The organism is Lysinibacillus sp. C5.1, from assembly GCF_016350185.1.
In the GTDB taxonomy this organism is placed as follows: Bacteria; Bacillota; Bacilli; order Bacillales_A; family Planococcaceae; genus Lysinibacillus; species Lysinibacillus sphaericus.
In genome coordinates this window covers 2144679-2200899 of the sequence record NZ_CP066226.1, presented here as the reverse complement: position 1 = coordinate 2200899, position 56221 = coordinate 2144679, and the positions used below count along the sequence as shown (strand labels likewise).

Sequence of the window (56221 nt, the reverse complement as noted above, 5' to 3'; positions counted from 1 at the left end):
GTTTCCCATATATGACGTTGAATAAGTTTTTGATGATTCTTGCTTTCTGTACATTGTGATAGCCAGGGGCAATTAGCACAAATCGATGGATTCGATTTATACTGGCGATACCCTTCCTTCGTAGTTGTCGTATATTTCAATACCTGCCCTTGTGGGCAAAGATAACAATTATAGTACTCATCGTACACATATTCATGCTTTCGAAAGAAACCATCCTTTGTTTTAGGACGTGTATAAGGGAGAACAGGTAACATTTGATTCTCTAATAAAAAGTTAGTGATGGCAGGTGTTTTATAAGCAGCATCCGCAGCAATCGCTAATGGCTTTTTCACTTTTTTAATGATTTTTTCAACAAGTGGCTGCAATACATAGCTATCGTGCACATTTCCTGGAGTCACAATCGTACCTAATACAAAACCTTTTTCATCTGTCGCTGCATGAAATGAATACGCAAACTGCTTTGTCCGTTCATCCTTAACATAATAACCACTCTCAGGGTCTGTCTTACTCTCCTTGATTTCTTTCCATTCGTCTTTTTCAAATTTCTCTGGAGGGAAGGGCTTTTTTCCGTGTTCCTCACGATCAATATTTAATTCCAGTTGAAGTTTCTCTTCATAAGCACGTGTTTCTTTTCGAACGACTTTTTTATCGTACTTTCGCTTATTAGCGCTTGCCTTTACATGTGTGGAATCAATAAATACATGGTCTGCATGCAGGAGACCCTTCTTCATAATTTCTTTTAGAATACGATAGAAAATTTGTTCAAACACATCTGTGTCTTGAAACCGTCGCGCATAATTTTTACCGAAGGTAGACAAGTGTGGAACTTCTGTATGGAAGCCAAATCCTAAAAACCAACGATAGGCCATGTTCGTTTCAATTTCTTTAATAGTTTGACGCATTGAGCGAATACCGAAAACATATTGAATAAAGGTCATTTTAAAGAGAACAACAGGGTCAATACTTGGACGGCCTAAAGATGAATAGAGGTTTTCCACTAATGGATAGATAAACGAAAAATCAATCGCTGCCTCTAGTTTTCGAACTAAATGGTCTTGTGGCACCAATTAGTCAATTGTCAGTATTTCTAATTGTTCACGTTCATTGATTTGATTCTTCGACATCATTTTCCATCACCTCAAATAGATTATTTTATTTATAGTTGATTGATAGCAATTCATATCAAGTTAATTGGAGCGAAGGGCGGGCGACTCCTGCGGGAACGCACAGTACGTAAGACGCAACAGACCGCGCGTTAGCGGGGGTTGTGGCTTACGATGTGCCCGCGGAAAGCGCCCGAACGTAGCGGAAATCAACGGGAGTAGACATCTATTTTTATTTTAAAATGAAAAAAGACTGTAGGCAAACTCGAAATTTTTCGAGTTTGTCTACAGTCTGAAAGCCTTAGATTATAAGGCTTTTCACACTATTTGAAAGCAATTAAAATTATCAAGACAACCATTTCGGTGGTGTGTTTTTTTCCCAGTAAATATCACCGAGATTGTTGTGAGCCATAAAATCATCCTCGGCACTGTGATAGTGGAAGTTGTAGTAGTAGCCTTCTTGTGGGCGCTTTTCTGTACGCACATGGAAGCGAATTAAATCATTGCCTGTTTCGTTATTAACAATATTGAAAATTTTTTCACCATAGTTGCCACTTGGTTTTTCAGTAATTGTGAGATTTGCCAATGACCCCTCTTCAACGTTAGCCACTGTCATCGCTATTGCCTCTTCTATTTTAGGGAAGATAATAGAATCAAATTCATTGCTAATTTTAGGGCCGATTTTTGTTCCAAACTTCATATACGATTGCTCTTTTGCTGCGTCAACTAGAAGTGCTTCGTAGTCAATCGCATTTTGCTGTATTTCAGTTGCTTCATCCGCTTTTGCTTCGGGTTCAGCGGCTAGCGCAGTGCTTGTCCCAGGAGAAGGACCGATAGAGGCGCGATTCGAAGGGTTTTGATCGAATGCATCCCAAATTTCATGTGTTGGCGTAATTAATCCAAATGTTAAAAACGCAACCATAATTACGATACTTTTTTGAACCCACTTTTTCATTAATTAACACCTTCTCTTTTATGTACAAATTGGTAATTCTACTTATAATATAATACGTTCCAACCAATAAAAGGTTTCATATTTCTACATTTCATTGTACAATAATTTATGTATAAATGTGTCGTTTTTTAAAAGGAGGTACAAAGTATGTCAATCGCAATGGGTATTGGTCTTTTATTAATGTTAGGTTACTTAACTTCTTTATGCTTCACTGACTAATTTAGTTACTATGCATACCGAACACAGTTTGTATGTATAATGCCGTATTACTTAGGTTTTTGCTATTATTTTCAAATTTTTTTATTGCAACATGATGTAAATTAAGCTTCTATTAGGTGCTGTTAAGGGACTTGGTAGGGCTAATCAAATACGGCAAACGCATATACAGAAATGTATGAATAAGAAAGATTGAAGCTCTTTGGCTTCAATCTTTTTTGTTATTCCCTTAACATGTAAAGCTCCTATTGAGTGCACGATTGCTATAAGCAAATAATTTTGAATGGACTTATGAAATCCATCCTAACAAAAACAATCGATTATTAAATACAACCAGGTACTTATTTGGATTGTGTATGATTAAGGACTTTTACAATTGTAAATTCATACTTACGGTTCTGTAACTAAATCCCATTTTTTCATATAGTTTTATCGCATGGTTCCCTACGTAAGCGCTAAGTCTGACTTCTGAATATCCTTCCTGTCTCAATTGCTCAATAGCAACATTCATTAATACTTTCGAAATACCCTTGCCTCTATAGGCCTCTTTTACGTATAGCTCATAAATAAAACCATTTAATTGTTCCGTAAATTGGTCTTTATTTTCACCAATTAGAATCCATCCCATTAAGTTATGATTCTCTGTTGCGATTAAATAATAGCATCCTTTATTTAGAAGAGGTTCAATAAGGTTCATTACTTTTTCATTGGTTGCCCTTACTTCGCCCAATGTACCATCAAATAAAGCTTGTGGCGAAAGCGCAATGATTTCATCTAGTTCAAAGTTGTTCGGCTTTCTAACTTCCATTCACACTACCTCCCTTCTCATTTTTTATATCCGATTTACCAATCTATTCTTATCATACCATTTAACCTGCTATTATCTAAACAAGCCTTTGCAAAGCGGTTGTTAGTAGAGCTATAGTGCTTCCAACAGTTTATAATAAAAAAACACCTACCGAAGTAAGTGTCAATATTTTATTTAATTGTTTTAGCTATTCGTTAGTGATTATCTTTTCAGACACTCATTAAGGTTTTATTTCGTAGCTACCGCGTTTAATAATAATTGTTTGTTATGATCGGACATTACACGCCATTCTTTAACCTTCACTTTCATCGTGTCTTCACATCCTTTCAATGATTGCTTTCACCCCACTGTATGCAAATGAATGGCGCATTAAAACCATTTCTAGATTGGTCCAACATTTATATTTTACATCTCTCACACCTTACCTCGTTGTTTTCTGTTTAGTGATTTTACTCAATAAAATAGACCACCCTTCGTGGAGTGGTCTTCTTCAACTTACATCTATATGCACAGTAAATACGTTTTAAAAACTATTTTTGTAGGACAGGAACCCAAAGCTCATTACTAGGAATGCGATCAGGTGCTAAATAATTTTCAACGCAAGGCAGGTCTGCCAATTCGTATCCGGACGATGGCAGCCATTCAGTATATAAACGGTTCCAAGCATCCATGATATTTGGGAAAACAGCCCATGTTGTATTTTTAGGGATGACGATTTTCTCCATATCATTGGGGAATTTTTGCGAATAGCGACATCCCATAAAATAATCAAATTCTTCATCTGTAATTGCCGCTTGTTTGCCGCAAACACCTAAAATCCCTTCCATTTTGCATTGTGGGCTTTCCCATGACATATTTATTAATCTTTGTAACAATCCATTTTTATTCGCAGCTTCCCACATTTTAGGAATATCAATAAAAGCATCAGCTGTCCTAACTTCTTGTTTCACACCTACAATTTCAACTTCAACTTCTAATACTTCGATTCGATAATCCATCTCTACATCTCCTTTGATTGAAATATGAAAGGAGAGTCTTGGGATGGCTTTTAATTCAATCCCTTTCTTGCGAGCTACTGTTGGAGTAACCCCGTGGAGGTTCTTAAAAGCACGGCTGAAGGCATCAGGTGAATCATATCCATACTTAATCGAAAGGTCAATAATTCGAATAGAGCTGTTGTTTTGAAGTTCAAATGCAGCTTGCGATAAACGCCTTCGCCTAATATACTCCGCCAATGTAAATCCTGTTATAGCTGAAAACATTCTAGGAAAATGGTACTCAGAACAACATGCTAATTTTGCTACCTCTTTGGCGTCTATTTTACCGGATAGATTTTGTTCAATGTAATCCATTACTCTATTTATTCTTACAATCCAATCCATTAATATCACTCCTTTCGCTATCTATCATAATTAAAAACAACCTACTATATCCGATATTTTAAGTCCAGAAAATGTCGGATAAATTAAAGATACAGATAAAAAATCCGCGAACGCTATTTGAGCTCGCGGATTTTTCAATGTTTTATCGCCAATTACCACATGTATAATCCCAATTTTCAAAGAATTCATCTTCTACTTCAATTTGATTATAAATTGGCCATAAAAATTGGTGAACAAGTTTTTGAACTTTAGCAAAGGATACTTGTTGCGTTAATAATTGTTGCCATGCTTTGTTCTTGCTGTCGTCCAAATCAAAACGTTTTGAGAACACAGGCGGATTTTTTTCAATTGTCGTTTTATGTCGTTCGAATGTATCGAGTATAGCCTCTTGTAATACACGACCTTCAAAATTTTGGGTACTTGCTAGTAAATAAATTGCATAATAATCTTTCAACGTTTCTTCTAATGTTGGATATTGATATATGGTATTAAATTTATGTGCAATGATGAGCTCTGTCGGATACCCTAATAGTTCAGTTGACGAACTATTTAGCAATGATGCGGTTGCAATTTTTCGAGGAGCCATGGAAGCACTATTAAATAAAGTTATTGCTATTTCTATGTATGTTGTTATGTGCCCTATTTGCGCAGGAATCCTAATTTGAATTTCTTCTTCACCGCTAGAGGATACTTCTATTTCATCGCTGACAAACGCAACCCCATCTTCGGCTACTTTCACTGTAGAAATTTCTTTGAAAGCATGTTTGATGATACTTTCTTTATTGGCCATTTTTTTGGCGCATAATGTAATTCCAGAAGAAGACTTTACAATATCATTGGTCAATGTCCCTAATAAAAATTCGCCATATAGCCAATATTGATCTTCATAGGAAGAAGCTGCCAGTCGAACTAACAACCTTTCTTGGGAATAGAATGCTACAAGTGCCTCCAAACTTTCTTGTTGTTGCTGAGCTACTTCTGCTAGTTGGTTCAATACACTTTTTGGTACTTCGTTTACTTGTTTCATATGCCACACCCTCGTTTCAATCTTTTTTCAGAATTTTTCAGTCAAATAGTATATATTTGATTTTTTAAAAAACTCCGCACTTTATTATTACTTATTTTCCCACAATAGTAAACGGTAATATAACCCATGATAATTTGTCGATATATGTCGTAATTTAGGAGAAAAAACTAAAAAAACACCTAACTTTTTATAAAAAAGCAGGTGCTAAATCACATATACTTATTATTTTTATTCCTATCCGAAATTGGACAAGGGGTAGCCTCGCCTTAGCGAAACTACCCCTTTAGTATTTAATAGGTAACATTTCTGTAAATTGTAAAGTCTCAACCCAATCATCTGGGGAATATTATTTCGAAACGTTTCGTTTCTTCACCGCGGTAAAATTCCACTGTGTGCTCTCTAACTTAAGCAACGCAAACCCAACCTTCTTTTGCGTCCTTGCAGCCCCAAAGCATGCGCCAGTGTGAATAAGTATCCTAAAAAACAAAAAGCAGAATGCCAGATTACTGAAAGATGCTACCTAAAATAGCACGTTTTTAATTATAGCACAAAAAATTTATAAAGTAAAATCACATTTTTCACTATAAACTATGGCTTGGTAAAATAAATAGGATAATGAGCTGCACATCTTTCAATAAAAACGCAGGACGTTGACTCCATATAGGCTTGAATCGTCAATTCTTAGCATATTGTGCGTGCGCTTCATGGCATTTATAACAAGGATAATAACGCTCACAACAGGTAAATTTAAGTGCGATAATATCGGTAATGTACCTTGTTTCATAATCAATGACGACTCCAAAATAACCATCTAAACACCCACCCCATTTAATAGTAATAAAAACTAGTACAATCAAACTCGTCAATCAAATCTTCTTTCCCATAGCGTAGTTCAATATAGCTTGTACGCTCTTTGCCATCACTATAGCTTCTTGCATCGATGGAATCGCGAAGGCGATCTGCCCTTTGAACAGTTGTAAACAATAATGGGAATAAAGAAAAAAACACGCTTTATAAAAGCCATTAATTGAATGTCAAACCCTCTTGATGTTTGAGCTAGAACAATCCGTTGTAACTCAATATATTTGTTTAAAACAAATGACAATAACAATCATTAAGGAAAATTGTTCAATTGGTACACGCAACTTCGTAATGGTTTTAATAATTTTTCAAGCCCTTTTGCTAAAGCAAAAGGCTTTGTAGTTAGCGTTAAGAGTGAAGCTACACCACTAATAATTGAATACTTCCAAACAAATCATATGCCCGCAGTAATGCCTTCAATGGATATCGACCTAATCCCAAATGACCAGCTCACATGCCCTTTCGTAAAGAACAGATGACAAACGTAAATGTTAGAATGAAGAGTAAAGGCTTTACATCTTTTAGTATGACTACAAGCGGAACTTGAGAAACACGGGCGGCAACGAAAAAAGTAGGATAACATAGCTAATTGAATAAAAATTAACGCTAATTACAAGAAAAATTTTGCTAAGCCCTTTTTTTGTTGAAACCTCTTTTATAACGTTCATTTACGCTAAAATTTTTTTCACAAGAAAAAAAGAACAGACATGATATGATGTCTGTTCCCGTCGTCTATTGTCTCTCAATAACGCCATAATGAAATTTTGAAGTCACACGCGTTAATCTGGAGAAATGATATTTTTCAAACCAATCTGATTTATAATGAGCTTTTAAAACAACACGCTTTTTAGCCACTCGTTTCGCTTCTTCGACCCATGCCTCAGTTAAAGTTACATGTGCTCCCGCTGCCCTAAGTGCCTGAAAATTATTCGATTCCTCAATAATTTCTTCAAACATTGGGTCCATATAGACAACATCAAATGCACTGTCTGGCTGTGATTTTAAATAAGCAACTGCTTCTGCTTGTACCACTTCTATGTGCCGCATACAGGCCGTTAACGGAAGCTCCGAGGTATCATATGTATTCATACCATGCGCTACAATAAACGCCACATTTGGATTCGCTTCCAGTCCCACCACTCTTCCATATTGACCAACAGTAAATGCGGCTAACATCGCATCAGCACCTAAACCGAGCGTACAATCTAAGACCGAATCGCCCTTTTCGAGCTGTGCCGCCTCTAAAAACGGCTCCATTTCTCCCCTCGCTACTCGCTTTAAGCGAAATGCTGCGGAATTCGGATGAAAGAAAAAGGGCTCTTCTGCGCCAAATGCATAATATTCATAGCGATTTTTCCCTGCTACAATGATATTCGCCTGAAAGTCCTCTGCAAGTTTACGGATTGAGCGTTTATGACGAGAGATAAAGGGAACATCTAACTTGCTACACACAAAATCAGCGAGCACCACAGACAAGTCGTCTGGTCTGCCCGCTGTAGTGACAATTGTTTTTACTTCTCGCATGTCTGCTCTAAAACGCCTGTTAAATGCGCAGTAATTTGCTCCACTGGGAAGCCTTCAATTTGTTCACGCGGAATAAAGTAAGCCAATTCCCCACCTTTTAAAATGGCCATTGATGGTGAACTTGGTGGTACATCCTCAAAAAAACCACGCATTGCAGCAGTTGCTTCTGGATCTTGCCCTGCAAATACAGTTACAAGATTATCCGGTTTAACCGCAGCTACCGCTTCCCGAGCCGCTGGACGAGCCAACCCTGCCGCACATCCACATACCGAATTGATAACAACCAAAGAAGTCCCCTTTGCCTCCGCCATAAATTCATTAACAGCATCCGCCGTTGTCAGCTCTTTAAATCCAGCCTCCACCAACTCTTCACGCATCGGCTTCACTACCTGTTTCATATATTCGTCGTAAGCATTCATGCTTTTACCCTCTTTCATATGTAATCACAAAGCCCATTATAGCAAGGTTTTTCACACTTGTATAATGTTTCGATTTCACCAATATTCACCTGCATTCAGATTTTTGGTTGCTTTTTTGTTGCTTTGGTTGCTTTTTTAGGTGTAAAAAATTGACTGCAACAAGTAATATTCATACTTTTAAATTTATATTTATTCAAATTAGAACATAAAAGAAAGTTTAGTGGAACGGAATTAATAAATAACTAATATTGGTTATTTTTCTTTTTTTATATACTTTTACCATCTAATTTCTTAAAATAGATAAGGTATTATAAAGGAGGAAGTTTTTAAAATGAAAAAATTATTTTATGTTGGAGCCTTATCGGCATTTTTACTTGCTGCATGTGGTGATGAAAACGAAGCTGCACCTAAAGAAGAAGCTCCAGCTAGTGAACAAGCTGCTCCTGCAAAAGAATCTGTAAATGCAGAGACGGCAAAATGGCAGGATGAAATAACAAAGTTGGCTACAAATTCTGATGGTCCGGCTGATAAGTTTTATGCACTTGAAAAATTTTTAATGAAGTATAATCCTACGGAAGCAGAAGTGAAGGAATTTTCAACGTACATAGTTGATGATTATAAATCAGGTAATTATTTAAGTGAAATCGAAAACCATGAGCGAATGTTGACTAACATTTTTAAATCTTATTTTGTTGAGAAAAATAGCGAAGGTGCACTAAAGGATTTCGCTTTTGATTATTTCCAAAACATGAAATATACATATCGTGGTGTTGATGCAGTAGATAGTGAAGCTGTAAAATCAAATGAAAAACAAATGAATAAAGCTCTCGAAAAAATGAAATAAAAAATTAAGCCACTCAAATGTATTGAAATCCAAAAGTTAGATTTTTAGTCTAACTTTTGGGGTGCAGTACAAATCGGGTGGCTTTTTTTGTTATCAAAATTAATCGATTTTTATTATAGCAAAAATGCCCATAAGTAGTTAATGTTATCTTTGGAGGTTTATTCAAGAAATGACCTATACAACTTTAAGGAGGATACATAATGGTAAATATGTTTAAAAAAGGTTTTATTTATTCTGCATTAATGCTGTTATTACTTGTTAGCTTTAGTGTTGAAAGTGCATCTGCAGCAGAAGGGGTTGATTATGAAGAAGGAGTAACTAATTTAAATAATACTCCTGAAAATAGTGCAATAATTGGAAGTCAACTCAAAAAACCTGAAAAAGGTTGGAATAGATACGACGGAAATAGTCCTAAAGTAATTGTAGGAGATACTTCTAAGTACACTCCGCATAATCATCCAATATTTTACAAGGGTTCTACTGCATTCTTTACTAGAGATAACACAGCAACGTTTAGATTTAATGGAACTAAAATTAGGTTACTTTCTGCAATTTGGGTGGCAAGAAGCAAGAGTATTGAAGTTAGTATTGACGGACAGATTGTCGATACATTCTCTCAAAATATCGACTCACTAAATATAAATGATGGTCAAAGAGTATCTTACGAAAAAAATAATTTATCTCCAGGAACACATATTGTTATATTGAAAAACCTCGATACAGCTAGTTTTTTTGAATTAGATGCAATTGATGTTGATGGAACATTATTATCACCAGTTGAAATTCCAGATGTTGAATTCATTTCATTAGACAAAAATTCAATAGAAATACTGGAAGGTAGTAAGGATAAATTAACTGCTACTGTCTTACCAGAAAACTCTATAAATAAAAATGTGGTATGGTCATCAAGTGATGAATCAATTGCAACTGTAGATCAGGATGGAAATGTGACAGCTATTCGTGAAGGCCAAGCAATCATAACTGCAAAAATCGAAAACACTGATATTTCAGCTACTAGCACTGTGATTGTTAAAAAACCTATTAATGAATCTTCTAGTGCTATCCTTAGTATCACACTAGTAAATGGTATTACAAAAGAATATGATGTTACAAATACTGTTTTAAATAATTACTTGAATTGGTTTGAAAGTGCTCAAGGTACTTCAACTTTCAAATTCACAAAAACTATCTCACCTTATAAAAAAGTAACTGAATATATTGTACACGACAAGATTGCTTCATTTGAAGTAAGAGAGTATTAATCAAGAGACCGCCCTCCACTATAATTAGTGGTAGGGCGGTCTTGCTATTTTATTTATTACTCATTTGTTGAATTGTAATATATAAACCAATCAAATGGTCAGAAGTCATCACTCCTCTTTGTAAATCCTTCAACTGTGAAGCATTGATAACACCTGAATGTACTACAGTCCACCAATAACATAGGTGCTCTGTTCAGTACCAATGAAAGCTACTAACCTTGCTTCAAAATTATTTTACAGGACACTCCTGTGGTCTTGATGATGGCGAGACACACATTCTGCATTTCCACAAACACGAAGTACTTGCAACTGCACACCCTAAACAAAAAAGACAAGCTACAGGATTGAGACAGTTTGCACAAGCACCTAAGCATGAATAGCCACTAACACAAGACTCCCAAGAACCACACCCAATACAATCAGCCATACACTTCTTCCATTTACCTCCAGCTCCCATTGGAACAATTACTGGCATATCTTCATTAAAAACAACTACCCCTTCATCGTTTTTAAATTTAATAAGTGCACTATCACCAAACACAAATGTCCCAACTATTTTATCACTATCTACTATATCTAAAGATAAAGCTTGTATAAAATTATTTGTAGATTTTTGGGATTTCTCATCAAATGAATACTGTTCAATATTCAACACTTTCTGGCTACCAGGTGCTAGGTCATATTCTCCTTCTTTAAGGAAGTCTAATACAGTTTGATAATCCTTAGAGTTTTTGAACCTTTCAAATTCCTGTTTAACAACTTCCTTATTGTTTTCGACTTTATTTAGTTGATACAACCAAACATCTTTCGCCTCTGTATATTGTAGCTCAATTGATTCACCGTTCTGTAAAACAGTTTGAATATATTGCGTTCCTAATACTTCATTAGAATCATTAACAGATAAGTCTACTTCAACAGCATTAAGATTATCTGAAAAACTTTGAAGTTCGTTAGTTAACTTCAAATTCAAACCAAGTTTACCGTTTAAACGTTCCTCAATCCGTTTTGTAACTTCTGACTTTTGAGAAATGGATAATTTAACAATGTTCCCCATAAAAAAACCACCTTATTAATTATTAGAGTTTTTTCAACTCATATAATAAAGTGGAATAAAGGCATTTATAGTAAACCTATCCTTTACTATAATAAAAAAATGCTTGAAAAATTTGAGTAACCATAAATATATTAAAGCTCGCAAATAATGCAAAGGCTACAGAATCTTTAAATGCAACGAGATTATCATTCGCAAAAATAGAGATACTTAAATGAATAATTAAGTAAAGATAAGATAAACTTAATGATGTTTTTAATCTTTCAATAATAAAATTGTCTAATAGCACTTCTTTTTCAAACAAATTTTTCTTTTTAACAGTAATTAAAGTTTCTTTAATTAAAAAGTAGAAAGCTACTATATTTGCTGTTGAAAAAATAACACCATTAAAAGTTGCTCCACTGGTAAAAGAATTATATGCCACAAAAGTAAAAACTAATACAAAAATCAAACTAAATAAAAGTTTTAGGAATTTTGGAACTCTTACTAAACCCACTAAGAAATACCCCCTTTATCAATGTAAAATACTTCTTTTATATCCTTTTCAAGTACTAAACTAATAGCATAAGCAACAACAATTGAAGGTGCATAACTTCTGTTTTCTATTGAAACTATAGTTTGGCGATGAACAAATGCTTTGTCTGCTAATTCTTGTTGTGTCATACTCTTCAATAATCTGAATTTTTTTACATTGTTACAAACAACAATATTAACCAAATTTCGACACCACCTTGTATATGATACTATACACATCTTATTAAATGTATAATATCATATACAAAATATTCAGTAAATAAAAAATCACAAAATATAGTATTAACCCATTAATTTCATCTCCCTCTTCATATCAATACAACTCAAAGACAAATCGTCCTAGCAATTGATTTATGTTAATGTCTGCTGTTTTTCAAAAAAAAATCACCTGATTGGATAAAAGGTGATTTCTTAATATGAGTATTTTATAATTAAAGAATTTTTTCAAGTTGAAAACCACACTATGCTTTCTAATTTTAAACTTATTTCTTTCTAATACAGTCAAAGTAATTCCTTTCACTTTTTTAATATTCATCTAACAGCTCTTGTTTATCATTAAATTTATAAAAACTCTTTTAAAAGTAACCGTAAATTATTGTTTTGGCAGTCACTTATTCCAATTTTTAATAACTTCAGATAATTGCAAGATTACTATTTCTAATTTTTCTATTTTCTTTTCAAATCTTACAAATAAGTAAACTGTAATAACAATTGGAAAACCAAAATTTCCAGTTAAGTTAATCCACATTGGAATATCTCCTGTTGTTATCATTTGATGTTTCTCCTTTTAATTTTTAAAAAGAATGAATGATTTAATTAATTATAAAGATTCAACTACTATTCTAAATTTTTTATATCATTATAGAGTAGTAATAAGTAATAATATTTCGTATCTATATTAATCTCTTAATTTACAGTTACTACTTTAATTGAATAAATCCGTTTCCAACTTGATTTATTGAGAATTCTTTCAAAGGAAGAGCATGCTTTAATAAATAGTCATATACATAAATAGGATTTAAGCGGGGTTCATTGGAGTTTTTTAGCTTTAATATTAACGCAGCAGAACCCGCGACAAATGGTGCTGCCATAGATGTCCCTGTTAATTCAACGAAATCGTTATTTATATGGGTTGAGAGGATATTTTCTCCTGGGCCTACAAAATCAAGATTATCATTTGAATTAGAAAATATCGAAGGCGTCAGTACTTCTGAAATTGAGCCAACTTGAATGACTTCCTTGTAGAAACCCGGATAGGATATCTCATTTGTTTCTTTATCTCCATCTCCCTCATTTCCAGCTGCCGCGATTAATACTATCCCTTTGGAATGTGCCATTTTAATAACTTTTCGCAACTCTTCAATAGATTTCGTAGCTCCTAATGACATATTTATTACACTTACTTTTTCTCCATAAGGGCCAACCCATTCCATAGCATAATTAATTGCATTAATTAAACTCCTAAAGCTTCCTTTACCATGTTTATCAATTACTTTTAATACAAGTAAATTACTCTTAGGTGCAACACCAACTACACCTTTATTATTATCTAATGCTGCGATAATACCCGAAACATGAGTACCATGCCCTAAATAATCATTATAAATTTCCGTTTTTCCTTCGTCATCTTCTGTGAAATTAAAACCTCCAATTATATTACGCTTTAAGCTTGGATGATTTGTTTGAATTCCACTGTCTAAAACAGCAACTATAATACCTGAGCCCTGATCTGTCTCATCCCAAATTTCTCTAGCTCTTATTTTATCTAGATTGTCGGGTACAGTACTTAAGGTTTTGAATAACTTAACTATTTTCCCTGGATTTACAATAATCTCATTGTTTATCATTTAATCATCTCCTTTGTAATTTAAGTGTGAAATAAGAGATGTTTTTAAATAAGAATGCCAACAAATTCAATTTTAATAGTTAGAGGAAATGTTTTGGAATATACTTAAATTTAATTCTAAGACCTCCTATTTTTTATTAGATTATTTGACTATTAATGATTTTTTAATATTAAATAAACAATAAAAAAATAAATCGATAATAAAAATAGAACAAATATTCTTATAAGCTATTTATAATTAAGTTATATATTACACTTATGAAAATAGGAAGAATTCAAAAGGGGGATACTATGAAAAGTAAAAATATTCTATGTAACTCTAACTTTCAATATGCAATTAATGAAAATGCCTTAAAAAAAAACCCACTGATAGCAGGATTTCTAAAAGATAAACATCATTATGAACTGTATAAGAAAGCTATTTTGAATCCTACAATAGAAAATAAAGATAAAGTTGAGGATAAGTTTAAATTGTATTACGAAAAAGTAAGAATGAATGCATATATTTTTAGCTTAATTAAATATTATGCTATTGATTTTGATAAAAAAGTAAAAAAAATAAACGATAGATATATTTTAACTTTAGATATGCCTAGAATTAATGATGAATACATCAAAAGTTCAATGCAATTTACAACTAAATACAAAACATTAAGAGATGAATTAACTGATGAAACAACTATTAGAGCTTTAAACTCTTTAACTGATTATCAATACAAAATATTAGATTTAATTTATGTAAAGAGACTAACCAACAAAGAAATTGCTGAACTAGTTAATTCCACACCTCAAAATATCTCGAATATTCACAAAAATGCTCTAAGAAAATTAAAATTGCAGATTAATTTACTGAAAGAAGGCGAAGAAAATGGATAAAGATAACCATGGTTGCTATGAATGTTTTGAGGATTATCTAAAAAAGTTCGAGGGCTCTATAAGAAAAGCACTATATCAAACATCATTAAATGAAAGGGAAGATTTAAAGCAAGAATTGCATATAAAAATATTCGAAAAAATAAGAAATACTAATTTTCGAGAAAAAGCACCTAGTTTTTGGAGCATTATTGATAAAATGCGCTAAAATCTCACTTACTCATTATAACTTCTAAAACAATTATACAATTTAAAAGTGACATAGTTAAGCGCTTAATGCAAAGGACTATTAAAACCTTTATCCTCGATTCAATCACATTTGCCACCTTTAATATTCTCAAACGAGGTGATACAATGCCATTTGAAGATAAATTGAGAAAGTATAATCAAATAAAAATTGATCTTTTAAAAATGTCAAAACATCTTGATTTTTGTGATGAGACAGAAAAAAATCTTTACCAAAATATTTGTGTAGAATATACTAAAGAACTTAAGGAAATTAAAAAATCTTTAGAACAAACTTACGGTATTGAGATTTGTAATTCTGACACTAGAAAATAGAAATCCTTGTATTTAATTTTAGGTATAATTAAACTAAACAATCTATGGTAAAGCGACAGAAAGATAAGGAACATGTAAAAAAGCAACAATTTTCGTGTTAAACACAAAGTATTGTTGCTTTTTTTATACAGTTATAAGCAAGCCCTCAAGCTGTGTATCTCAATTAGCTATTTCTTTGGCAAATCCTTCACCTCATAATCTTTATAACAAATGTGACAGTAACCAGTCACTACTTTTTGTGTCACTTTAATCATGCTTTGTTTGTTCATCAAGTGGGGTGTTCATATACAGGTCGCGAGATCGTTGACGCAATGTATCTTGATTATCATCGATATCTTCTTTCGTGGAACCACCTTTAAAAATCCAACCAATCATCGATTTCTTACGCCTATTCGCGCCACTATTGGCGTAACCTGAATTGATAATTTGTAGTCGCTTGCGAGCACCTGCACGCTTCAATGCTCTTTCAGGCGAAACAACCTCGATCGCTTTATCCAATAAGTTCACTTGTCACACCCCCTACAAATCACGTGGCACAACTCGTATCACTCGTCTACGACTTCGACCGTACTCTCGCATTTCAGCTAAAGCTAATTCGCTTCTCCAAAACTTTATTTGGTCCCTTACTTGCGCCAAATTTGCACGGTCAAAACGTCTATTTTCTAACGAATAACTCTGATTAATGGCGATTTTCGCCTCTGCCTCCAACCATATAGCTAACCTTTCTCTACATTCATCAACCGTAAAAGCCATCTTCTACACTCCTTTAGAAATCACTCTCCGCTTACGTTTTTTCCGCCTCGTTGTTTGCGTATAGATGTTGCTCGTTAAATTGTGTTCGGCAAGATAGTTCAAATCCGGATTTAAAATACGTAAAGCAGCTGTTGCATAATTTCGTAAATCAAGCGGTTCATTTCGTATATTGGAAGAACGTTTCACCCATTCAATACGCGGAACTCCTTTAAAAAAGCGTGTCACTTTTCTTTCTGCTGTTAAGCCAATAAAAAAAGCCTCGTCATACCCTTTATCCGCTTCTAACGGAAAATGGCAATAACCAGGCTTATCTTCGTATTTATTTTTCAATCGGGAATAAATTAAATCCTTCCCTTCATTGACGCCAAGCGTAAATAAATGTACTTGTTGTCTCCCTACTTTTGACGGTTTATTAATATACGGGACGCCATTACCGCCCTTTCCTTTAATCGCAAATACTCGACGGTGCTCCCTGTCTTTACAAAAATCATAGACCTCACTTGTATAATGCCCACCTGAATCCACACAAGTGGCAGCAACACAAAGCTTTACACCGTCGTTCCGTATATAATCCTTTAATAAAAATGCATCAACTTGATTCCATACAGCTTGCTGCGCTGGATCTCCATAAAATATTTTATAAGCTATTCCCCAGGAAATTTCATCCACTCCCCAGCCGACTATTTCCACTTCTAGACGGTCATCTTGCACATCGACACCTGCTGTCAGCACTAATACATCCTTAGGCACTTCACAATCATAACGAACACGTCTGGACACAAGCTTCGTATGGTCTTGATCATTAGTCTTTTCTTCCCAAGATTCACCGAGCGTTGTATTGACCCATGTTTTAAATGTTTCTAGCCCTTTACGTTTTGCTTCTTTAAATTCTGCAATAATCTTTGCCCAATTCTCCCAAGGTGATGCTAGTGCATTCAAATGAAAACCTCGCTTCGATGCTTCAGGATTTCGCGCAATCCATTTTCCAGGACGTGACTTCCACTCCACTTCGTTATGTTGTGCCTTACAATGCACACATTCCATCGTCACTGTCTGAAAACGAATTTGTGACCAACTATACGGTTGAAATAACCCACAGCTCGGACAAGATACACACCATTGTTCCATTGTACTTTCTTCATATTCCGCTTCAATTCTCGATGCACCTTTAATAGTAGGTGTCGTTACAGATACCCATTTACTGTTCCAAAAAGTCTTTGTTCGCTTCTGCGCAAGTGCTAATGGATCTCCTTCAGCACCTGCAGATGCTGGGAACCGGTCTACCTCGTCAGAAGGGATTAAACGAACAGGACGAGAAGAAAGACTTGCAGGTGAATTGGCACCAACAAGCGTTAAATGGCCACCAGGAAACTTCTTTTGTAGCAACGTATTATTTCCATCCTTCGCCTTAGGACTATTAATTTTCTTCGTTAAAGTTGGTGTATCCCGTATCATGGCAGCTATGCGTTCTTTTGAATAAGCCTCTGCCATTTCAAGCGTTGGCTGCATTAAAAGCATTGGTGACGGATCGTAATCGATATAGTAACCGATAATATTGTTTAATATTTCGGATTTCCCAACTTGTGCAGACGACATCACAACAATTTGTTCAACCCCAGGATCATTGACTGCATCCATAATCTCTCTTTGATAAGGTGCACGCTCCGTATTCCATCGCCCATGCTCTGCTGATGATTCCTTAGATAATACACGATGCTTATCCGCCCACTGCGATACCGTAAGTTTTGGAGGAGGCGCTACTAAGCCGGCAATTCCTTTAAACAGGCTCATTGTCTGTTTTTGGACCATCTTCATCACCATCCATTTCTAATTCAACATTATCCTCTGTAAAATACTGTGCTGCATCATACTCAGCAAGCTCAGCTAATGCCTCATGAATATCTTTTTCCAGTAATGCCTCTATCATCTTCGGGTCATCCTTACTCGCTAAAAGTAATGCAGACTTTGAAGGGAGCGACAACATCTTTGAACGAAACGCCATCACCATATGATTTTGAATTTTCTCCACCTCATCCGCCTTATGCATTTCTCGTTTTAGATGCGCCAACTCAATTTCAGCCTTCTCCCGTTTCGCCTTCTCATGCAACCATTTCTCATAATCTAAAGACTCCATCACCTTGTTCTCATCAATGCCATCATAGGACATTTTCAAAAAAGTAATGTAGCGACTGACGGTATCGATCAGATCATAGCGGCCATGAGCAACACGCGCAATTACACCTTCTTCAACTAAATAACGAACATTTCTTTCTGTCATATTAAACATTTTGGCAATCGTTTTCGTATTGACAATCGTTCGATCATCCAATTTCGTTTTCGCTGTCACACATGTACTCACCTCACTTGATTTACAGGATGGAAGGAACACCTTTTTTGGCACTATATCTAGCACTTTTTCGCGTCGGAGACCCGCAGGCTGGCGTTCTTGGGTAGAAGAACCTAAGACAAAAAAAGACGACGCAGCATGTGCTGCATCGCCTATCGTTATGTTGTTTACTATTTATTACATACTACTATATTAACATGCCGTATCCGAAAAAGTCTGGCAACTTTCTGCCACAATCCTGCCACGAGTCTGCCATTATCTTTTTAATAGCTCTAATAAATATTTACACTGAGAAATTCTAGTTTTCTCTGATCTATATGGCCACATAAAAAATAGTAGAAATAAGATATTTATCGCTATCATTGGTATGTAGTAGTAGTCAGCTCCTTTATACTCTCTAGTAATATACAAGATAAACAAATTAATTATTGAGACAACATAGCTAATTAAAGGTCCCATGTATGATAATGGCGTAGTATTTTCCAATATAAAATTTAGTCTAGCTCTACAAAGTATTTTCTTATTTTCACTTAATTTATTAAATTCATTTATATTTGCACTGAATTCCGTACTAGATATCTTTTTAAGATAGAATTTCTTCATTAATTTATTTAAAAATTCCATATCCTTTTTAGTGAATATAATCTCTTCAAATTTATTTTCCAACACGTAAATCAAATCCCCTTTTTGAAAATCATACCATATTCACATTAACATATCTTATATTCTGTTAAGGTACAGAAAGTGTTAAAAAGTTAGATTTCTCAATACTTTACACCACATTCAAATCATGAGCTTTACAAGTCCTTATTTTGTAAATGTCTTTAGCGTGTAAAAGTGTTTGTTATTTCAAGATGTTGAACCATTTCCTATAATGGGCAAAATAAAATAGCACCAACATCAGTGCTATTTTAAAATTTCAATCGTTTATTTAATTTTTGATACGCTTGATCGATTGCATCTTGATTTACCCCAATATATTTCAATGTAATATAGGGAGCTGAATGATTAAAAATATCCTGCAGCAACGCCACATCTTTTTCTTCTTGATATACATGATAACCAAAGGTCTTACGTAGAGTATGTGTCCCTATTTCATCCAAGCCATTAGCCAAAGCAGCTTTACGCAATATAGCATATGCCCTTACTCGGGTGATTGGTTTATTTTTACCTTGTCGTGATTTGAATAAATACTCCTGGTCTTCTTTATCCTCAACATATGGAGAGAGCACTTTTTGCAATTCTTTTAATATTGGAATGCGTTTTGTCTTATTTTGCTTCTTTTTCTGAACCTTTGACTCTTTAATAAACAACACATGCTTATGACGAACATCTCCTACCTTTAAACGCAAAATATCGCTTATTCTTAGCCCAGTATAAATACCAAAACAGAAAAGCAATTCATCACGTGGATTGTCTTGCAATGTTTTACGAACATCACCAATCTTGTCTATATCACGTATTGGCTGAACAAAATTCATTGACTCGTCACCTCATTCCCCTCATATACCTCCACCCGCAATACTAAAGCCAATTTATACAATGCTTGTGCCTTAATACGATAAAATGTACGCTCACTGATATGGAGCTTTTTTGAGATTTGATAATTATACAAAGGCGTCTCCTCTAAACAAGCCATTACAATAATCTGTCGCTCTTTTTGCGTCAATTTGTAAAAAGCACGATTAAATCTTTCAAAAAAGGCTTTCGCTTGCTTGTAATGCTCTACATTATGGATCGCTGCATTTTCAACTTTTGAATGAATTCCTCCACTATAGGATGGTATGTTTAAGTTATAATTCGCAGTAATCGTAGGCAATAAATCTTCAGGTGTCGTTAGTTGATACGTTCGATATTGTCGTAAGACCTTTTTTATAGCTTTTTGTGTTGCCTTGCCATCAATATTTTTTAGAATATCCACTAATCATCTCTCCTTTGGTTAAAATAAAAAGAGGACAACAAAAGACGGCAGCTTGTTTGCTGCTATCCAATGTTGTCCTCCAGTAGGCTGGTAGAACTTTTATACACAAATAAAAGTTATTTATTATTAATCTTTTTTTCCATATGATTTATTAGGGATTTACTAAATTGTTTTTCTTCAATAGAATAGTATATTTTCGAAAAACTTGAATATAAATAGGGTGGTAATAATCCTACTATATATATTAAAAAAGTAATATCAATCTCTTTAAATAATGTTTTATAATCATTTGCTATAGAAAATTTTAGCATTAAAGGTAAAAAGCCAAAAAGAAAAATTAACATCGTTAACACATCATAAATTTGTTCTCTCAAATCTTCATAATTATTTCTAAAACTATTTATTTTCTTTAAGAATTTCAGAATGGCAGCATAAATTAATACTGAAAAAATTGATAAAATCGCAAATAATAAAATATTATATCCAGCAAGAGTTTCTTCAATACCTCTTGCTCCATAAGAAAATAAATGTTTATATACTTCCCAAACAGATAAATTCTGAAAGATCCATACAGACACAAAAAAGGAAATTAAATAACAAAAAAACCTAATATTATCATAATAAATATATATCCTGCTATAGTAAAAAGTTTTAAGTTTGTTTCTTTTTTAATAATTTTTTTATTCTCCTCAAAATCAAAAGATTTCAAATTTACTTCACCTTATCCTTTTTATAAGTATCCATTATTAATAAAACTCCTTTTATAAAACAAAGCACCCTAAGCAATTTTCTCGAGGTGAAAAATCATGTTAAATTTTTGTAATTCTTATGATACTATTATACCTAATAATGCTAATTAGCGTATATAGAATTTAAAGGAGACTACAATGGCTAATAGAAATGACTTTATCCTTATAAAATTAAAAAGTAAAAAAATGTTTGACTATCTTAAAGTTCAAAACAGTACACATTTAGATGACCTAACAAAAGAAAGATTAGGTTTTTATCATTTAATTCTAGAAAATGTTACAGGTTTTTTAGATTCAAATTCATCAGAAGATACTACAAATGAAGATAATAGTAATACATGCACTATTATTGATACTGTATATAATAGATACGTAAACAACGATACTGATGTTAATGATTTAGGTATGGATGCAGTTTCAATAATGAGAAGCACAAATGGTGAAATAGACATTAAATTATTTAACTTTAAATATAGAGAATCATTTAATCCAGAAAAAACAAAAAGTGAAAATGATATATCTAGAAGTACTAAATTTCTTGAATATCTAATTAGAAATGAAAAATTAGATGAAAATACAAACAGTCTTGTTCATAAACAATTAAACAAGATAATAAGCCATTTAAATAGCAGTAAGATATGTAACATATCAATGTATATGGTATCCAACGAAGCAAAAGGTTTCTCTTCCAGTAGTAATGAATATCTTGAATTATTAGAATCTAATTATGGAATGAAAATAATTAATATTTCACTAGATGATATTATTGGATTTTATAATACTAAAAATGAAGATAGTAAAAGTACTTTTATGATATCCCAAAATGAATTCTTGTCGTTTCAAAGCGATGAAAAATCTACCCAAAAATCCTATATATTAAAATTATCATTACTAGATTTAATCAGAATCTCTTCAAACAATAAAGAGTTATCCAATAATTATTCAATAGAAAACGATGAAGAAATTTTGAGTTCTCAGTTAGACTTTTCACTTTTATATGACAATGTGAGAGGTTACCTAGGTGATACAAAATATAATAAAAATATAATTGATACATTATTAAGAAATCATCAATATTTCTTTATGTTTAATAACGGCATTACGATAACAGCCGAAAACATTGACTGTGAACCAAAAAACAGCGGTGTAAAATATCTGTTTACAATCAAAAATTTCCAAATAGTTAATGGTGGTCAAACAATTAGATCAATCTATAGATTTTTAAATGATAATGAAGATTCAAAAAAAATTTCAAAATTACGAGAGGCTTATGTACTAATAAGAATCTTTAAAACAAGTAAAGATGATACTTTACAAAACTCTATAGCTGAATATACTAATAGTCAAAATGCAATTTCAGATATTGATTTAAAATCAATTGATATTATACAAATACAACTAGAAAGATACTTTTCAGAAATCGGTATTCAATATGCACGGAAAGCTGGCGACTTAGGGGATGTAGAAAAAGAGTACAAAGAAAGAATTTCTATGGAAAAAATGGCCCAAATACTATATTCATCAATAGGTTATCCAGATAGAGCTAGTAATCAAAAAAGAAGATTATTTATAGATTATTATGACGAAATATTTAAATCAGAAAAATTTTCACTCGAGAATTGTTTACACCAAGCAGAAAAATTCTTCGAAATAGAAAAAGAATATAACAATAATATCCATAATTACAAAGTTTCCGATCAAAAAATGTTCTATATTATTTACCTTATTACTTTTTCACAATTAAATATACCAGATGCTATAGAACACCTTGAGAATTTATTAAAAAGTTATAATGCAGATGTTTCCGAAGCGAGAAAATTAATACAAAAGGGCTTCAGAGATCATCTTGAGTCTAGTTTTAATAATCAATTAGCACAAAATCATTATTGAGTTCAAAACTCCTCCCCCTCATCAAATTCAACACGTTTCACCTTCCCTTGATACGTCACAATCTTTGTCTTAGCGTGTGCAGGGAGCTCGGTGAATTTTGCGATGCCATCGGAGAGGACGATGACGCAGTTTTCGGGGAGTTCCATGATGTCGATTTGTAGGATGCCGTCGTTCGAAATGACTAGTGGTTTTAATCGCATAAATGCTTCCCCCTTATGCTATAATGATATTACTGGTAGCAAGGGAGAAGCCTTTGCTCTATCAAAGCTATGGTTGCCGCCATAGCTTTTTTAATTGGTCATGACTAAATTGCTTAACACTTGATAGCAACGTTCTTTTTCTTTAAAGCATTCATGTAAACGATCATTTTCAATTTCGTAAAATTTAGCTGTTTTACGAATGGTATGTTTGCCGATATGAATTTCTTGATCATCATGAAGCTGATTCAGCGCCTGATAAATAGGGTCATACGAAACGCCAAGGATTTCATAGATATTTACATTATCCATCTTCATCCCTCTCTTTTCTTCAAGCTAAAGTCACTTTTATAACTAATCCAACGTCTTTACTAGCTCTTCATCTGACATATTACGAAGCATTTCTTCTGCATAGTTTTTGCGTAGCATGATAATGGCAATGATCTCTTCACGTTCTTGCTTAGACAATCCTTCTCCCCCCTTTGTGCAAATCTAGGCGATACAAATTATATTGACCTGCCGCTGCATGACCAAGGTAGGCTGGAAATTGCACAATCGTTTTTCGGTATTCTAGCAGTGAGGTTTGTATATCGAAATCTGCAAAATACATCACCTTTGTTAACAATCGATGAGCTTCTGTAATGGCTCCTGCCACTTCACCAAATAACGCTTGATGCAGCATATTGACTTCAAATGGATCACTAGCAAAGTAAAAAGCATATTGGCCAAAGCTTTTAACGACATATAGCTTAATTCGACCAATGCCAAGGACATTACGATTAGTCATTTCACGCACTGCCGCATCATCATAGGCTACCTCTAGCAATTTATTAGAATCGTCCTCCAACTGAATTTGTTTTGTAGACACAGCCCAATAGACTTGATGGGCAAACCAACACAATTTAAACTCTGTCGCATACTCCAAAACCTCCTTCACCGTAATAAGGTCGCTCATCTGGCAACACTCCAGGCTATATTGGACAGTCGGCCCGTGTCTTTTACATAGCTGGCGAACACTGTGCCAGTCGTTCCATTTCGGTGCTTAGCGATAATAAATTCCAACATATTTTGGCGTTCGGATTCTTTGGCGTAGTAATCATCGCGATATAAAAATGCGATAACATCAGCATCTTGTTCGATATTGCCTGAATCTCGTAAGTCGCTCATTACAGGGCGTTTGTCCTGACGTTGCTCGACACTGCGATTGAGTTGAGCTAGGAAAATCACAGGGCAATTAAACACTTTTACCATATATACTTCGAGAGTTCCTTTATAATCATCTATATCACAATCATGAAAACTTAGGATTTGTTATCAATGATAATATTATAGAATTAATTAAACATAATATTTTTGTTGTTGTTGTTGATATTGTTGCTGCAATAGGTGCATACAAACGGAACAAATTAAATAATATGATTGAACCGTTTGGTATTCTTGGATTCAAAAAGAATCTCAAGAAAGAAAGGCTAATTGAATGGGTTATAGCTACTGCCCCTGAAATCATTCCAGAGCTTACTTCAGCATCAACAGCAGTGACAATTAATCCGATGTTTACCAAAACAAAAAGAAGAGTATATACCCACTTAAATAAAAAATTTAGAGAAGATATAGATTGGATATAACTAACGAAAACTAAATGACTAAATCTTCACGCGCTCAGTGCGGTAGTCTAAATTATTACGAGTCACCCCTTTTTTCTCACGAAATATTTTTAGCCAATGGCGCACTTTTCTCCCACTTTCATTTTTCAAAATGTAGAATATATAACTGATTAATATTTTCTACTTTTTGTAGTTTTTTAACAAAAATTCTTCATTTAGAAGAAAATGTTTAATTCTACATTTTGTAGCGTTATAATTCCTTATAAGGAAGGAGTTACAAACATGGAATTCAACACTCGTTTAACTTCTTTAAGGAAAGAAAGAAAACTTTTACAAGCTGATGTAGCAAACAAGGTTGGTATTGCTCGTGCTACATATGGAGCTTATGAACAAGGAAGTAGACAACCTGACTTTGAAACATTAAAGAAACTCGCTGACTTCTTTGGAGTATCACTTGACTATCTTCTTGGACGTACAAACATCTCTGCACTGACACCACAAGAAAAAGACGAAGCTGACTTTCAAGCCTTCGCCAATGATCCAGAATTAAATGTATTTTACAAAGAACTTCCTAAATCAGATGAAGAAGCAGTACGCAAACTTCGAAACATTTGGGAAATCATCAAAAATGAGAATAAATAGGACATGCTCTTAATTGCATGTCCTTTAAAATAATGTATATTTGTAATTATAAAACATTTATAGATATATTTTATTTTCAAAGAAATACTTAAAAGATGTAATTTCAATTATCCATATTAATAAACTGTAAAACAGTTTAATTTTTTAACATTTTTATAGTTATATTTACGCACGATAATATATACATAACAAGGAGATGTTTGTATGAAAGGATTTGTAGCAATAGATTTTGAAACAGCTTCACCTAAAAGCCACAGTGCATGCTCACTTGGATTAGTTGTAGTAGAGAATAATCAGATTGTTAATGAACATTATTTCCTAATGTGCCCAGCTGTTTTTGAGATGGATCCAGAACATAAAGCAATACATGGACTTGCATTGATTGATGTAATGTTTAAACCAAAATTCCATAAAATTTGGCCGCAAATTTCCCACTATTTCAATGGTGACTATTATATTGTAGCCCACAACGCTCAATTCGATCTGGGTGTTTTGAAAAGCTGCCTAGACTTTTTTGACATTGCTACCAATGAATTCGATTATTTTTGTACTATCCCGTTCACAAATCGGGTTTGCGGAAGTGATTTCGAGCGCTCATTAAAGGCACGTGCAGAGTATTTTAGCATCCCATTAGAAAATCACCATCACGGATTGGATGATGCACGTGTTTGTGCTGAATTAGTTTTACGAAGTTTAAAAGCAAAAGGCATTCCAACTGTCGAAGAATACATAAGTGTATATAATGACATTCCCATCAAAGCATTCTCTGTTATTAATGCACCGAATACATTTGGCAAAACCAAGTTCCGTTCTACAAAAATTACTGACATTCAACCATCAACAACAGTCTTTGATATTACTCACCCACTCTTTGATAAACAAATTGTCTTTTCGGGGGAGTTAAAATCATTCGACCGAACAAAAGCAGCTAAATTGGCAGCCGATTATGGTGCAATCTTAAAAAGTAGTGTTAGTCGTAAAACAGACTATTTAATTCTTGGTGAACAAGACAAAAAACTTGTCGGTAGTAAAGGAAAAAGTACAAAAGAAATCAAAGCCCAGGAACTAATCGACAAAGGCTTCGACATCCAAATCATTTACGAAGACGATTTCATATCACTCATCTCTCGTAAAATGGACCCCGTACACATGAAACAAAAGGTTAAAATTTAATATATTTTATTTTGTCCAGAACTATAAAATAAGCAATTATAACAAAGGAGAATAAACTTTTATGATAGTACTAGATTTTATTGGAGCTCTTGCATTTCTGTTTTCCATAGGTTACCTACTGTATTTTCTGTTTATGAAAGTTCGTAAAAAAGAAAAGGTATTTTCTAAAAAACTTTTCTTTTCAACATTTCTTGGGAGTTTCATTTTACTTGCGATTTCAATGCAATTTGAAACAGTACCAGGTACCCAATATAATGAGCAGGTTAAATTAAACAAAGAATTACAATTAAAAGTTGATACATTAAATGATGAGCTTGAAAGCTTGAAAGATGATATGGCTAAAGTTTCAGAAGAAAGTCAAAGAATTCTAGATGCAGAAAATGAACAACTTGAAGGATTTGAATTAGAGAAGAAGGTCTTAAAAGAAGAGCAAGATAAAATGAAAAATCAAATAACCACTCTTCAAAATGAAAATAAAGACCTATCAACAAAACTTGCAAACGCTCAAAAATCTTCACAACTAGCTGCTTCAAGTGATAACTATTCCACTTCATCTGGAACTAGTAATACACAATCCGCTCCAGCTAGCACATCTCAAGATGTCTATTACAAGAACTGTAGCCAAGTTCGTGCAGCTGGTGCATCCCCTATCCGTACTGGTGACCCTGGCTATGCTCGACACCTTGACAGAGATGGTGATGGAATTGGTTGCGAATAAAATGTGATCAAAAAAAGAGATCTATAAATAAGATAAACCAAAAGCCACAAAACTTAGGTCCTGTAGAAAAATTTTTGCAGTATTCGGATTAATAAAGGCTTAAAAAAACCTTTAAAATTCATTATATAATTACAAGTTTAAAACACAATATATACAAATCGAAATGCTAGAATTACTTTCCAATAATTTTTATATTAAAAATGAATTATAATACGAACAGCAAAAAGTTACTGATAATAAAAATGTTATTCCAATTTCTAAACTCCTAGAAGAAAGAAAAAATAATAAGCAAGCACCTCATCTTATTCCAAGAGATGAGGTTTTATTATACAATAAAAAGAACATTTGTTCTGTTTATTTGCAGTATTGGAGGGGTTTAATTGAGTAATACAACACATACAGAGGATTTTATCCAGAAACTCTACACAAGAATTGGTATCATAGAACCGCAACAAATGGATTTTCAATCAATTGCGTTGCACCTGGGGACTAAAGTATTTTATTGGCAAGATAAAAGCCAAGCACTCTTTTTAAAGAATCAAGCATACATATTTATAAATGAAGAATTGACAAATCAGCAACAATGGCAAGATTTCTGCCATGAACTAGGCCATGTTCTCTTACATACTGGCAATCAACGACGTATGTCTCCCCTATTCCGTGAATATTAAGAATATATAGCAAACAACTTTATATACCATGCCTGTATCCCCTCTTTTATGTTGGATGAACTAGACCCTAGTGATCTTACTGTCGAAAATATACACCGACTATTTAATGTAGAATATGACTTTGCATTTAAACGATTGGGACAATATCGCAGTAAAAAGTTACTTATGCTGAATTGGAATAGGCAAAATGATAACTCTATTTTATAGTTGGAAGCAGAATGGTATATGCATTCAAAACAAATGAAATGAAGGTGAACGATTTTGAGTTTAGGTGAGTTATTAAAGGAACTACGTGGTGATGAATCTTTACGTGATGCAGCAAAACGTATGGATATTACGTTTTCTTACTTGGCTATGCTTGAAAGAGGAACGGATCGTCGTACTGGCAATGCGATCAAACCAACGCCTGAAACATTGCAACGCATTGCCACAGCCTATCAATATGATTACATAAACCTAATTGACGTTGCAGGTTTGTCCGATGACCCTACTTATAATCCTGCATTAAAAGAACCTTTTCCCCACAATCCCTCATTACAGCAATGGTACAAGTCTCTTCCCCACTGTAATGAGAAAGAAGTCGAGAAACTAAAAATAATTTGGGAAGCACTTTCATAAAGGTGGTGACAGCTAATGCATTACGTTCAAATTAATAAAACAACTTGGCGGTGCACTGGTGAAGGCCCTCGTAACCTGGCACTGGTAAACGCCATCAAATTACGGCGTGGTAAAAGTAAAACGGAAGCACGTGAAAGAGTTGAAAAAGCTATAGCTGAATTAAACAAAGCATATTACTTCGATGCGAAGATAACGTTTGAAGAATTTAGCCAAGACTGGCTAAAGCTTTACCGTATGAAAGGCAACAAGGAAACAACCAACGAACATCGTACCTACTGTATCTCCCTACTCAATCGATACTTGGCCAAAAAGAAAATGACCGCTATTACATCTATCGAATTACAAGGATTGCTCAATCATTTATTTGCTATGGAACGGCCTATAATACGCTTCGGGGCACCCACAATACAGCCAAAATGCTATTTGCTTATGCTAAGGAAGCTGGTTTGATTGAGATGAACCCTGTGGAAGCTACTTTTGTACCGAAGAAGAAAATGACGTTAGAGGAAGCTAGCAGTGAAGACACTGCGAAGCTTTATTTAGAAACCGATGAACTGAAGGAATTTTTAAGTTACGTGGACAAACATCGTAATATCATATATCGCACGCTGATCTACGCAATCGCTTTTACAGGAATGCGACCAGGCGAAGCCGTTGCACTAAAGTATGAAGATGTGGATTTAGAGAAGAAGGTTATTCACATCAACAAAACAGTGTATGCAAAGAAAAGTTTAAGGGGTGACTTCGAGCTCACTCCCCCAAAAACTGCAGGCAGCGTCCGCTCCGTCGATATTGATGATATTGTCGTGGAGAAATTAAAGCAGCTCTACCAATGGCGTGAATTTCGCGAATGGACTAAGTCCGACTTTGTTTTCGGTGATAAGGAAGGCATCCCCCCTACCGTCAAAATGCTCAACCAAACCGTCCGACGCATCGGTGCACTAACGGACATTAACAAACAATTCCGCACCTACATCCTCCGCCATACACATATTAGTCTACTGGCAGAGGCAGGTGTGGATTTGAATTTTATAATGAATCGGGTTGGGCATAAGAATTCTGAGACAACTACGAAGATTTATTTGCATGTTACAGCTGGGATGCGTGTGACTGCTAATGAGAGGATGCACGCTAGGTTTACAAAATTACTGGATTAAAAGTTGTGAAAAAAGAGAGATATTAAGCAAATTGTTTAGTATCTCTTACAAATGAGAATTTATTAATATTCCACACAGAATTCTTTATGATTTTCCACTTATACAGGATAACAAACGGCATTTTTATTTATCTTAATTTCATTTACAGCAAGCTTTGAATCTGAATTTGTTGAAAAATTAAAAATATTCATAGAGATACTACATTGTAGTTAGGACTACAACGATTTTCAAAACTCACCTTGTTAGTGTTCTTAATTTTTCATCTATATGTTTTACAAAAGAATAAACATCCTCCGCACATTTCAATACTGCTTCCCTATTTATATCATTGATATTACCATCTTTTTGTTTTCCATTCCTATGTACTAAATCATGCCTAATTTTTATTGCTTTTGATATGTTTGATAAATCACTTGGAAATTCAATTTGTAAAACACTTCCATAAATCTTCTGTACCTTCCCAATATTATGATAAATTATATCTAATAAATAACTTAAAACTGTTTCTTTAATTTCTTCAACGGATTTAAAAATTTCCGAAAATTCAAGTTTTCTCTTTTTGAACTCTGGATCTGTCTCGACCAATCTGCGAATATACTTTTTGTTATTTATTACAGTATTAATGAAGGCATCCGAGAGATATGTTTCCAATGACGTAATTATATTTGAAAACAACAATCGATAAAAGGCTTTATTAACATTAGAATCTGCTATTTCTAATTCTAATAGCTTGTTAATATTGTCCAAACTTTCTTGAAACGTACTAAAATAATTAGTATTATTATTTACTGAATCCCATAAAAATTCTTTATACTCTTGGTCATACTTAGAAACACTACAAAAACGACATAACGTTATTAAGTTTTCAATAGTATTAGAACCCCCTAAAGACTTAGGAGTTATATGATCTATAACTAAATTTTGTATATCTCCAACACTTCCGCATTTCTGACATGTGAAATTATCCCTTACAAATACCTTTTCAGACAAAAAACAACCTCCTCTTTTTAAATTATTATAATAGGGTTATTCTTATTATAAAAGCACATTATAATAAACAAAAATATTATACATAAATTATAAAACTATTCGTTATGTTTTAGGTATTATTTCCTGATAGGATATTATAAAAGCATTTCCGAAAAGCATGTTCATAATCCAATAAGAATACATAAATGTTTACTTTCAGTGACTTTTTTCAAAAAGCCAACCTTAAAAAACCCCTACAAACGTTGATATATCAAGACATAGAAAAAGCATGAACGCATATATTCGTCGTAAGCATTCATGCTTTTACCCTCTTTCATATGTAATCACAAAGCCCATTATAGCAAGGTTTTTCACACTTGTATAATGTTTCGATTTCACCGATATTCACCTGCATTCAGATTTTTGGTTGCTTTTTTGTTGCTTTGGTTGCTTTTTTAGGTGTAAAAAAATGTCTCAAGCATTTTTTATTTATGCTTTTTAATTTATTTTTATTCGTTTTTAAAATATCATTGCCAATATTCGCTTTAAAAACTTTATTTTGATTTAATTGTAGGGTTGTAAAACGGAGTTAATTAAGAGGAACACTTACATCGATTTAAAGTGTTGCAAGTATGTTGATAAAAATCTAGAACGAAATAAGACAAAATTAAAAGGCATGAGTCCGATACAATATCAAACCCATACCCAATCCGCTACCAATGAAATAACCCGTGCCTAACTTTAAAGTTTCACTTCAATCAAGGAGTGGTCCTTTTTAATTAATTAATAAAATCTCTCATAGTTACAATAGCTTTTGGTTTTTTAACATTATTAATTGTTGTCGATTTTCCGGGATAAGTTGTAGTACCTGTTTGAACATTACCATTATAGACTTTATATACATCATACTTTTTTACAGTAGTATTATATAAATCATATTGTATTGCTCCATAGTAATCACGAGTTGTATTTGGTGCATCTGGACCTACATAGCTTTCTGATTTCGAATAAGTATATGAAATTGTACCACTTGCTGATCCAGTTAACCCAATATTAATTACCTCTTTAAGACTTCCTTCTACGCTCGCTTCATATGTTACTGTCCCTGATACAGTAACTGTTTGAGAAATATTTTTTGTTTGCCCTCTAGCAACACTTACTAAGAATTTTTGGTTACTTATTGGCCCCACATTGTAAGCAGCAATTGAATGAGAACCATATGAGTAATATGAGTATGAATATACTTCATTAATCACTCCTAATGGAGAAACACTATCATCAATTTTTGATAGTTCATTTCTACTTTTACCAACCAAATCTGGATCGATAAATTCTACAGTCGCATTTTGGTTCCCTTCTACTTCAAATTCTTGTACCACTGTTGTTCCCTCTAGATTTTCAACAGACTCTGCAGAAGCATCACTTACATTTGTAACAAATAGTATTGTTACTAGAAAAAAAATACTCTTAAATAGTTTATTCATTTCCACAATCCACCTTTTTAGTATTTTATTACAAATTAATTTTATATTAATTTTCCAAAATAATCAATTTTTTAATCTAAACTAATTTTTTCTCCTTTATATACTAAAAACATTTGAAAATCTCGATTTTTCATAATATTTTCAAGCTCATTATCTTTATATTTTCCATATGCCGTTTCAACAAAAAATGAATAAATATATCCTTCATTAGTATTGGATACATTTAATTTCCCAACTGGGCCTAGAAGTATCTTTGAATCAGAAATATCTTTAACTTCTAATTTAAAATCTTGATAACTTTCAAAAGGTATTTTTTTATCTGTAAATAAAAATATTTCGAATCTGACCCCTTTATAAGATTCATTTGTAGTACTATCGTTAAGATCTAATATATAACTTTTTATTTCTTTCAATTGGAAATCCATCTCATTTATAGACATATTATCCTCTATTTTACCTACACCATTCTTTTCATTTTCTTTATTTAAATTATTTTCTGAACAACCTATTAACAAAAAAATACTTAATAACATTATTGCTCTTGTTTTATTTAACATTAGCTTCACTCCTTAAATTTTTCATATTACTAATTTCTTCAAATTAATATTTTTCCCTTCTTTTTACATTAATTCGAAGTATGTATATAATTTTCATGTAATGAATGAAGAATGTCATAAGTCAAATTAGCAGGAAAAAAAACAGGATTAAAACTCATTACTAATAAAACAACGATTAATGGTTTATAATAAATCCCTCAACTGAGTGACTTTTAAAAATATATAAAAAGACCGCCATTATAAACGACGGTCCATTAACTAAGGAATAAAAACCCCACTCATTTTTGAGCAGGGCTAAAATTAATTACTTTATGTTACGTCTTTGCTGAATCGTAATATACAAACCAATCAAACGATCCGTCGTCATGACTCCATTCTGTAAGTCCTTCAAGTGTGAAGCCTGTATAATTCCATCCTTAACCGCTTGTGCAATAAAGTTCTCTGTTTCAGTTCTCATCGCTGGTGAACCTGGATTCCATGTTGTATTTGCCACTTTGATTTCCTCCTTCTTGTCTTCCACAATTAATTGCACTTTCAATTTACTGTTACTTGGCACAATTACTTGTCCTTCTAATTTGTACCCTCTAGGCATCTTCCAATTGGGCTTCACTTCGAAATGTGGTCGGTCAATTCTACGTGCCCAATCACCGCCCCACGTAATACCTAACTTACGAGCTATTGCCCCGACTTTTGTTAATGTATCTACATCATATAAGGGCTTAGGGGGAGCCACTGCTATGTCCCATGCTAATCGTGAAGTGTGATTACTCTTCAACGTCCACGTCACTATTTTGCCTGGTCTTGTTCTGCCTTGTGCATATAGATAATTTTGGCGTGCTTGTGAACGATATGTTTCGGTAATAAAGATGTCTTTTATCCCTGCTTTATAGCACTGTTGAAAGAGCAATCTGCAAGCCGTTTGGGCTACTGGTAGTAATTCACCTAAATCTCGGCATGTAGTTGTAACACTCATTGTTTATCATCCTTTTTATCATCATTGTCGATTTGAAGTTGCTTAAAAGCATTTGTTAAAAACTTCGGCACTTTCATCCCTAACTTTCCAAGATTCTCAATCATACTGATTCCTTCCATCCCGATTAGAAAAAGAATCATGGCATTGCGCATAAAGTTGCCACTTTCGGTTGCCAAGTCCAGTTGTACTGCTGCAATGACCATCAAAATCATGGCCACTTTTTTAAACAGTCCGATTAAAGCTTTTCTGCTATCAACGTTTTTCACAACAAACGCAACCATAACGCCTAAAATATAATCAATCGCCATAAAAATAACGAATGCTTTGATTAAATGGTCAATGCCACCAACAAAATAGGCGACCCCTGCCACGGAGCCGCCTACAAGTGATGTATATAATGTGTCTGTTTTCATTGGATACCTTCCTTTTTCATAATAAAAGCCCTCCACAGATGATTATGGAAGGCAAAAATATTTGGACTTAATTTTATTTCGACAAAGCATGGAATTGTTCTTTCGCGAAAATCCCTGCTTCAATAGACATTTTCAACAATTCAAACAAACTTTCTTTTTCTAAATCTAATGCATTTTTAATATATCTCAATGCACCATTTTCATTTATTTTATACCAGGCGAAACGAACTTCAATTCTTTTAAGGGCTTTTACATAAATTTCTTCAATTGCATATACATTTTCTCCATCCTGAATTTTAACTTGTTTCAAGATATCGCAATACTCAGTTGATTTAACGATATTTACCACAAACTTCACTCCTTTTACTATCCATATAATCATAAAAGAGGGAAATTTTCTCTAATAACTTTTTGACAATAAAAATAAGGCTAAGTCTTTGCTTACGTTTTGTTTATTTATTCCGCTTCAGCAACCTGAAAAGCATGCTTAAAAATCAACATTGCGTCATTTATCAAGACATACTCCATTTTATTAATATCAGATTCTAGTGCATCTAATACCTTTTCTAAATCACCCGCATTCGTACGAAGCTTACTTTGTCCGACTGTGATACCTAAATTATAATTCTCCATGTCGGAACATTCATTTTTTGCCACAGCATGAATCATAAACTTATTGACCACTTTACGTCCTAATCGTACAGCAACATTTTGTGGTGTATTTAAAATCTTTTGAATCTGTCCTAAGTCTATTTTCCCCTCTAATGCGAACGCTGTTCCTTCATTTGAAATTAGAAAATAATTCTGTTCCATAGCTAATATTTCTCCTTATCTTAATGTAATCGTACCTAAATCCCGACCATATCGTTTAAAAACAATTGTTCTTGCATTATTTGTACTTTGTGTAATTTCTAGACCAAGCGTGTTAGTACTTACATAATTTCCTCCACCGCCAAGGCCTACTACTCTTGCTCCACTAAAATCAACCGTTCCATTAAAAGAGTGACGTGATCCGCTATATATAATGTCATTCCAAGCACTTAATTGAATCGTCCCATTTGCGCCTCCTACAGATGTCATATCACTAAAGTAGAGTCTGCGTCCCATGTGAATATCTTCTTTAATATGAATGTTACCCGAAGTAATCGAACCTAAATTCCCACTAATGTCTGAAAGAACCCTAACTGCGCCTACAAGATTAATTTTTGATGCTTGAATACTAATTGTGGTGGATGTTTGATTAATTAAAGATGCAATGGTATTGCCATTGTAATCCGTTGTACTTACCTTTTGACTGATTTGCCAAGATTGCTGTGTAATACTACTTTCAGCGCTACCTATACGGTTATTTAAGTTGCCAATTGAAACGTTTTGAGCACTTACCGTTGACTGTATTTGATTAGCACGAACATTAATAGCAGCCACTTCATTTGCAATTCGATTACTCACTGATAGACTAATCTGGTCGGCTTTCAAATCAATAGTAGCAATTGATTTATTTAACTTTTCTACCTCAAGGGTAATACGGCTATCAGTTTGTGTGATGGCAGACTTATATTCCTTTTTATTTTCCTCGATAACTTCACTTAGTTCTTCTTTTGTATCTTCGATAAGCTCTTCCGTATCAACCTCATTATCTGACATTGTGCGAGGTAAGGAGTTGCCTAGTGTGACAGCCATAGTCTTTAACTCGTCTGTAACCTCATCTACAATACAAAAACGTTTAAGTATTCGAGTCTGTAGCTTCAGGCCCTCAATCGGCTCGTAAATCAGCCATACCTTTTCACCTAACTGTTTATCTAATAATTCGATTGTATCCAGCTCAAACGATACTTCTGGATAGTCAATAAGTGCATCCTTAGCCTTTTTCAATAGGTTATCTGCATTTGTAAATCGCTCGTCACTAATTGGATTAGCAATACGAATACCCCATATTGTGTGATTTGGTGAGGTGTAGGTTACAGTCAAACCATTTTTACCTGTTGCTGTAATTTTTGTTCGTAGATGGGTTGTATCAATCTTTCGGCTAAGTGCTTTAATGTTATGACCATAGCGATACTGTGCTCCATTATCCGGACCAAGTGATTTACTAAAGTGAACTCGGTTATTTGGTAATATCTCAAATTCACAATTGAAGGCATCACAGATTTGATTAACACACTGGATGATGTTTTTTGAACCAAATTTATAAATTGTAGCAGTTTCCGTGAAATCAATAGTTGCGCTCCAACCTGTACCAGAAAGCAAGTAGGTTATAAACTCTTGACTGCTATGAGTGCCACCAAAAGTTTTATCTTTAAATTGATACGCTAAGTCAAAGAATGTCGAGATGGCAAGGATGGTTTTGCGTTCTGGCTTATTATCAATTAATTGTTTTACTCGAAAATCATAATTAGCTGCTGTGACAATTGACTCTTCTTGAAGAAGGTTAAATCCATCTTCGTTATTTGATTTATTGATTGTGAATTCAAGCGTTAAATTACCTAGAGTATCTTGTTCGAATACTGGTGCAGATGTTGTGAAAAAAGGCTCTGTCTGATTTCCAGCAAAGTTTTTAACGACTAGCATTCTTTATCACCAACTGAAAATGTATTTCATATGCTTACTTTCAAGCAAAAGAAAAAGCACCCTCAAAAGAGGATACTTTTATAAACAACATTATGAAACGATTATTGTAGCTTTCACATTCGAAATGACGTCTATTTTCAATTCAACTTTTAAATACGATAGTAGCTCTATTACGTAGAGCAAGAATTTAACACTTCACATCTTTTTATAAAGTAATGGTAAGCTTATTAAGAGCATAACAATCCCTAGTGCTAAAAAATATAGGGGCATTGCAAGGACTGTTCCATTATGGAAAATGCTCATACCATAGATTGTAGCGCTAACGAGTAAATAATACCCTAAGCTAAATATCGCACTGGCAGAACCAATGACGTCTTGAAAGTCAATGAGCGCTATGCTTAAACAGATTGGTAAAGCGGTACCTGTACCAAATAAAATAATGAACACACTAACAATCATGGTTGGCATTTGTAATGCATTTGGTAAAAATTGCACCGATGTAGCGAGCAATGTACCGATGAGCATAATGACTAACCCTTGTACGATAATCTTCTCAGGTTTTGTATGGCTAACAAGTCGTTTAGATAGCATCGCACCCGCAATAGAAGCGAGAGCAACGATAATACCTAAAAAACCATACACAGCACTTGTTAGTTTAAAGTATTGCGTAAAAATAAATGGTGCTTCGGTATAATAGCTAAATAATACACCGTTAATACCGCCAATTAATACGCCGTAGCGCCATAGACGCGCATTTGTAAACATGCGCTTTACTATTGGTAGTATAGGCTTCATTTGGATTGTTGTTAGCACTGTTTCAGGTAAGCGTATATACGCGTAGCAAAATACAATAATACTCATAGCAACTAACACAAAAAATACGACCTTAAAGCCAAAATAATAATCAGTAAAACCACCGATAAATGGACCAAGGGCAGGTGTGAAGGCAAGGGCAGCTGTAATTTGAGCAAACAATTTATGACGCTCAACACCAGAAAAACTTTCTCGTAAAATCGTTTGTGTCACGACAGAGCCAACACTTGCACCAAAAGCTTGAATAAACCGTGCGACTAATAAAACCGCCATTTCATTTGCTACTAAACAAAGTACGTTACCAAAAAAATATAAGAATAGCCCATATAGCATTGCCTTGCGACGACCGATTTTATCGGATAAACGCCCAAAGAAAAATACTCCGAAGGCAAAAGCGATAAAATACACACTCATCGTAAGCTGTGCATCACTCATAGAAGTTTCAAATACTGCTGCGATAGATGGTAATGATGGGCTAAAAATAGTTTCACTAATCTGTGGGAAGCCTACTAGTACAATCAGTAATAATAAGCTAGGTGTTTTGTTTCCGATGTTTTTCTTCAAAATAGTACACTCCTAGATAATTATAGGTTCGAAAGAAAAACATCGTAGCTTGGGAAATGGTGGCTTCACAAGTTTGATTTTTTCTAAATCACTCATGAATTCACTTCCTTCTAAAATAAATATACGTAAAATTATACCATCCAAAGGCATAAACGATGCAACTTTTTTAAACTACTAATCTTTTTTTATTAACTATCGATCTTTATTACAAACCAACAATTATTTAGCAAGATGAGCAATTTCCCGTTCCGCAATTTCTAACTCTACGTATCTCCGCAACTCTTCTGGTTTCACATCTTTAACCGTACGAACCTCTCCCATAATGCTTGTAGCATAAGCTTTCACCAATCGTTTTTGCACCAGAGTTAATCCTTCTAAATGTTTCTCCATTACTCGATTACCTCCATTTCTAATAACATGGTAAGAATCTTTACTTCTAAATCAGCATCCATTATTTCTTCCACTGACGGCTTTAAATTCTTCAGTAACTGTTGTTCTTTATGCTTAGCCAGCTCTTCTTCCGTTCCACCTTCAACCCATTGAACCCCATTCCATTTTGGTCGATAGAACGGTAAAGGTTGTGGTAAATTTGTTGTGACGTAATCACCAACTGGATCAATCAGATTACCTTCCTCGTCCAATTCGCCTAAAAATACTTCCTCAATAAACCCGTCGCTATCCACTTGATAAACTTGCTTACGCACAAGGAATTCCTCCCTAATCTGTCCTAAATGAAAATGCCATTGCGATCTTGTCAAATTGGGTATCACAATGGATAAAACCGGAGCGTTCTATGCTAATTGTCGTTACTATTGGTGGAACATTCACCGCTCTATGATTAAACTTGTACCCTATGGCAACTACTTCCTGCCGTCTATCCACATCACTACGTGGTCTAAATCCAACTGGCAATACTGTACATACATTATGAGATTGGCTTCCGGAATTAATGATTTCCCCTTGTACATGCACGATGCCAAAATCGTCTTTGTAATAGATTAAAGGGGCCTTTCGTTGATGACTCCATCCAGCCTGAAGTGTACATTGGATGCTGTCTGATAGCTTTTTGTTTGCCTTTTTTTCATTCAACTGATTTACTGTTGTCTGCAATGTCTGAATCTCCTGATTGAAATTTACTGCATGCTGTGTTTCTCCTTGCGGACCCGGTGGACCTTGTGGACCCTTTGGACCTCGGAGACCTTTTAAAGATTCAATCCATTCTTTCATCGTTCCCTTAAATCCATTTTCAACAGCTAGTTCGTATGCTGATTTCCCTGCAGGTCCTTGTTTAGCAAGCATTGACCAATACACATTCGATTGAATATCACTCGGAGGCGTCTTTCCTAAGTTATCCTGTAAGGCGATAAAGGATGAGCCATTAAAGAGAACCAAATTATTTTTATAATATTGCGTCGTATTATTCCAATTGCCCCTAGAACCCATATTCTTAACCATTAATTCCAATGAAGCGAGGGCTGTTTGAACTTGCTCTGATGCCGCTAAAGCACCTTGTTTAGCAGTATTGACTTCAGGGCGAGCAGAATTGGCTTCTGTAATTGCCTTATTAACCTGTACTAATTTTTGCGAGATAGTACTAAGTGCTTCTTGCAATGTTGTGTTATTCGTCTCTATAGATTGTTGCACTGTAGTATTCGCATTATCTACAGCTTGATTTAATCGCTGTAACAATTCATCAACTTCTGTACTGCCAGACAACATTTTGATTTGTTGTTGCAAATAACTATACCCCGATATAATTCGTTGCCAGTTCTCATTGAGCTTCATTCGTTCTGCATTACTAATGGGATTTTCTGTGTTATGCAATTCTAAAGTCAATTCCCGCACATCCTTTCTATTTGTATAGGAATCTAAAATCAAATTCGATTGATTGAACAGTTCCACCGGACACCGAAAAAACATTGTTTCCCGGCACAAGCGTTAATAGCTTTTTATTTGTATTCAAAATGGCATTCGCACCGTTTTTATAAGTGTGAATGCCATTCAAAACTAATGTATCTGTACCTGTTAAAGCGCCATTAAACCTAAACACTTCGCTAGTGGTATTATTCTTAAATTCTAAATAGCTCGATGCTGTTGCCTTAATCGTTATTTTCAATTCACTTTCACGCGGATCAATTTTGACATTGCCTAAGTTTTTCACTGTGAAATTATTGGCCGTAAACTTGTACTGTAAATCCTCGTCCCACGTCAATCCTTGATTCCATTCCCACTTATTAATGTCCCACAGCTTTAATTCTTTTAATGTTGCAGCGCTTTCAGCATAAGGAAGCATATAAGTCTCCAACGCAACAGTAAATCGCCCTGTGAGACCTTTTTGTGCAACCTTAGACATATCGCTATTGATAACGAAGTATCGTTTCCCATGTAAAAAAGCAACCTCACTAGGGATAAAATCGAGTTCTCTACCCCATTTCTTACCTGGTAGCTCGAATTCGTACATTGTGGATTGCTTGGTTGGTATAGCTTTATATAAGTAATATGGTTCTAAATCTGTGAACAGATCAAACGCTCTATTTTCAAGTGTTTCAAAGTCTGAATGGTCTTTTGCGATAAACATCAGTTGAAGTTGTATTGTACGAGTGCCATATTTAACTAATTCGTTGATTGCTCCTGCTCGTCTTTCGACATCCGCTATATCACGCTTAATCTCGATAGGAGAAACGATTATGTCTTGTGTCACAAAACGCTCATGAGACAAAACAATTTCTTCTCCATTCACTTTTACTAACTTCGCATCCATCCTTTACACTCCTCTCATAGAACGTTTTAGGTCGACTTTTCTTGCCGTTCGCTCATCTACATAATTCATTAAAACATGGCCATCTAGTTCAAGCGACAGGTCTTTATCAGCGATAATTCCAAGTAGCTGAACGACTTTTTCAAGCATAGATAAATCAAGTACAGATTCGCTTGTAATTCTTGTGTTTTGAGCACTGCTGAAGGCACTTTTCACCGATAGCCCGTCCGTTAAGATACGCAAATCTGCTCTAGCAGCTTCGGCTAATTTTGATGCCGCAAGCTTCATTTCAGCTTTGGTAGTAGAAAGACTTGAACTAATATCGGGAACTGCATTTGCAGCCAAAACTGCTGCAGCTTTCGTTACGACTTTTGCACTGCCTCTGATCCCTTTTGCAAGTCCCGATGGAATCCATTTACCGACTGCCATCATGACACGGGATGGGGAGTGAATACCTAATTTATTTCGTAACCACGTAGGTAAGAGCTGAGCAAGTTCCATCACTTTGGCTTTTACTTTACCAAACCAATTACTAATCCCTTTCACTAATCCAGCTACGATAAATTCACCGATTTTCACTAGACTAATATTTTGTAAGAAAGACTTTGCCGCATTCCATCCATTCACAACAGCCGATTTAACGTTTTTCATCGCCGTTGATACGGTTGTTTTAAACCCATTCCAAATGGTTTCAATAGTCCTTTTTATACCATTTAGAATTGTATTAATGGTTGTTTTAATACCGTTCCAAATACTTTTAATAATGTTTGCAATAGCTTTTAAGACACTTGAGATGAAGCTCTTAATACCATTCCAAACAGATCGAATTGTGCCGATTAGACTTGTGAAAAAATTATCTAGGAATGAAGCGATACTTCGCCAAACACTCGTAAAAATAGATTTAATGCCATTGAGAACAGTATTGAAAAACAATTTAATACCATTCCAAATTGTTTTAATCGTATTTTTCAGTACGTTAAAAACGTTTGTAACTGTATTTTTTATCGTATTTAAAGTATTGGTGAAAATGCCTTTAATCGTTGTCCAAACGCCCTGTAAAAGCGTTTTTGCAGTTGAGCCAAATGCTTTTAAAGGCCCAAGTAATTTCCCTACAAAGTAAAGATTAATTGCACCCCAGACTGCTTGTAACGCACCGCTAAGGATTTGTTTTATTCCATCCCAGACACCTTGCCAGTCACCTCTAAATAGTGCGCTGAATGTTTTGACGATACCCAAAATAACCTTAATGGCACCTTGGATCACATTTTTAATCGCTTCCCATGTAGAGACAATGAGCGCTTTTACGACTGGCCATATCGTTTGCATGATTGTCCCAATGGCTGACATCACAGACGTCACAACATTTTCGATTACATTCCATACAGCCAAAGCAGTCGCCTTAATACTTGCTTGGTTTTCCGTCCAGAATGCTGTAATCTGTGACCAGATTGACATCACCAATTCTTTAATGGCTGTTACTGCCACGGAAATTGCAGTTTTAATTGCTTCCCAAACAGTTTGAACCTGACTCCGGAACGTTTTATTCGTTTGATATAAACGTACTAATATGGCGATGAAACCGACGATTGCTATGACAACTAAACCTACTGGATTCGTAATTAGTCCAAATGCTTTCCCAAAGTTTGTAGCGAAGGTCATCACTTTAACACCCAATGATGCCATTGTTCCGCTAAAGTTTGTAAATAACCCGGTTACGGATTTCAGCGCTTTCCCAATACCACCAAACATAGATGGGCCTAACCCCGCGAATAACTCTTTGAATGCAATTATATTTGGTACGATGGCAAGTAAAATACCACCAAACGAAATAAGACCCGCAATGATAACCCCAATAGATCGATTGTTTTCCATCAAGCTATTAGCAAAAGTTAAAAACTTATTGGCTAGATTGATAATGGTTGCACCAAGAGGCGCCATGCCAATACCTAAGTTCACAAGGAAAGTCGTTAAATTACCAATTAGGTTCATAACACTAGGCGCTGATTGATGGACATAATCAATAAATTGTTGGAAACCTTGATTTTGACTAAGTGTGGCTGACCACTCTTTAAATCGACCCATCATCGATACGAGCCCGTCCATCATGCTTGATGAAGAACCCGCAAATGCACTAAAGAAATACACAACGCCAGCGATTGCATCTCGGAAGATAGCGCGAATCTTTGGCATATTTGTATTCACGTAATCCATAAACGCTTGGAATTTTGCACTACCACTTAATCCATTTGCCCACTCTGCAAATCGTGCTGTCATTGCTTCGAAACCGTTTGCTGTACTGATACTTAATGGCGCAAAAGCTGTCAACATCGATAGCAACCCTTTAAACACATTTCCAAATGAGCGACCAAACGTCTCCAACAGTGAGGCACCACTAGTATTTAGATACATTAAAAACTTTTGTATAGGTGGCGTATCGATAGCCGTATTGAGTTGAGCCATTAAATTTGCCACTGCTTGTGCACTTGAGATAAATAGAGGCCGTAATTTATTCAGTATGGCATCTGTTGCGTGCATGGCGCTTGTAAAAGCTTGCAAAACTGGTGTTTCAGTCTCTTTTACAAGTGACTGATAAGTATCCTTTACACTTTCAAATGAATTCCAAGCTTTCTTTTGTAATGCATTAAATGGTGGGCCGGTTTCATCAAATAACGCTTTAATTGTCGGGATTGCTACTGCGCCAAACGCAACCGCTGTGGCACCAGCAGCTGTAAAGGCACCGGCTAATGCAAATGTAGAACCAGCGACAGTACCAATCATCGGACCTAAATTCGCAATAGCAACAGCAGTATTCGCTAATAATGGGGATATTGCTGGAAAGACGGCCATAATTGTTCCCATGAGGGTGTGTTGAATTATCTCACCAAAAGCACGAATATTCGTGGCAATCCGGTTGATTTTTTTCTGAAATGCTTCTATTCGCGCTTCAATTTTAATAACGACTCGTTCACGAATTAAAGCTGCAATGCGCGCTCGAATTTCAGCCATGCGACGACGGAACTGACTAATGTCTGCCCCAATATCAATACGCACATCATTTGCCGTCGTGCGTATTGTGTTTTGGACTTGGCGCATCCGTGCCATGAACTGCGTAATACGCGCGCCAATTCGTGCAGTAAAATTCTCGTTCATTTGCATTATCCTTTCTTGTTTAATTTATCAGCCCACACCTTCATATCAGCCTGCGCTTTCTTGTAAAGTGACGTGTCTATTTTCTTAGATTGCTTCCACTCTTTATCACCTGCTAGGATTCTTTTTCTAGCTTTTTCAGCATCAAATAAGTCCGTTAACCTTAAACGTTTTTCATTTTCAGCCTTGCGAATATACATGGCTTGAATCGCTAAATTTTCATAATCACTCACCATTTTCATTTGTGCGCCTTGTAAAAGTGCTTTGTACTCGTTTGGTGTCCATGACATAATTAAATCCACATCATGAACACCTAAATATTCAGCAGCGTTTGATAGGACATCGAGCCATTCTAGTCCATCAACCTGGTTTCCTCTTCCAATAACTCTGCTTTCGCGTCTAGCATGATCTGTACGCCCTTGGCATTCTCCGCTTGCTCTTCCTCTGTTTTGCCCATCGTTTTGAATAGCTCTAAGTTCTTCCAAAACGACCTCGCATCTTTTTTGAAAAAACCCGAGTTATTAATTTCACGAAATGCTTCTTTAAATAGCATGGTTGTGTCACCATCTTCTTCAATTCTTGCTTCTAAAGCATCCTCAATATCAGCTATTGATGGACGGCCTTTTGTTCCTAAATGCGCTAATCCACAATCCCAAAACGCTTTTAAAGCATCCAAATCAAATTGCAATAAACCTGTATAGATGGCACTGAATCCACCTACCTCATTACCTTCCTTATCCTTTTGATTGTAGTTTTTATCTGCTAAATTTTTAAAAGCGAATCCGAATTTTGCTTCATATTGAGTTTTTTCAATTGTTAATGTTGCCATATGATTTAACCCTCCTATTAAAACGAGTAAAAAAGAAAAGAGCGCATATTGCGCCCTATTCCTTAAGCTGTAACCGTTATTGCAGCGGTAGCTGTTTTAGCTCCACTTACCGTAGTGACTGTGATGGTAGATGTTCCTGCTGTTAGTCCCGTTACAAGACCTGTAGGCGATACTTTCGCAACCGTAGTATCACTCGATGCAAATGTTACATGTTGGTTTGATGCATCCTCAGGAGTTACAACAACGCTTAATTGTTTGGTAGCATTCACAGCGATGGATGCTGTTGTAGGTGTCACTGTCACACTCGTTACAGGTACTGCTTTTTCTTTCGCTTTACCGAACTCACCTGTTTTCTCTCCCGGCTTTTCAAATGCACTCCTTGCAAATGCTATAACGGAATCAGGTAGCTTCGGCAATTGTCCTGGTTTGGATTCTCCGATGACCTGTAACGTGCAGGAGATTTCTTGGAAGTTGTCACCTGGATTCGATATCTCTACTGATTCAACTAATGTGTAAGCAAAAATGGCATCATGTACATCTTCATTACTATCATTTTTGACTGTATTTAAATCAACTTGCCAAACTTTTAGCTGCACCTTATTACGAATGGCATCTAAGATTGCTTTTTGGCCAGAATCTGTTTTGTCACCAAACATCGTAACTTCAAAGGATTCACTCGATTGGCCGTATGCGAGAATCCGTCCAAACTTCGTCTGTTCATCAACTAGCTCATTTTCGATTGAGTGGCTATTTTCAGTTAGATGCCCGATGAGGTACCCATCCTCACCTAACGCATTTGTAGCAAGCTGGACAATTAATACTGTATCCTTACCGTTTTGCATGTGTAATTTCCCCTCCTAAAAGAAAAACAGCCCCATAAAGGACTGTTAAATATTCTGCACTTTATATTGCACTACTAAGACGCCATGCTTTACGCCGGGGCTATTGTCATCAAAAACACGAGATTCACGCCTTTTGACACTTAGCACCTTCACTTTTGGAAGCTTGTAATTTTGAGCCATCAGCGCTTGTTGAGAAGCTGATAGCATCTCATACACCTTCCGTTTACCACTGTACGCATCGTTATCCATCCACCAAGCATGAATCGTAAAAGTAATCGTTTCAATATTGCTCGTTTTCGTGTCAAAAGGCGATGAATAAGGCTCTGCAATCGTCACATATGGATATGGTGTATTTTCATCTACTGCATCGTATACGCCTAAATCCTCTTCACTTTTTTGAGTGATAGAAGTCAGTGCTTCACAAGCAATTAACTTCTGGTAAATAGCATGCTGCAACTCGAAATAAGGCAGCGCATAATAATTAATGGTTGAGGTTTCATTCCTTCAGTTGTCAAATAACGACCTAGTTTTAGACTGTAGTAAGTCCATGGGATTTTCTTTGCACGACTACCTCCAGGGCCTTGAGCATAAATGCCTGTTCCCCACTCCACCCATATAGCATAATGTGCACCAACAGTAACAACAGCGTTATACTTCCCTAGCATCTTCATTTCGATGGAGTCACGCAAGCTACCATCATCGACTGGCGCAAGTGCCTTAGCCTCTGTTTGTATAAGCCTTGCAGTCTCGTACACAATGTCGGATACTTTATCTAAAATCCCTTCTTCAAAACGTTGCGCGGCTCTTAACAATTTCCATCCACTGAAAGTAATTCGAGCCATTATGACATCACCAGCTTTAAAGCCACACGCATCATTTCATGTTGGCCACCTTGATCTTCAGGACGTCCTGCAAACTCGTATATCTCCCCTTCAAAGCATAATCGCATACTAGAAGTTAAATCAGTTCTGTAGGGGTAATACATGTAACGTTGTAATGAATTGCCTAGCTGCTGTGCATAATACTGCTCTTTGCTTGTTGGTGTGTCAACAAACGCTTCGATTGTATCCACTGGCATCCACTCAGTTTTACATCCCCCTGCACCATCAGAAATACGTTGCTTCTCAACGACTTCGACTGTATGAGGAAATTCATCGTAATGCATGAAACTTCACCTTCTTATATGGTCGTAAATAGGTCCAAATGGCTTTTGGAAACTCTGTGTCATAAGAATAGGAGACTGTCCCCATAACACGTCCTTTTAACCCTGTTGTTTGCATATTGAATTGTATAGCCTTAGCGATAAATAGTTGCACACCGTAAGGCATCTTTTCAGGACACCACGTACCGTTACAATGGTCGATTGCTACATCAAATAAAATAGGAGCCATTGCACAATAAAACGCATCATGCTTAGCTCCCGTTTCGCCATTTAACTGTTTAAACTGCTCAATTTCTTCTTGAGTTGGTTGCCACATATTGACCACCTACTTTTCAGTTTCTGTTTCTGCTTTTTTAGAAATGGTACGTTTTGGCTTCTCTGCTTGTATTTCCTCAAAATCACCTGAACGCAAAAGGCGAGCACCGTGTTCTTTAGTGACCGCCCATGTGATACCCGTATTTACGTTTTTAACGAACATTTTTAAACCCCTCCTTACGCTGGTCGTCTAGCTGATAGTACCGCTAAAGCTTCTGGGCGAACCACCTTACAACCGTAGAGATGAAGTCCTTTTACTGCATCTGCAAAACGTTTCTCCATTCGATAGCCCTCTACTTTTGCAGCTTGTTCAGCATACGTCCATGCCATATTATGTCCTGCGATAATTTTTGAGTTTGCGACGACGCCTTCAAAACCTGTATCAACAAATGGTGCATTATTGGATTTCATAAGTAAAAAACCTGCAGCACGACCTACAACACCGTTAAGTAAACGTTCATCAGCTGGTAATGCACCTGAACCGACAAAACGATCATCTTTTAATAATAGACCTTCATACCAAGGTGGCAAAACAGCAAAACGACCTTGTGTCGGAATGTTGGATTCATCCAATTTCGTTGAAAGGTCCACAAGGTACTCATAAGCATTGGCTTTTGTTACTGCAATCGGATTCGTGTCCGTACCAATTGTGTTAACAGCATGTACATAGTGAGATGCAATAAATTGATCCGCTACATTCGATAAGGCATAAGCCGCTTCACGCATTGCATGATCCATTAATTTAGGATTTTGTTGAATTTTATCTAGATCATCGATTTGGAAGTTAAAGAACTTCGATTGGTCAATCACTAAATTACGCGTGTGATCTGTCAGTTCCTCTGGATCCTTCATATTTTTGTTGCGCGTATAATCACCTACGGATACCGCACCAATACCATTGATTTTTACTGTGTCACCGTAAGCCTTGATTTCACCTTCATAATCACGGTTGATGACACTAGCTTGTCCGAATACTAATGATTTTTGTAAATTGTGCAAAAGTCGAGCTGACCAAATTGTTGGAATAAAGTTTTTAATCGTCATAACGATATTTCCTCCTTACTGCTAATCGATTATAGTAAATTGTTTTTCACGATTTCATCCCAATTCGCATTGATTTCATCCGTTGTCATTTTCAGTACAGCTTCTTTCGTCAATGTTGTTGAGCCCCCTCCTTTTTGTGGTGGTGGCGTTCCACCATCTTTAAAGCGTTTATCCACTTCTGCCTGAACAGCTGCGTTAAATTCCGCTTCAAGTACACCTAAATTAGCTGTTGTCTTTTCAGCATCTTCACCGACAAAGAACGCTACTAACTTACTTGGTAAACGCTTTTCAGTTGCAATAGATAACGCCTGATTAATTAACTTTTCACGTGCAGCTTCTTTTTGCGATTGCTCAAATTGTGCCTTTAACTCACGTAACTGTTTCGCTTCCTCCGTTTCCGGCGGGTAACGCTTTGTAATTTCCTCTTCTAGTTTCTTTGGAAGAGTTTTCGTTTCATACGTTTTAATCGCTTCCGTTACACGTGTATCAGCAAATGACTGCAACCATTTCTTACCCTCATCATTGTCTTTTAGAAATGCTTGAACCGTTTCAAGTGTCATTGTAGCCCTTTGTCCGTTTCCGCCATCTCCTTGTGGTGGATGATCACCTGAAGGATTTTCTTCACCACCATCAGCAAACATTTGAATAGCTAAAGGTAGATAGGTTCTTAAATGAAATAGATTGTTCTTCATCATGTCCTCCTTGCCCAATTTAGTTATTCGATGGAATCCCTAAACTGTTCGATAGTAATTTTTCCCGTTCTTTATAGCGTCTGCGAGAAGAAAGACAAAATAAAAAGCCACTCAGGATGAATGGCTTGTTTAGATATTATTTTATAAAAAATTTTTTAATTAGTTGAGTGCTATTGATATAAAGCTCCCGTCAGTTGAATCATTAATCCACTTTATTCTCAATTTCCAATCTTTTTTGTTCCAAAGCTACTTTATCTCGTTCTAACTTAATTTGTTCAAGTTTTATATCATTTTTCTTTTTTATTTCATAAACAACAGCTGCAATAAGTGAGACAAATATAATAGCAATCAATGAAAAATAATCCATTGGTTCTCCATCACCTCTTTCCTCAACTTACTCATCGTACCTGGGAGTGCATCACCAGTATTATACTAAGTCCTTGTCTCCCTTTATTTGTTGCACCACTAATTTTCATTCATTGCCTTATCAGTCCATAATACTTTATATAAAAATGCAAGCTCAGCTTCCTCCAAGCCGCCAGTGGGGAATTCACCATTTTCGCTTTCCACAGTAAGCAGCTCGTTTTTTGTAGTGCCTAGCCATGCCGCCAAATAAACCGGTTTGTTTTTCGTTAACTTAACATTTTCGCTTATTAAATTACTAAGAGAAGAAGACGTCATGCTACTTGAATAAGTTGTCGAAGCAATTCCAGACGGTATGCCAGATAATAATTTTAAGGAACGATTAGAATCACTAACTCCAAATGAAATAAAGCTTTCTTGATATTTTTTTTCGTTAACACCCCAGCTCTTAAGCAATTCTTCTTTCAACTTACCTTTTTCATATACTTCTACTGAAAATTGCAAATCATCTTCTTCGGGTAAAATACCATTTAGTTTAAAAAATTCAATATTTTCTACCCCTGTTTTGCTAATTAGCAGACTTTCTTTTTCACTTATTTTATATGGCTCAATTGTTATCTTCGCATTTGAGGTCGGTATATCTTTTTCTACACCCGCACACCCTGATAACAACAAGATAAGAATTACTAATGAGTAGTAACGTTTAAAGCCTTGCATTTTTGTTCCTCCAATCAATTTGTCAGGAATTATTTCATATTACTCCTATCTTCACAATCGATACTAAATAACACTTTAAAAAAACTCCTTCCTCGTGAGTTAAAGTAAGTTTTAACACCAGATACATATCAATATTAACATAATTATCCAAATCATGCGTAATTACTGAGCAAAGAGGAGATACGTATTATTTAAGACTAATATGTATCTCCCTTTATAACTTTTATAATTCAGGTCTTAATTTGTGATAAAGCGTTAACTTAAATTACGTAAAACTCTATTTCCAATTTACGTCTTTGAAGTTCATAAAACATTATAGTCATTAACTTTTGACAACCAAGACCTTTATTTAATGCAGCATTCACAGCCAAATAAAGTAGGTGTATTTCCCTATCACCCATTTCATTCACCACACTTTTGCACCAATCGTTGAAATCATTCGATAGTGGTGGTGTAAGATTATAAAACTCTGAATAATGGATCATGGCTTGTAAACAACTTTCACTTGGTATTTGCACGATGTTCCCTCCTGGGAGTAACATCCACTTCTAAATATAACGATATTCGGTTATAATAGATTTATGATATGGGTGGATGTCACTCAAAATTATGTCATGTTTTAAGTTGCCGCTTAAAGCATGGCTTTTCTTTTTTTGTTCCCCAATTAGTTAACCAACTTCCCCTGGACAATTTCTTGTATCTTCTGACGACCTTTTTCGTAATATCGGAAAGATTCTACTTGTTTACTACTGTAGGGCGACTTGTCCAATGCAAAATATCCGTATTCATCGGTTTTTAGATTATGTTTATTTGCAATACTGCCAACCTTCTGCGGTGAAATACCTAATTCTGAACCAATATCACTAGCTGTATATGTCTTTTTTACTTCTGGACGGTAATCAATTGTTTGGTCACTTAAAACCTCTAAAGCATTTACTTGTAACAACTCAACAGCTACAGGAGATAAGATTTTATTTTTCTGCATGTCCAGAATTAATTTAGCTTGGCGTGTACGGCTGTTATTCAACATTGCCTCAGCACGCATACGTTTAATTTCTAGTTCTGTATCTACAGATTGAGATTTTAATACCAATAGCTCTCCATTACGAAGATTTTCAAGCAAATCATAAACCCAGTCATAAAATGCATCAGCTTTAGGTTGTTTACTCCATCTGCATATTTCATAAATCCCTTTTGCGTTATAAATAACCGCTTCTCGCTGCCTACCATCAACTGTTGTCAGTTTGGTAACAGTTGAAAAAGGATCTATTCTTTTTGCATGTCTTTCATGTAACTTTGCGATAGCAGTTCGCGGATCACTATATTCCAGTGCTTGACCTATTTGATCACGAGTCATGAAAATTTCGCCTTTTTCATTTTGCCAAAAGTCACAAAGAACTGAATTAAATTGATTTTGTGTTGCTAATGTAAGATTCATAGATTTACTTCCTCCTTTTCTTGTACAAAGAATTTTGTCCAATCAAATTTTAGGTAAGTTGCTATTTTTCTTGCCACTTTTACTGATGGTGTTTTTTCACCCCGTTCAATGTTTGCATAATACCCACGTGAAATATCCACAGAATCAGCTATTTCTTCCTGTTTTATTCCTTGTGCTATTCGAATCTGTTTCAGCCAACTTCTCATAACCTCTCCCCTTTCAAAAGTTCCTTTTAGGAACATTAATTAATTTAAATATAAGTTCCTAAAAGGAACATGTCAATACTTTTCGAATATCAAAGTTTCTTTAAGGAACAATAAATAATTAAATATAGAAGTTCCTTTAGGTAACATATACAATCATAAGTAGTAAAATAATATTTAAGGATGTGCGTATAAATGGATATTCTTGCACAACGTTTAAAAAAGGTTCGTGAAAATATAAAGAAATCAAAGCCTGAATATACTCAATCATTTGTTGCTAAAGAAATAGGTGTTGCAAGAACTACTTATACAGCTTATGAAAATGGTACAAAAATGCCTCCAATTGATACTTTAAGTAGTATCGCTAAACTTTTTGATGTTTCAATTGATTACCTTCTTGGTCGTACAGAAAAACAAAGTCTTGCTCCTCAAGAAGCTGAAGATGCAGACTTTCAAGCTTTTGCTAACAGTCCAGAACTACAGAAGTTTTACAAAGAACTTCCATATTCGAAAGAAGAGGCAGTTCAGAGATTACGTGATATTTGGGAAATTTTAAAACATGAAAATTAATAATGAATACTTAACCAGTCAAACTACTCTCTGCATAAAAAGCTGAATAAATAATGCGCATAAGAAAAGTCACAAACGTTGATTTAACAACATTTGTGACTTTTTGGTGTACGTCCAAACTTTTATTTGGGAACGTTATTTTGTATGGGATTGTATAAAATAACTCTAACGAACTCGATAAACATCATTTAGTTTATGCTCTTCTATTAAATCAATGTTTCTAGGACTTTGCGTATATTCCTGTAAATACGGTCCGATGTTTGCATACATTTCAATATTTTGTAACTCTGAAATAGATAGCCATTTTACATCTATTTGATTTGAATCCGGGTTTTCTGGAAATTTTGGTTTACTAGGACTTTTTATTTTGCATTCAAACATCATAACCAATGTATGTATTTTACCAAATTTATCTAAATTAAGATGAGGTGTGTATTCATAAACAAAAGCCAGTGGACCAACTTCTACATCTATACACGCTTCTTCTTTGGCTTCTCTTTTTACTGTATCTATAATTGATTCATTGGGTTCTGCACCTCCAGCAGGTAAATCATAAACGATACCTCTTATTGGGTCGTTATACACCGTTAATAATATTTCATTATTCTCTATTATTATTGCACCAGCTCGAACTCTAATATGAGAAGACATTTAAAAACCTCCTAAGTTGATATATTAAGTTTTCTAGAAGATGTTATTGAATTCCTTTCAATGTCACCAAAGTTTCCTTTGGGAACGTTTATAAGGTTTATTTTGTATACTTTATAAATCCTTGTAACACTAAATATCCGTTATTGTAATTATAGGTTCTCTGATGAATCAAATTATTTAACAATACCTACGCTGTCAAATGGATAAAATCTAACGTTGGCTTTCCCTAATACTTTATCCATTGGTACTAATCCCACACTAGAATATCTACTATCAATACTATTTCTCCTGTTATCACCTAAAACAAATAAGTAGCCTTCTGGTATCGTTGAATGATCTGTTAAAGACTGTAAAGTGAAATCTTTTGTTAGTGTACCAGTGTCTAGTAGTTGTTTTTTATACAAATCTAAATATGGTTCTTCCGAGGCTTCATTGTTTACATAAAGGGTGTCATTCTCATAAGCAATATGGTCTCCTGGTAATCCTATGACACGTTTAATATAAATCTCATCATTAGGGGTTTTGAATACGATAACGTCAAACCTTGCAATACCAGAAATTTTCTTACCAATTTTATTTACTAGAACGAAGTCTCCATCTTCATATGTTGGCATCATTGAAGCACCACCTACTCTAGTTGGGGAAACAATAAATGCCATCGTAGCGATAACAATAACACACGTTATTACTGTAGACTTAACCCAGTCTAATAATTCCTTTTTCTTAGATTTCTCCAAAATAATCAACTCCTTGAATTACCATTATATAAATTATAAACTATTTTTTCCATCTACTTGTAAATTAAAATATAAAACCTTCCCAAAGTGTCGTTATTTGTACCATATAAAAAATTGATATTCCGCAATCTGGCCCTTTAATGAAACCGAGCACTAATCCTTATTATAGAATCGCGCCCGATTGTAGAAGATTGTTCCAACATAATTGCCAAAGAAAAAAACACACCTTTGTTCAATAAGATTAAAAAGAGATTTAGTTACCAATTCTATTTATAACAACTTCAGGAGTGCTTTGTAAGTTTTTTACTTCCATAAACTATATTTAAGTTATACAAAAACCATACTTTGACATTGTCTAAAGCATGATTTTTATTTGAACTAATATAAAACTGCTAAGTTGATTTTTTAGCTCAGCTATTTATTGAATTCATTAACTGGAAGAAGTATTCAGGTTTATGAGTCTTATTTAGGTTATACCATGAATGTAATGTGTCGGGTGCAAATACATCTAATTTTTTCAGTACTTCCATCGTAAATTCTAGAGGTGCTACTCCTGATGCAGTAATCAAATTCTCACCAGATACCGCAGGTCTCATCTCATAAAATTTTTCCCCTTTATAATTAGGACAGACCATTTTAATATACTCTAGGTCATTGCTTGTGTGTTTTCTAGAATCTAAGTATCCCATATTCGCAAGAGCCTCAGTTGCACCACAAATTGCAGCAACAATAGTGCCAAACTTTAAAGCTTGGTCAATTCTCTCCAAGACAGGTTGATGAATTTCTTCACTCCAAGTAGTCCCTCCTGGTAAAATTAAAAGATCTTTACTCTCAAGAATACATTCATCAAGTGAAATATCTGGTTTTATGCTCAGTCCTCCCATAGTAGTAATCATTTCTTTATTAGCTCCTACTGTAATTACTTTTAAAGGTGCTAAATCTTTTTTGAAATATCTTCCTGAGTTAAGTTCAGCAATTAAATATCCATATTCCCAGTCCGACATTGTATTAAATACATATAGAAAAACTTTTTTTGTTTGCATCCAATAACACTCCAATCACAATTGATATAGCTATTATAAAATAACTTCCCTGACAGTTAACGTCAGGGAAGTTATCATACTTGATGAAATTTTATTAATTCCGACAGAACTTCAATAATTCTTTTCTTAAGACTTGTTGGCTCGATAACTTTAATAGATTTATTGTACGGTAAAAGTAAATAAGGTACATATGTATGTATTATATCTTTATCAAGAAGAAAAACTGCTTGATTTGAAGTCCGTGTTTGTAAATAATGTCCTAAAAACCAATGTTGGCAAATATCAGCCAATACACTTTTATCCCCATTAATAACCAAAGAAATAATCCTATCTTTATCTTCTATAGTTGGAAGAAGATTTTTTATAAAAATGTCACGTGCTGAAAAATTTTCTGGCCGGTTAAAATTATTTTCGGTTAGCATTAGACTTTCAATTCGATCTACTCTAAAACTACGGATATCATTCCTCAGATGACAAAATCCAATCACATACCACTTATTATTCCAATATATAATTCTGTACGGATCGACCAATCTATAATTTAATTGCTTTTCGCCACTTTTATGGTAAAGAATTTTTACTGAGTACCCGTCAGCTATGGCCTGCTCCAACTCCTTCAAAAAAGCTTCCATAGAGAGTGAACTTAATCGACTTATTACTTCAAGACTAGTTAAATGTTGGTTGATCTTTGTTTTCTGCTCTTGATTTGAATATTTGCTTAGCTTTGAAATAGCCCTATTTAGTGCTTCGCCGCCATAATATCCAGCTTCTTCTGCAAAAACAGCAGCATGATAAAGTGATGTTTGCTCCTCAAAATCAAAAAAAAGAGGAGCCTCAATAAAATTGTTCAATAAAGTGTATCCACCGTTATGTCCTGGTTCTGAAATTATAGGTACGCCACTTGTTGAAATTGTATCAATATAACGATACACAGTCCTTATATTCATCTCTAACTTTTCCGAAATTTGTTTTGCAGTAATTTTTTCACCTGAACGAAGCATCCATAGAATTGCTAACATATTGTCAATTTTAGGCATATAATTCCACCTCTATATAGTATTTATTATCTATCATATAAGTTTATTTTTCTTAATTAGTTATAAGTAAACTCTAGTTTATCATTTAAATTTAACTTATTTCCTTGAATTAGATTATTCTGTCTTTATAGTTTAAGTATAATTCTTAACAATCTATTTCTGATTTTTAGTATACCCCATCATCTGCGTTATTAGTTTAAGTAAAATTCCCCACTAGATAAGCATAAATCCCAATAGAGCACGATTATTGAGGAAGATTAATAACACATATTTTCTCTTTATTTTTACTCCTCTCTGCTAAATTTCTTTCTCCACTCGTAATAACTTACATAAGGTAAAGTCACACTTGGTGGCTTAACTTCTTTGTAAGCTTTGTTAAACGCCTGCCTATACGTTAGTCCTAAATCATCCATGTAGTCTCTGCCTCGTCTATATTCAGGAAGTTTATCGTTTACTAAGTAAATCGAAAGAAACCGGCACTGAATATCCATGGATGCAACGCCCCATATTCTCAATCCTGTGTGCCATTTCAGTGTAGCTTTCACCTGCTTGTAAACTTTGCGCTATCTCGATATTCAAACTTCTTATAATGTCGTTCACTACATTCCTCCAACCAGATAAGTGAG

General features: G+C 34.8%; 75 protein-coding genes and 3 pseudogenes (2 of these 78 only partly in view). 16 read left to right on the top strand and 62 right to left on the bottom strand.

Going from position 1 to position 56221, the window contains the following annotated elements:
* The 9 genes and pseudogenes from I5435_RS10590 to I5435_RS10550 form a co-directional block, all read right to left on the bottom strand.
* Nucleotides 1–1067: the 5' portion of an IS1182 family transposase gene (locus I5435_RS10590; protein ID WP_337983782.1), read on the bottom strand. The gene continues 223 nt to the left of window position 1, outside the view; only the first 1067 of its 1290 coding nucleotides appear in the window; its start codon is at nucleotides 1065–1067; the stop codon falls past the left edge of the window.
* A 382-nt stretch (nucleotides 1068–1449) separates the two neighbouring features.
* Nucleotides 1450–2058 carry a YpjP family protein gene (locus tag I5435_RS10585; protein ID WP_107896312.1) on the bottom strand — a complete coding sequence of 203 codons (609 nt, stop codon included), beginning with the start codon at nucleotides 2056–2058 and terminating at the stop codon, nucleotides 1450–1452.
* A 586-nt stretch (nucleotides 2059–2644) separates the two neighbouring features.
* Complete coding sequence (locus tag I5435_RS10580; protein WP_337983781.1) at nucleotides 2645–3082, bottom strand: GNAT family N-acetyltransferase; 438 nt, start codon at nucleotides 3080–3082, stop codon at nucleotides 2645–2647.
* A gap of 530 nt (nucleotides 3083–3612) precedes the next feature.
* A complete protein-coding gene (locus tag I5435_RS10575) occupies nucleotides 3613–4464 on the bottom strand; it encodes an AraC family transcriptional regulator (RefSeq protein ID WP_024364682.1) in 852 nt (283 codons plus the stop codon).
* A gap of 142 nt (nucleotides 4465–4606) precedes the next feature.
* The gene (locus I5435_RS10570; protein ID WP_337983780.1) at nucleotides 4607–5491 is read right to left on the bottom strand and encodes a nucleotidyl transferase AbiEii/AbiGii toxin family protein; all 885 of its coding nucleotides are present in this window, start codon (nucleotides 5489–5491) and stop codon (nucleotides 4607–4609) included.
* A 588-nt stretch (nucleotides 5492–6079) separates the two neighbouring features.
* Nucleotides 6080–6324, bottom strand: a pseudogene (locus I5435_RS10565) (hypothetical protein).
* A complete protein-coding gene (locus tag I5435_RS10560; RefSeq protein WP_337983889.1) occupies nucleotides 6320–6499 on the bottom strand; it encodes a hypothetical protein in 180 nt (59 codons plus the stop codon). Before I5435_RS10560 ends, I5435_RS10565 begins: the two are co-directional and overlap by 5 nt.
* Nucleotides 6500–7084: 585 nt before the next feature.
* Nucleotides 7085–7876 (bottom strand): class I SAM-dependent methyltransferase, encoded by a 792-nt coding sequence (locus I5435_RS10555; RefSeq protein WP_337983779.1) that lies wholly within the window; start codon nucleotides 7874–7876, stop codon nucleotides 7085–7087.
* The gene (locus I5435_RS10550) at nucleotides 7864–8295 is read right to left on the bottom strand and encodes a BrxA/BrxB family bacilliredoxin (RefSeq protein WP_337983778.1); all 432 of its coding nucleotides are present in this window, start codon (nucleotides 8293–8295) and stop codon (nucleotides 7864–7866) included. The genes I5435_RS10555 and I5435_RS10550 overlap by 13 nt, the downstream gene beginning before the upstream one ends.
* Before the next feature lie 331 nt (nucleotides 8296–8626).
* Between I5435_RS10550 and I5435_RS10545 the strand changes: the two genes are divergently transcribed.
* A complete protein-coding gene (locus I5435_RS10545; RefSeq protein WP_337983777.1) occupies nucleotides 8627–9139 on the top strand; it encodes a hypothetical protein in 513 nt (170 codons plus the stop codon).
* A gap of 200 nt (nucleotides 9140–9339) precedes the next feature.
* Nucleotides 9340–10401 carry an Ig-like domain-containing protein gene (locus I5435_RS10540; protein ID WP_337983776.1) on the top strand — a complete coding sequence of 354 codons (1062 nt, stop codon included), beginning with the start codon at nucleotides 9340–9342 and terminating at the stop codon, nucleotides 10399–10401.
* A gap of 229 nt (nucleotides 10402–10630) precedes the next feature.
* On the opposite strand, the gene I5435_RS10535 is transcribed toward I5435_RS10540, so the two are convergent.
* The 5 genes from I5435_RS10535 to I5435_RS10515 form a co-directional block, all read right to left on the bottom strand.
* Nucleotides 10631–11455: a hypothetical protein gene (locus tag I5435_RS10535; RefSeq protein ID WP_337983775.1), complete on the bottom strand. Its 825-nt coding sequence runs from the start codon at nucleotides 11453–11455 to the stop codon at nucleotides 10631–10633.
* Between the two features lie 76 nt (nucleotides 11456–11531).
* Entirely contained in the window at nucleotides 11532–11948 is a 417-nt protein-coding gene (locus tag I5435_RS10530) for a hypothetical protein (protein ID WP_337983774.1), read from the bottom strand.
* Complete coding sequence (locus tag I5435_RS10525; protein ID WP_337983773.1) at nucleotides 11948–12169, bottom strand: helix-turn-helix transcriptional regulator; 222 nt, start codon at nucleotides 12167–12169, stop codon at nucleotides 11948–11950. The genes I5435_RS10530 and I5435_RS10525 overlap by 1 nt, the downstream gene beginning before the upstream one ends.
* 424 nt (nucleotides 12170–12593) lie before the next feature.
* Nucleotides 12594–12758, bottom strand: coding sequence for a YvrJ family protein (locus tag I5435_RS10520; RefSeq protein ID WP_443136941.1), 165 nt, complete (start codon nucleotides 12756–12758; stop codon nucleotides 12594–12596).
* 148 nt (nucleotides 12759–12906) lie between these two features.
* A complete protein-coding gene (locus I5435_RS10515) occupies nucleotides 12907–13833 on the bottom strand; it encodes a S8 family peptidase (RefSeq protein WP_337983772.1) in 927 nt (308 codons plus the stop codon).
* 290 nt (nucleotides 13834–14123) lie between these two features.
* Between I5435_RS10515 and I5435_RS10510 the strand changes: the two genes are divergently transcribed.
* The 3 genes from I5435_RS10510 to I5435_RS10500 all read left to right on the top strand — a co-directional run bounded on the left by I5435_RS10510 (nucleotide 14124) and on the right by I5435_RS10500 (nucleotide 15266).
* Nucleotides 14124–14708: a sigma-70 family RNA polymerase sigma factor gene (locus tag I5435_RS10510; RefSeq protein ID WP_337983771.1), complete on the top strand. Its 585-nt coding sequence runs from the start codon at nucleotides 14124–14126 to the stop codon at nucleotides 14706–14708.
* Entirely contained in the window at nucleotides 14701–14913 is a 213-nt protein-coding gene (locus I5435_RS10505) for a helix-turn-helix domain-containing protein (RefSeq protein WP_337983770.1), read from the top strand. The genes I5435_RS10510 and I5435_RS10505 overlap by 8 nt, the downstream gene beginning before the upstream one ends.
* Before the next feature lie 146 nt (nucleotides 14914–15059).
* Complete coding sequence (locus tag I5435_RS10500) at nucleotides 15060–15266, top strand: hypothetical protein (protein ID WP_107896299.1); 207 nt, start codon at nucleotides 15060–15062, stop codon at nucleotides 15264–15266.
* A 246-nt stretch (nucleotides 15267–15512) separates the two neighbouring features.
* Here I5435_RS10500 and I5435_RS10495 read toward each other — a convergent pair whose 3' ends face one another.
* The 8 genes from I5435_RS10495 to I5435_RS10460 all read right to left on the bottom strand — a co-directional run bounded on the left by I5435_RS10495 (nucleotide 15513) and on the right by I5435_RS10460 (nucleotide 20865).
* Nucleotides 15513–15773, bottom strand: a complete 261-nt coding sequence (locus tag I5435_RS10495; protein ID WP_337983769.1) for a hypothetical protein — start codon at nucleotides 15771–15773, stop codon at nucleotides 15513–15515.
* 12 nt (nucleotides 15774–15785) lie between these two features.
* Nucleotides 15786–16019, bottom strand: coding sequence for a DUF6148 family protein (locus I5435_RS10490; RefSeq protein WP_025219718.1), 234 nt, complete (start codon nucleotides 16017–16019; stop codon nucleotides 15786–15788).
* A gap of 3 nt (nucleotides 16020–16022) precedes the next feature.
* Nucleotides 16023–17828, bottom strand: a complete 1806-nt coding sequence (locus I5435_RS10485; RefSeq protein WP_337983768.1) for a phage terminase large subunit family protein — start codon at nucleotides 17826–17828, stop codon at nucleotides 16023–16025.
* Nucleotides 17797–18366: a type IV toxin-antitoxin system AbiEi family antitoxin domain-containing protein gene (locus I5435_RS10480; protein ID WP_337983767.1), complete on the bottom strand. Its 570-nt coding sequence runs from the start codon at nucleotides 18364–18366 to the stop codon at nucleotides 17797–17799. The genes I5435_RS10485 and I5435_RS10480 overlap by 32 nt, the downstream gene beginning before the upstream one ends.
* 255 nt (nucleotides 18367–18621) lie before the next feature.
* A complete protein-coding gene (locus I5435_RS10475; RefSeq protein WP_337983766.1) occupies nucleotides 18622–19035 on the bottom strand; it encodes a hypothetical protein in 414 nt (137 codons plus the stop codon).
* Nucleotides 19036–19277: 242 nt separating this feature from the next.
* Complete coding sequence (locus tag I5435_RS10470) at nucleotides 19278–19847, bottom strand: tyrosine-type recombinase/integrase (protein WP_337983765.1); 570 nt, start codon at nucleotides 19845–19847, stop codon at nucleotides 19278–19280.
* On the bottom strand, nucleotides 19844–20287 hold the full coding sequence (locus tag I5435_RS10465) for an ArpU family phage packaging/lysis transcriptional regulator (protein ID WP_337983764.1): 444 nt from the start codon (nucleotides 20285–20287) through the stop codon (nucleotides 19844–19846). Before I5435_RS10465 ends, I5435_RS10470 begins: the two co-directional genes overlap by 4 nt.
* 116 nt (nucleotides 20288–20403) lie before the next feature.
* Nucleotides 20404–20865 (bottom strand): hypothetical protein, encoded by a 462-nt coding sequence (locus I5435_RS10460; protein WP_337983763.1) that lies wholly within the window; start codon nucleotides 20863–20865, stop codon nucleotides 20404–20406.
* A gap of 309 nt (nucleotides 20866–21174) precedes the next feature.
* Here I5435_RS10460 and I5435_RS10455 point away from each other — a divergent pair, with 309 nt between their 5' ends.
* Nucleotides 21175–22926, top strand: a complete 1752-nt coding sequence (locus I5435_RS10455) for an AIPR family protein (protein WP_337983762.1) — start codon at nucleotides 21175–21177, stop codon at nucleotides 22924–22926.
* Nucleotides 22927–22928: 2 nt separating this feature from the next.
* On the opposite strand, the gene I5435_RS10450 is transcribed toward I5435_RS10455, so the two are convergent.
* From I5435_RS10450 to I5435_RS10430, 5 genes and pseudogenes are all read right to left on the bottom strand, one after another.
* A complete protein-coding gene (locus tag I5435_RS10450) occupies nucleotides 22929–23126 on the bottom strand; it encodes an XtrA/YqaO family protein (protein WP_337983761.1) in 198 nt (65 codons plus the stop codon).
* 90 nt (nucleotides 23127–23216) lie between these two features.
* Nucleotides 23217–23435 (bottom strand): hypothetical protein, encoded by a 219-nt coding sequence (locus I5435_RS10445; RefSeq protein ID WP_337983760.1) that lies wholly within the window; start codon nucleotides 23433–23435, stop codon nucleotides 23217–23219.
* Between the two features lie 42 nt (nucleotides 23436–23477).
* On the bottom strand, nucleotides 23478–23591 hold the full coding sequence (locus I5435_RS10440) for a BH0509 family protein (RefSeq protein ID WP_337983759.1): 114 nt from the start codon (nucleotides 23589–23591) through the stop codon (nucleotides 23478–23480).
* Nucleotides 23584–24078, bottom strand: coding sequence for a hypothetical protein (locus I5435_RS10435; protein WP_337983758.1), 495 nt, complete (start codon nucleotides 24076–24078; stop codon nucleotides 23584–23586). The genes I5435_RS10440 and I5435_RS10435 overlap by 8 nt, the downstream gene beginning before the upstream one ends.
* Nucleotides 24075–24374, bottom strand: a pseudogene (locus I5435_RS10430) (DnaB-like helicase C-terminal domain-containing protein); the annotation flags it as partial. The pseudogene I5435_RS10430 and the gene I5435_RS10435, both read right to left, overlap by 4 nt.
* 164 nt (nucleotides 24375–24538) lie before the next feature.
* On the opposite strand from I5435_RS10430, the gene I5435_RS10425 reads away from it, so the two are divergent.
* From I5435_RS10425 to I5435_RS10390, 8 genes are all read left to right on the top strand, one after another.
* Nucleotides 24539–24748 (top strand): hypothetical protein, encoded by a 210-nt coding sequence (locus tag I5435_RS10425; protein ID WP_337983757.1) that lies wholly within the window; start codon nucleotides 24539–24541, stop codon nucleotides 24746–24748.
* A gap of 261 nt (nucleotides 24749–25009) precedes the next feature.
* The gene (locus I5435_RS10420; protein ID WP_337983756.1) at nucleotides 25010–25369 is read left to right on the top strand and encodes a helix-turn-helix domain-containing protein; all 360 of its coding nucleotides are present in this window, start codon (nucleotides 25010–25012) and stop codon (nucleotides 25367–25369) included.
* Nucleotides 25370–25573: 204 nt separating this feature from the next.
* A complete protein-coding gene (locus I5435_RS10415) occupies nucleotides 25574–26542 on the top strand; it encodes an exonuclease domain-containing protein (protein ID WP_337983755.1) in 969 nt (322 codons plus the stop codon).
* A gap of 61 nt (nucleotides 26543–26603) precedes the next feature.
* Complete coding sequence (locus tag I5435_RS10410; protein WP_337983754.1) at nucleotides 26604–27260, top strand: excalibur calcium-binding domain-containing protein; 657 nt, start codon at nucleotides 26604–26606, stop codon at nucleotides 27258–27260.
* A gap of 380 nt (nucleotides 27261–27640) precedes the next feature.
* Nucleotides 27641–27931: an ImmA/IrrE family metallo-endopeptidase gene (locus I5435_RS10405; protein ID WP_337983753.1), complete on the top strand. Its 291-nt coding sequence runs from the start codon at nucleotides 27641–27643 to the stop codon at nucleotides 27929–27931.
* 261 nt (nucleotides 27932–28192) lie between these two features.
* On the top strand, nucleotides 28193–28549 hold the full coding sequence (locus tag I5435_RS10400) for a helix-turn-helix domain-containing protein (RefSeq protein ID WP_337983752.1): 357 nt from the start codon (nucleotides 28193–28195) through the stop codon (nucleotides 28547–28549).
* Between the two features lie 15 nt (nucleotides 28550–28564).
* Nucleotides 28565–28999 carry a tyrosine-type recombinase/integrase gene (locus tag I5435_RS10395; protein ID WP_337983751.1) on the top strand — a complete coding sequence of 145 codons (435 nt, stop codon included), beginning with the start codon at nucleotides 28565–28567 and terminating at the stop codon, nucleotides 28997–28999.
* 5 nt (nucleotides 29000–29004) lie between these two features.
* Entirely contained in the window at nucleotides 29005–29706 is a 702-nt protein-coding gene (locus tag I5435_RS10390; RefSeq protein WP_337983860.1) for a site-specific integrase, read from the top strand.
* Nucleotides 29707–29940: 234 nt separating this feature from the next.
* Here I5435_RS10390 and I5435_RS10385 read toward each other — a convergent pair whose 3' ends face one another.
* Nucleotides 29941–30696: an HNH endonuclease gene (locus I5435_RS10385; RefSeq protein ID WP_337983750.1), complete on the bottom strand. Its 756-nt coding sequence runs from the start codon at nucleotides 30694–30696 to the stop codon at nucleotides 29941–29943.
* A 571-nt stretch (nucleotides 30697–31267) separates the two neighbouring features.
* Between I5435_RS10385 and I5435_RS23170 the strand changes: the two genes are divergently transcribed.
* Complete coding sequence (locus I5435_RS23170; RefSeq protein WP_443136946.1) at nucleotides 31268–31414, top strand: hypothetical protein; 147 nt, start codon at nucleotides 31268–31270, stop codon at nucleotides 31412–31414.
* 40 nt (nucleotides 31415–31454) lie between these two features.
* Here the strand turns inward: I5435_RS23170 and I5435_RS10380 are convergent, their stop codons facing one another.
* The 28 genes from I5435_RS10380 to I5435_RS10245 all read right to left on the bottom strand — a co-directional run bounded on the left by I5435_RS10380 (nucleotide 31455) and on the right by I5435_RS10245 (nucleotide 51560).
* Entirely contained in the window at nucleotides 31455–32159 is a 705-nt protein-coding gene (locus tag I5435_RS10380; RefSeq protein WP_337983749.1) for a hypothetical protein, read from the bottom strand.
* A gap of 71 nt (nucleotides 32160–32230) precedes the next feature.
* A complete protein-coding gene (locus tag I5435_RS10375; RefSeq protein WP_229386830.1) occupies nucleotides 32231–32716 on the bottom strand; it encodes a hypothetical protein in 486 nt (161 codons plus the stop codon).
* A gap of 304 nt (nucleotides 32717–33020) precedes the next feature.
* On the bottom strand, nucleotides 33021–33689 hold the full coding sequence (locus tag I5435_RS10370) for a M15 family metallopeptidase (RefSeq protein WP_337983748.1): 669 nt from the start codon (nucleotides 33687–33689) through the stop codon (nucleotides 33021–33023).
* Nucleotides 33686–34102 carry a phage holin family protein gene (locus tag I5435_RS10365; protein ID WP_337983747.1) on the bottom strand — a complete coding sequence of 139 codons (417 nt, stop codon included), beginning with the start codon at nucleotides 34100–34102 and terminating at the stop codon, nucleotides 33686–33688. Before I5435_RS10365 ends, I5435_RS10370 begins: the two co-directional genes overlap by 4 nt.
* Nucleotides 34103–34175: 73 nt before the next feature.
* Nucleotides 34176–34451 carry a hypothetical protein gene (locus tag I5435_RS10360; RefSeq protein ID WP_080653398.1) on the bottom strand — a complete coding sequence of 92 codons (276 nt, stop codon included), beginning with the start codon at nucleotides 34449–34451 and terminating at the stop codon, nucleotides 34176–34178.
* Between the two features lie 107 nt (nucleotides 34452–34558).
* Nucleotides 34559–34915, bottom strand: coding sequence for a hypothetical protein (locus I5435_RS10355; RefSeq protein ID WP_024364689.1), 357 nt, complete (start codon nucleotides 34913–34915; stop codon nucleotides 34559–34561).
* Between the two features lie 15 nt (nucleotides 34916–34930).
* Entirely contained in the window at nucleotides 34931–36670 is a 1740-nt protein-coding gene (locus tag I5435_RS10350; RefSeq protein ID WP_024364690.1) for a phage tail protein, read from the bottom strand.
* 195 nt (nucleotides 36671–36865) lie between these two features.
* Nucleotides 36866–38047 carry a multidrug effflux MFS transporter gene (locus I5435_RS10345; RefSeq protein WP_337983746.1) on the bottom strand — a complete coding sequence of 394 codons (1182 nt, stop codon included), beginning with the start codon at nucleotides 38045–38047 and terminating at the stop codon, nucleotides 36866–36868.
* A 219-nt stretch (nucleotides 38048–38266) separates the two neighbouring features.
* Nucleotides 38267–38437: a hypothetical protein gene (locus I5435_RS10340; protein ID WP_158694855.1), complete on the bottom strand. Its 171-nt coding sequence runs from the start codon at nucleotides 38435–38437 to the stop codon at nucleotides 38267–38269.
* Nucleotides 38437–38751, bottom strand: coding sequence for a hypothetical protein (locus tag I5435_RS10335; RefSeq protein ID WP_024364692.1), 315 nt, complete (start codon nucleotides 38749–38751; stop codon nucleotides 38437–38439). The genes I5435_RS10340 and I5435_RS10335 overlap by 1 nt, the downstream gene beginning before the upstream one ends.
* Before the next feature lie 13 nt (nucleotides 38752–38764).
* Nucleotides 38765–39883, bottom strand: a complete 1119-nt coding sequence (locus I5435_RS10330) for a GTP-binding protein (protein ID WP_024364693.1) — start codon at nucleotides 39881–39883, stop codon at nucleotides 38765–38767.
* Between the two features lie 16 nt (nucleotides 39884–39899).
* Nucleotides 39900–40808: a phage tail domain-containing protein gene (locus tag I5435_RS10325; RefSeq protein ID WP_337983745.1), complete on the bottom strand. Its 909-nt coding sequence runs from the start codon at nucleotides 40806–40808 to the stop codon at nucleotides 39900–39902.
* Nucleotides 40809–40811: 3 nt separating this feature from the next.
* Nucleotides 40812–43955, bottom strand: coding sequence for a phage tail protein (locus I5435_RS10320; RefSeq protein ID WP_337983744.1), 3144 nt, complete (start codon nucleotides 43953–43955; stop codon nucleotides 40812–40814).
* A gap of 5 nt (nucleotides 43956–43960) precedes the next feature.
* Nucleotides 43961–44254: a hypothetical protein gene (locus tag I5435_RS10315; protein ID WP_051147791.1), complete on the bottom strand. Its 294-nt coding sequence runs from the start codon at nucleotides 44252–44254 to the stop codon at nucleotides 43961–43963.
* Nucleotides 44255–44304: 50 nt separating this feature from the next.
* Nucleotides 44305–44781, bottom strand: a complete 477-nt coding sequence (locus tag I5435_RS10310) for a tail assembly chaperone (RefSeq protein ID WP_337983743.1) — start codon at nucleotides 44779–44781, stop codon at nucleotides 44305–44307.
* Between the two features lie 62 nt (nucleotides 44782–44843).
* Nucleotides 44844–45623, bottom strand: coding sequence for a phage major tail protein, TP901-1 family (locus tag I5435_RS10305; protein WP_337983742.1), 780 nt, complete (start codon nucleotides 45621–45623; stop codon nucleotides 44844–44846).
* 45 nt (nucleotides 45624–45668) lie between these two features.
* Nucleotides 45669–46079, bottom strand: a complete 411-nt coding sequence (locus I5435_RS10300) for a DUF3168 domain-containing protein (protein WP_337983741.1) — start codon at nucleotides 46077–46079, stop codon at nucleotides 45669–45671.
* On the bottom strand, nucleotides 46052–46465 hold the full coding sequence (locus I5435_RS10295) for an HK97-gp10 family putative phage morphogenesis protein (protein WP_337983740.1): 414 nt from the start codon (nucleotides 46463–46465) through the stop codon (nucleotides 46052–46054). The genes I5435_RS10300 and I5435_RS10295 overlap by 28 nt, the downstream gene beginning before the upstream one ends.
* A complete protein-coding gene (locus tag I5435_RS10290; protein WP_337983739.1) occupies nucleotides 46465–46788 on the bottom strand; it encodes a phage head closure protein in 324 nt (107 codons plus the stop codon). Before I5435_RS10290 ends, I5435_RS10295 begins: the two co-directional genes overlap by 1 nt.
* Nucleotides 46775–47101 carry a head-tail connector protein gene (locus I5435_RS10285; RefSeq protein WP_337983738.1) on the bottom strand — a complete coding sequence of 109 codons (327 nt, stop codon included), beginning with the start codon at nucleotides 47099–47101 and terminating at the stop codon, nucleotides 46775–46777. Before I5435_RS10285 ends, I5435_RS10290 begins: the two co-directional genes overlap by 14 nt.
* Before the next feature lie 9 nt (nucleotides 47102–47110).
* Nucleotides 47111–47263: a hypothetical protein gene (locus tag I5435_RS10280; protein ID WP_337983737.1), complete on the bottom strand. Its 153-nt coding sequence runs from the start codon at nucleotides 47261–47263 to the stop codon at nucleotides 47111–47113.
* A 14-nt stretch (nucleotides 47264–47277) separates the two neighbouring features.
* Nucleotides 47278–48144: a phage major capsid protein gene (locus tag I5435_RS10275; RefSeq protein WP_337983736.1), complete on the bottom strand. Its 867-nt coding sequence runs from the start codon at nucleotides 48142–48144 to the stop codon at nucleotides 47278–47280.
* 29 nt (nucleotides 48145–48173) lie between these two features.
* Complete coding sequence (locus tag I5435_RS10270; RefSeq protein ID WP_337983735.1) at nucleotides 48174–48836, bottom strand: DUF4355 domain-containing protein; 663 nt, start codon at nucleotides 48834–48836, stop codon at nucleotides 48174–48176.
* Nucleotides 48837–49038: 202 nt separating this feature from the next.
* The gene (locus tag I5435_RS10265) at nucleotides 49039–49203 is read right to left on the bottom strand and encodes a hypothetical protein (protein WP_158694859.1); all 165 of its coding nucleotides are present in this window, start codon (nucleotides 49201–49203) and stop codon (nucleotides 49039–49041) included.
* Nucleotides 49204–49301: 98 nt separating this feature from the next.
* On the bottom strand, nucleotides 49302–49916 hold the full coding sequence (locus I5435_RS10260) for a hypothetical protein (RefSeq protein ID WP_337983734.1): 615 nt from the start codon (nucleotides 49914–49916) through the stop codon (nucleotides 49302–49304).
* A 260-nt stretch (nucleotides 49917–50176) separates the two neighbouring features.
* Nucleotides 50177–50434 carry a hypothetical protein gene (locus I5435_RS10255; protein ID WP_337983733.1) on the bottom strand — a complete coding sequence of 86 codons (258 nt, stop codon included), beginning with the start codon at nucleotides 50432–50434 and terminating at the stop codon, nucleotides 50177–50179.
* 146 nt (nucleotides 50435–50580) lie between these two features.
* Entirely contained in the window at nucleotides 50581–51354 is a 774-nt protein-coding gene (locus I5435_RS10250; protein WP_337983732.1) for a BRO-N domain-containing protein, read from the bottom strand.
* Entirely contained in the window at nucleotides 51351–51560 is a 210-nt protein-coding gene (locus I5435_RS10245) for a helix-turn-helix transcriptional regulator (protein WP_103976459.1), read from the bottom strand. Before I5435_RS10245 ends, I5435_RS10250 begins: the two co-directional genes overlap by 4 nt.
* 192 nt (nucleotides 51561–51752) lie before the next feature.
* On the opposite strand from I5435_RS10245, the gene I5435_RS10240 reads away from it, so the two are divergent.
* Nucleotides 51753–52127 carry a helix-turn-helix domain-containing protein gene (locus I5435_RS10240; RefSeq protein WP_337983731.1) on the top strand — a complete coding sequence of 125 codons (375 nt, stop codon included), beginning with the start codon at nucleotides 51753–51755 and terminating at the stop codon, nucleotides 52125–52127.
* A gap of 165 nt (nucleotides 52128–52292) precedes the next feature.
* Here I5435_RS10240 and I5435_RS10235 read toward each other — a convergent pair whose 3' ends face one another.
* From I5435_RS10235 to I5435_RS10210, 6 genes and pseudogenes are all read right to left on the bottom strand, one after another.
* Nucleotides 52293–52778: an NUDIX domain-containing protein gene (locus I5435_RS10235; RefSeq protein ID WP_337983730.1), complete on the bottom strand. Its 486-nt coding sequence runs from the start codon at nucleotides 52776–52778 to the stop codon at nucleotides 52293–52295.
* Nucleotides 52779–52951: 173 nt separating this feature from the next.
* Nucleotides 52952–53515 (bottom strand): signal peptidase I, encoded by a 564-nt coding sequence (gene lepB, locus I5435_RS10230; protein WP_108030884.1) that lies wholly within the window; start codon nucleotides 53513–53515, stop codon nucleotides 52952–52954.
* Nucleotides 53516–53925: 410 nt separating this feature from the next.
* Nucleotides 53926–54558: a type 1 glutamine amidotransferase family protein gene (locus I5435_RS10225; protein ID WP_337983729.1), complete on the bottom strand. Its 633-nt coding sequence runs from the start codon at nucleotides 54556–54558 to the stop codon at nucleotides 53926–53928.
* A gap of 74 nt (nucleotides 54559–54632) precedes the next feature.
* Entirely contained in the window at nucleotides 54633–55595 is a 963-nt protein-coding gene (locus tag I5435_RS10220; RefSeq protein ID WP_024361857.1) for a helix-turn-helix transcriptional regulator, read from the bottom strand.
* 284 nt (nucleotides 55596–55879) lie between these two features.
* Nucleotides 55880–56086, bottom strand: a complete 207-nt coding sequence (locus I5435_RS10215; RefSeq protein WP_024361858.1) for a hypothetical protein — start codon at nucleotides 56084–56086, stop codon at nucleotides 55880–55882.
* An 83-nt stretch (nucleotides 56087–56169) separates the two neighbouring features.
* Nucleotides 56170–56221: pseudogene (locus I5435_RS10210) on the bottom strand (PBSX family phage terminase large subunit) (its annotated part continues 356 nt past the right edge of the window); the annotation flags it as partial.

Excerpts from the sequence above, each read along its gene's own strand:
- I5435_RS10585 (WP_107896312.1), bottom strand. The coding sequence starts at position 2,058 with ATGAAAAAGTGGGTTCAAAAAAGTATCGTAATTATGGTTGCGTTTTTA.
- I5435_RS10580 (WP_337983781.1), bottom strand. The coding sequence starts at position 3,082 with ATGGAAGTTAGAAAGCCGAACAACTTTGAACTAGATGAAATCATTGCG.
- I5435_RS10575 (WP_024364682.1), bottom strand. The coding sequence starts at position 4,464 with ATGGATTGGATTGTAAGAATAAATAGAGTAATGGATTACATTGAACAA.
- I5435_RS10570 (WP_337983780.1), bottom strand. The coding sequence starts at position 5,491 with ATGAAACAAGTAAACGAAGTACCAAAAAGTGTATTGAACCAACTAGCA.
- I5435_RS10555 (WP_337983779.1), bottom strand. The coding sequence starts at position 7,876 with ATGCGAGAAGTAAAAACAATTGTCACTACAGCGGGCAGACCAGACGAC.
- I5435_RS10550 (WP_337983778.1), bottom strand. The coding sequence starts at position 8,295 with ATGAATGCTTACGACGAATATATGAAACAGGTAGTGAAGCCGATGCGT.
- I5435_RS10545 (WP_337983777.1), top strand. The coding sequence starts at position 8,627 with ATGAAAAAATTATTTTATGTTGGAGCCTTATCGGCATTTTTACTTGCT.
- I5435_RS10540 (WP_337983776.1), top strand. The coding sequence starts at position 9,340 with ATGGTAAATATGTTTAAAAAAGGTTTTATTTATTCTGCATTAATGCTG.
- I5435_RS10535 (WP_337983775.1), bottom strand. The coding sequence starts at position 11,455 with ATGGGGAACATTGTTAAATTATCCATTTCTCAAAAGTCAGAAGTTACA.
- I5435_RS10520 (WP_443136941.1), bottom strand. The coding sequence starts at position 12,758 with ATGATAACAACAGGAGATATTCCAATGTGGATTAACTTAACTGGAAAT.
- I5435_RS10515 (WP_337983772.1), bottom strand. The coding sequence starts at position 13,833 with ATGATAAACAATGAGATTATTGTAAATCCAGGGAAAATAGTTAAGTTA.
- I5435_RS10510 (WP_337983771.1), top strand. The coding sequence starts at position 14,124 with ATGAAAAGTAAAAATATTCTATGTAACTCTAACTTTCAATATGCAATT.
- I5435_RS10505 (WP_337983770.1), top strand. The coding sequence starts at position 14,701 with ATGGATAAAGATAACCATGGTTGCTATGAATGTTTTGAGGATTATCTA.
- I5435_RS10500 (WP_107896299.1), top strand. The coding sequence starts at position 15,060 with ATGCCATTTGAAGATAAATTGAGAAAGTATAATCAAATAAAAATTGAT.
- I5435_RS10490 (WP_025219718.1), bottom strand. The coding sequence starts at position 16,019 with ATGGCTTTTACGGTTGATGAATGTAGAGAAAGGTTAGCTATATGGTTG.
- I5435_RS10485 (WP_337983768.1), bottom strand. The coding sequence starts at position 17,828 with ATGGTCCAAAAACAGACAATGAGCCTGTTTAAAGGAATTGCCGGCTTA.
- I5435_RS10470 (WP_337983765.1), bottom strand. The coding sequence starts at position 19,847 with ATGAATTTTGTTCAGCCAATACGTGATATAGACAAGATTGGTGATGTT.
- I5435_RS10455 (WP_337983762.1), top strand. The coding sequence starts at position 21,175 with ATGGCTAATAGAAATGACTTTATCCTTATAAAATTAAAAAGTAAAAAA.
- I5435_RS10450 (WP_337983761.1), bottom strand. The coding sequence starts at position 23,126 with ATGCGATTAAAACCACTAGTCATTTCGAACGACGGCATCCTACAAATC.
- I5435_RS10445 (WP_337983760.1), bottom strand. The coding sequence starts at position 23,435 with ATGGATAATGTAAATATCTATGAAATCCTTGGCGTTTCGTATGACCCT.
- I5435_RS10435 (WP_337983758.1), bottom strand. The coding sequence starts at position 24,078 with ATGAGCGACCTTATTACGGTGAAGGAGGTTTTGGAGTATGCGACAGAG.
- I5435_RS10425 (WP_337983757.1), top strand. The coding sequence starts at position 24,539 with ATGATTGAACCGTTTGGTATTCTTGGATTCAAAAAGAATCTCAAGAAA.
- I5435_RS10420 (WP_337983756.1), top strand. The coding sequence starts at position 25,010 with ATGGAATTCAACACTCGTTTAACTTCTTTAAGGAAAGAAAGAAAACTT.
- I5435_RS10415 (WP_337983755.1), top strand. The coding sequence starts at position 25,574 with ATGAAAGGATTTGTAGCAATAGATTTTGAAACAGCTTCACCTAAAAGC.
- I5435_RS10410 (WP_337983754.1), top strand. The coding sequence starts at position 26,604 with ATGATAGTACTAGATTTTATTGGAGCTCTTGCATTTCTGTTTTCCATA.
- I5435_RS10395 (WP_337983751.1), top strand. The coding sequence starts at position 28,565 with ATGCATTACGTTCAAATTAATAAAACAACTTGGCGGTGCACTGGTGAA.
- I5435_RS10390 (WP_337983860.1), top strand. The coding sequence starts at position 29,005 with ATGAACCCTGTGGAAGCTACTTTTGTACCGAAGAAGAAAATGACGTTA.
- I5435_RS10380 (WP_337983749.1), bottom strand. The coding sequence starts at position 32,159 with ATGAATAAACTATTTAAGAGTATTTTTTTTCTAGTAACAATACTATTT.
- I5435_RS10375 (WP_229386830.1), bottom strand. The coding sequence starts at position 32,716 with ATGTTAAATAAAACAAGAGCAATAATGTTATTAAGTATTTTTTTGTTA.
- I5435_RS10370 (WP_337983748.1), bottom strand. The coding sequence starts at position 33,689 with ATGAGTGTTACAACTACATGCCGAGATTTAGGTGAATTACTACCAGTA.
- I5435_RS10365 (WP_337983747.1), bottom strand. The coding sequence starts at position 34,102 with ATGAAAACAGACACATTATATACATCACTTGTAGGCGGCTCCGTGGCA.
- I5435_RS10355 (WP_024364689.1), bottom strand. The coding sequence starts at position 34,915 with ATGGAACAGAATTATTTTCTAATTTCAAATGAAGGAACAGCGTTCGCA.
- I5435_RS10350 (WP_024364690.1), bottom strand. The coding sequence starts at position 36,670 with ATGCTAGTCGTTAAAAACTTTGCTGGAAATCAGACAGAGCCTTTTTTC.
- I5435_RS10340 (WP_158694855.1), bottom strand. The coding sequence starts at position 38,437 with ATGGAGAAACATTTAGAAGGATTAACTCTGGTGCAAAAACGATTGGTG.
- I5435_RS10325 (WP_337983745.1), bottom strand. The coding sequence starts at position 40,808 with ATGGATGCGAAGTTAGTAAAAGTGAATGGAGAAGAAATTGTTTTGTCT.
- I5435_RS10320 (WP_337983744.1), bottom strand. The coding sequence starts at position 43,955 with ATGAACGAGAATTTTACTGCACGAATTGGCGCGCGTATTACGCAGTTC.
- I5435_RS10310 (WP_337983743.1), bottom strand. The coding sequence starts at position 44,781 with ATGGCAACATTAACAATTGAAAAAACTCAATATGAAGCAAAATTCGGA.
- I5435_RS10305 (WP_337983742.1), bottom strand. The coding sequence starts at position 45,623 with ATGCAAAACGGTAAGGATACAGTATTAATTGTCCAGCTTGCTACAAAT.
- I5435_RS10295 (WP_337983740.1), bottom strand. The coding sequence starts at position 46,465 with ATGGCTCGAATTACTTTCAGTGGATGGAAATTGTTAAGAGCCGCGCAA.
- I5435_RS10290 (WP_337983739.1), bottom strand. The coding sequence starts at position 46,788 with ATGCATTACGATGAATTTCCTCATACAGTCGAAGTCGTTGAGAAGCAA.
- I5435_RS10285 (WP_337983738.1), bottom strand. The coding sequence starts at position 47,101 with ATGTGGCAACCAACTCAAGAAGAAATTGAGCAGTTTAAACAGTTAAAT.
- I5435_RS10280 (WP_337983737.1), bottom strand. The coding sequence starts at position 47,263 with ATGTTCGTTAAAAACGTAAATACGGGTATCACATGGGCGGTCACTAAA.
- I5435_RS10275 (WP_337983736.1), bottom strand. The coding sequence starts at position 48,144 with ATGACGATTAAAAACTTTATTCCAACAATTTGGTCAGCTCGACTTTTG.
- I5435_RS10270 (WP_337983735.1), bottom strand. The coding sequence starts at position 48,836 with ATGAAGAACAATCTATTTCATTTAAGAACCTATCTACCTTTAGCTATT.
- I5435_RS10265 (WP_158694859.1), bottom strand. The coding sequence starts at position 49,203 with ATGGATTATTTTTCATTGATTGCTATTATATTTGTCTCACTTATTGCA.
- I5435_RS10260 (WP_337983734.1), bottom strand. The coding sequence starts at position 49,916 with ATGCAAGGCTTTAAACGTTACTACTCATTAGTAATTCTTATCTTGTTG.
- I5435_RS10250 (WP_337983732.1), bottom strand. The coding sequence starts at position 51,354 with ATGAATCTTACATTAGCAACACAAAATCAATTTAATTCAGTTCTTTGT.
- I5435_RS10245 (WP_103976459.1), bottom strand. The coding sequence starts at position 51,560 with ATGAGAAGTTGGCTGAAACAGATTCGAATAGCACAAGGAATAAAACAG.
- I5435_RS10240 (WP_337983731.1), top strand. The coding sequence starts at position 51,753 with ATGGATATTCTTGCACAACGTTTAAAAAAGGTTCGTGAAAATATAAAG.
- I5435_RS10235 (WP_337983730.1), bottom strand. The coding sequence starts at position 52,778 with ATGTCTTCTCATATTAGAGTTCGAGCTGGTGCAATAATAATAGAGAAT.
- I5435_RS10225 (WP_337983729.1), bottom strand. The coding sequence starts at position 54,558 with ATGCAAACAAAAAAAGTTTTTCTATATGTATTTAATACAATGTCGGAC.
- I5435_RS10220 (WP_024361857.1), bottom strand. The coding sequence starts at position 55,595 with ATGCCTAAAATTGACAATATGTTAGCAATTCTATGGATGCTTCGTTCA.
- I5435_RS10215 (WP_024361858.1), bottom strand. The coding sequence starts at position 56,086 with ATGGATATTCAGTGCCGGTTTCTTTCGATTTACTTAGTAAACGATAAA.